Origin of the sequence: Gemmatimonas sp., from assembly GCF_046594945.1 — a bacterium.
Classification (GTDB): domain Bacteria; phylum Gemmatimonadota; class Gemmatimonadetes; order Gemmatimonadales; family Gemmatimonadaceae; genus Gemmatimonas.
The window spans coordinates 1-41490 of the sequence record NZ_JBKJRB010000085.1 but is presented as its reverse complement, the minus strand read 5'-3'; the positions used below and the strand labels follow the sequence as shown (position 1 = coordinate 41490).

35 protein-coding genes are annotated in these 41490 nt (G+C 65.6%); 16 read left to right on the top strand and 19 right to left on the bottom strand.

Features of this window, described 5'->3' with window-relative positions:
• Positions 1-815 (bottom strand): glycosyltransferase family 2 protein (locus tag ACLL97_RS10445; protein WP_411280410.1); only part of this gene is annotated, 815 nt, incomplete at its 3' end.
• Positions 816-1021: 206 nt separating this feature from the next.
• Between ACLL97_RS10445 and ACLL97_RS10440 the strand changes: the two genes are divergently transcribed.
• From ACLL97_RS10440 to ACLL97_RS10425, 4 genes are all read left to right on the top strand, one after another.
• Positions 1022-1930, top strand: coding sequence for an LD-carboxypeptidase (locus tag ACLL97_RS10440; protein ID WP_411280409.1), 909 nt, complete (start codon positions 1022-1024; stop codon positions 1928-1930).
• 20 nt (positions 1931-1950) lie between these two features.
• Positions 1951-2307: a rhodanese-like domain-containing protein gene (locus ACLL97_RS10435; protein ID WP_411280408.1), complete on the top strand. Its 357-nt coding sequence runs from the start codon at positions 1951-1953 to the stop codon at positions 2305-2307.
• A 23-nt stretch (positions 2308-2330) separates the two neighbouring features.
• Positions 2331-2924 carry an NUDIX hydrolase gene (locus ACLL97_RS10430; protein WP_411280407.1) on the top strand — a complete coding sequence of 198 codons (594 nt, stop codon included), beginning with the start codon at positions 2331-2333 and terminating at the stop codon, positions 2922-2924.
• 99 nt (positions 2925-3023) lie between these two features.
• Complete coding sequence (locus tag ACLL97_RS10425) at positions 3024-4811, top strand: gamma-glutamyltransferase family protein (protein ID WP_411280406.1); 1788 nt, start codon at positions 3024-3026, stop codon at positions 4809-4811.
• 82 nt (positions 4812-4893) lie between these two features.
• On the opposite strand, the gene ACLL97_RS10420 is transcribed toward ACLL97_RS10425, so the two are convergent.
• On the bottom strand, positions 4894-7938 hold the full coding sequence (locus tag ACLL97_RS10420) for a helix-turn-helix transcriptional regulator (RefSeq protein WP_411280405.1): 3045 nt from the start codon (positions 7936-7938) through the stop codon (positions 4894-4896).
• Complete coding sequence (locus tag ACLL97_RS10415; RefSeq protein WP_411280404.1) at positions 7938-9011, bottom strand: BamA/TamA family outer membrane protein; 1074 nt, start codon at positions 9009-9011, stop codon at positions 7938-7940. Before ACLL97_RS10415 ends, ACLL97_RS10420 begins: the two co-directional genes overlap by 1 nt.
• 299 nt (positions 9012-9310) lie before the next feature.
• Here ACLL97_RS10415 and ACLL97_RS10410 point away from each other — a divergent pair, with 299 nt between their 5' ends.
• From ACLL97_RS10410 to ACLL97_RS10380, 7 genes are read left to right on the top strand one after another with little or no spacing between them, the layout of a single operon-like run.
• Complete coding sequence (locus ACLL97_RS10410; RefSeq protein ID WP_411280403.1) at positions 9311-10654, top strand: Nramp family divalent metal transporter; 1344 nt, start codon at positions 9311-9313, stop codon at positions 10652-10654.
• The gene (locus ACLL97_RS10405; protein WP_411280402.1) at positions 10654-11094 is read left to right on the top strand and encodes a universal stress protein; all 441 of its coding nucleotides are present in this window, start codon (positions 10654-10656) and stop codon (positions 11092-11094) included. Before ACLL97_RS10410 ends, ACLL97_RS10405 begins: the two co-directional genes overlap by 1 nt.
• 9 nt (positions 11095-11103) lie before the next feature.
• Complete coding sequence (locus tag ACLL97_RS10400) at positions 11104-11904, top strand: metal-dependent transcriptional regulator (protein WP_411280401.1); 801 nt, start codon at positions 11104-11106, stop codon at positions 11902-11904.
• 10 nt (positions 11905-11914) lie between these two features.
• Positions 11915-12778: an ABC transporter permease gene (locus ACLL97_RS10395; protein ID WP_411280400.1), complete on the top strand. Its 864-nt coding sequence runs from the start codon at positions 11915-11917 to the stop codon at positions 12776-12778.
• Positions 12779-12790: 12 nt separating this feature from the next.
• On the top strand, positions 12791-13996 hold the full coding sequence (locus ACLL97_RS10390) for an ABC transporter permease (protein ID WP_411280399.1): 1206 nt from the start codon (positions 12791-12793) through the stop codon (positions 13994-13996).
• Position 13997: 1 nt separating this feature from the next.
• A complete protein-coding gene (locus ACLL97_RS10385) occupies positions 13998-14744 on the top strand; it encodes an ABC transporter ATP-binding protein (RefSeq protein ID WP_411280398.1) in 747 nt (248 codons plus the stop codon).
• Positions 14741-16267, top strand: a complete 1527-nt coding sequence (locus ACLL97_RS10380; RefSeq protein WP_411280397.1) for a hypothetical protein — start codon at positions 14741-14743, stop codon at positions 16265-16267. The genes ACLL97_RS10385 and ACLL97_RS10380 overlap by 4 nt, the downstream gene beginning before the upstream one ends.
• Before the next feature lie 32 nt (positions 16268-16299).
• On the opposite strand, the gene ACLL97_RS10375 is transcribed toward ACLL97_RS10380, so the two are convergent.
• A complete protein-coding gene (locus tag ACLL97_RS10375; RefSeq protein ID WP_411280396.1) occupies positions 16300-16800 on the bottom strand; it encodes a hypothetical protein in 501 nt (166 codons plus the stop codon).
• Between the two features lie 96 nt (positions 16801-16896).
• Between ACLL97_RS10375 and ACLL97_RS10370 the strand changes: the two genes are divergently transcribed.
• The 4 genes from ACLL97_RS10370 to ACLL97_RS10355 all read left to right on the top strand — a co-directional run bounded on the left by ACLL97_RS10370 (position 16897) and on the right by ACLL97_RS10355 (position 22405).
• Positions 16897-17763 (top strand): DUF72 domain-containing protein, encoded by an 867-nt coding sequence (locus ACLL97_RS10370; RefSeq protein WP_411280395.1) that lies wholly within the window; start codon positions 16897-16899, stop codon positions 17761-17763.
• Between the two features lie 31 nt (positions 17764-17794).
• Positions 17795-20425, top strand: a complete 2631-nt coding sequence (glgB, locus tag ACLL97_RS10365; RefSeq protein WP_411280394.1) for a 1,4-alpha-glucan branching protein GlgB — start codon at positions 17795-17797, stop codon at positions 20423-20425.
• Complete coding sequence (locus tag ACLL97_RS10360; RefSeq protein ID WP_411280393.1) at positions 20422-21240, top strand: SURF1 family protein; 819 nt, start codon at positions 20422-20424, stop codon at positions 21238-21240. The genes glgB and ACLL97_RS10360 overlap by 4 nt, the downstream gene beginning before the upstream one ends.
• A gap of 304 nt (positions 21241-21544) precedes the next feature.
• The gene (locus tag ACLL97_RS10355) at positions 21545-22405 is read left to right on the top strand and encodes a hypothetical protein (RefSeq protein ID WP_411280392.1); all 861 of its coding nucleotides are present in this window, start codon (positions 21545-21547) and stop codon (positions 22403-22405) included.
• A 34-nt stretch (positions 22406-22439) separates the two neighbouring features.
• On the opposite strand, the gene ACLL97_RS10350 is transcribed toward ACLL97_RS10355, so the two are convergent.
• The 15 genes from ACLL97_RS10350 to ACLL97_RS10280 all read right to left on the bottom strand — a co-directional run bounded on the left by ACLL97_RS10350 (position 22440) and on the right by ACLL97_RS10280 (position 40637).
• On the bottom strand, positions 22440-23597 hold the full coding sequence (locus ACLL97_RS10350) for a DegT/DnrJ/EryC1/StrS family aminotransferase (protein ID WP_411280411.1): 1158 nt from the start codon (positions 23595-23597) through the stop codon (positions 22440-22442).
• A complete protein-coding gene (locus ACLL97_RS10345; protein WP_411280391.1) occupies positions 23590-24261 on the bottom strand; it encodes an acetyltransferase in 672 nt (223 codons plus the stop codon). The genes ACLL97_RS10350 and ACLL97_RS10345 overlap by 8 nt, the downstream gene beginning before the upstream one ends.
• Positions 24258-24881 (bottom strand): sugar transferase, encoded by a 624-nt coding sequence (locus tag ACLL97_RS10340; protein WP_411280390.1) that lies wholly within the window; start codon positions 24879-24881, stop codon positions 24258-24260. The genes ACLL97_RS10345 and ACLL97_RS10340 overlap by 4 nt, the downstream gene beginning before the upstream one ends.
• The gene (locus ACLL97_RS10335; RefSeq protein WP_411280389.1) at positions 24878-27340 is read right to left on the bottom strand and encodes a glycosyltransferase; all 2463 of its coding nucleotides are present in this window, start codon (positions 27338-27340) and stop codon (positions 24878-24880) included. The genes ACLL97_RS10340 and ACLL97_RS10335 overlap by 4 nt, the downstream gene beginning before the upstream one ends.
• A gap of 8 nt (positions 27341-27348) precedes the next feature.
• Positions 27349-28458, bottom strand: a complete 1110-nt coding sequence (locus ACLL97_RS10330) for a hypothetical protein (protein ID WP_411280388.1) — start codon at positions 28456-28458, stop codon at positions 27349-27351.
• Entirely contained in the window at positions 28455-29645 is a 1191-nt protein-coding gene (locus ACLL97_RS10325) for a glycosyltransferase (protein WP_411280387.1), read from the bottom strand. The genes ACLL97_RS10330 and ACLL97_RS10325 overlap by 4 nt, the downstream gene beginning before the upstream one ends.
• Positions 29642-30871, bottom strand: coding sequence for an O-antigen ligase family protein (locus ACLL97_RS10320; protein WP_411280386.1), 1230 nt, complete (start codon positions 30869-30871; stop codon positions 29642-29644). Before ACLL97_RS10320 ends, ACLL97_RS10325 begins: the two co-directional genes overlap by 4 nt.
• Entirely contained in the window at positions 30868-31953 is a 1086-nt protein-coding gene (locus tag ACLL97_RS10315) for a glycosyltransferase family 4 protein (protein WP_411280385.1), read from the bottom strand. Before ACLL97_RS10315 ends, ACLL97_RS10320 begins: the two co-directional genes overlap by 4 nt.
• Positions 31950-33356 (bottom strand): murein biosynthesis integral membrane protein MurJ, encoded by a 1407-nt coding sequence (gene murJ / locus ACLL97_RS10310; protein WP_411280384.1) that lies wholly within the window; start codon positions 33354-33356, stop codon positions 31950-31952. Before murJ ends, ACLL97_RS10315 begins: the two co-directional genes overlap by 4 nt.
• Positions 33356-35278, bottom strand: a complete 1923-nt coding sequence (gene asnB, locus ACLL97_RS10305; protein ID WP_411280383.1) for an asparagine synthase (glutamine-hydrolyzing) — start codon at positions 35276-35278, stop codon at positions 33356-33358. The genes murJ and asnB overlap by 1 nt, the downstream gene beginning before the upstream one ends.
• A gap of 321 nt (positions 35279-35599) precedes the next feature.
• Positions 35600-36904 (bottom strand): UDP-glucose dehydrogenase family protein, encoded by a 1305-nt coding sequence (locus ACLL97_RS10300; protein WP_411280382.1) that lies wholly within the window; start codon positions 36902-36904, stop codon positions 35600-35602.
• A gap of 6 nt (positions 36905-36910) precedes the next feature.
• Complete coding sequence (locus tag ACLL97_RS10295; protein WP_411280381.1) at positions 36911-37927, bottom strand: NAD-dependent epimerase; 1017 nt, start codon at positions 37925-37927, stop codon at positions 36911-36913.
• 14 nt (positions 37928-37941) lie between these two features.
• On the bottom strand, positions 37942-38895 hold the full coding sequence (locus tag ACLL97_RS10290) for a DMT family transporter (RefSeq protein ID WP_411280380.1): 954 nt from the start codon (positions 38893-38895) through the stop codon (positions 37942-37944).
• A complete protein-coding gene (gene mgtE / locus ACLL97_RS10285) occupies positions 38892-40304 on the bottom strand; it encodes a magnesium transporter (protein WP_411280379.1) in 1413 nt (470 codons plus the stop codon). The genes ACLL97_RS10290 and mgtE overlap by 4 nt, the downstream gene beginning before the upstream one ends.
• Positions 40305-40397: 93 nt before the next feature.
• The gene (locus tag ACLL97_RS10280; protein ID WP_411280378.1) at positions 40398-40637 is read right to left on the bottom strand and encodes a heavy metal-binding protein; all 240 of its coding nucleotides are present in this window, start codon (positions 40635-40637) and stop codon (positions 40398-40400) included.
• A gap of 75 nt (positions 40638-40712) precedes the next feature.
• Here ACLL97_RS10280 and ACLL97_RS10275 point away from each other — a divergent pair.
• The coding region (locus ACLL97_RS10275) for an NAD(P)-dependent oxidoreductase (RefSeq protein ID WP_411280377.1) at positions 40713-41490 on the top strand (778 nt) is incomplete at its 3' end.

The following is a 41490-nucleotide window of genomic DNA, read 5'->3' as shown; positions in this document are numbered from 1 at the left end:
CCCAAACCATCGTACATCCGCGTGCTGAGCTGGTTGATCCCCAGCGCCAGCGAGACGCGATCGCCACGCGCCTGAATAGTCTGCGCCATCATCACGTCTTCCGCCACGAAGCCCCGCACGGGTTCGTGACCACCGATGGCCTCGTACACACGCCGCGACAGCATAAAGCACTGACCGTTGGCCACCACGTCGCGCGGATGCGTGGCTCTCTCCATCGCTTCCGCTCCACCATACCTGGTGAGAATCAGCGTAAACACCGCCGGCTGCACCGCGCGCTCCCACACCGTGCCCATCGCCTGGTGTCCGGCCACCGACAACAGCTCCGCGCCGCGGCGTTCACGCATGCGCACCATGCGACCCACCAGATCCGGCGCGTGCCGAGTGTCGGCGTCGGTAAACAGCAGCAACGATCCCGTGGCGTGAGCCGCGCCCGACTGACAGGCCCACTGCTTCCCGAACCAGTCGGCGGGCAGCTCCGGCGCGCCCACGATCTTCACCCGGATGTCATCGCCGGCAGCGGCACGGGCTAGGTCGCCGGTCCCGTCGGTAGAATGATCATCGACCACGATGAGCTCGAGGTCGGGCCAGGTGGATGCACGGATGCTGCGAATGCAGGCCGTGATGTGAGCCGCTTCATTTCGGGCGGGGAGGACGACGCTGACGCGCGACACTGGTTCCGCCGGTATTGCCGCGAGGTCGATGTCGTCGAGCGCGGGCGTTGTGCGCAGGCGACTGGCGAGTACCAGCGGGGCGGCCACCCACGGCGCCGCGGAAAGCGCAGCCGTAGCGGCGCCCAGCAGAGAAAGCGGCGTCAAACCAGAAATATAGCTCAGCACCATCTCTGTAAACTCGCTGTTCACCTCGCCGCGCGGCAGCGCACCGCGTGTATCGAGACGAGTCGGTATGGTTCCGTTGCTCCTCCGAGTCAGGACCGATACGTTCACACATGGTCGCGGCCGCTGGTACTTTCGATCTCCCCGAGGGCGATCCTCGAGGTGCGTGTCACCCGCGCGCCCTCCGCGTGCCACCACTGCTCACCGTCGGCGCCCGCGTCGCGATGATCGCGCCGTCTGGACCGTTGCAGGGGGTCCACGAGCTGGAGCGTGCCGTCGCGACGGCCGAGTCGCTGGGATGGACGGTCCAGGTCGGCCGGCACGCGCTGCGACGCACCGGCTACTTCGCGGGAGACGACGCACAACGTGGCGACGACCTCCTCGCGGCGTTGCACGATGCTGCTATCGATGGCATTTGGTGCCTACGGGGGGGCTACGGCGCTGCCCGCCTGCTGCCACGGCTCTCAGCCGAGTTACTGCAGCGTTATCCGAAGGCGCTGATCGGCTATTCCGACATCACCGCGCTACACGCCGCTTGGCAGCACGCTGGGCTTGTGAGCTACCACGGTCCCACGGCACGCGCCCCGCTTTCTGACTTCTCGCGCGATTCTCTGGTGCGTGCCCTCCAGCACGGCACCGACAGCTGTGGCCAGGCGCCCGAGGCACGCGTGGTTCGCGGCGGGCGGGCTACCGGCCGGCTGGTCGGGGGCAATCTCGCGCTCGTGTCCTCGTTGTGCGGGACGCCGTGGGCGGTGGACTGTCGCGACGCGATCGTAGTGCTCGAAGACATCGGTGAAGCCACTTACCGCATGGATCGCATGCTCACGCAGCTGCGGCTCGCGGGTGCGTTCGAGGGGTGCGTGGGTGTGGCGTTCGGCGAGTGCACCGATTGTCCCGACACCACGGATGACGGCACCCGGACGATCGAGGCGATCGTGACCGAGCTCGCTGACGTGTTACAGGTCCCATCGCTGCAGGGTATCCCGGTCGGGCATATTTCGGATCAGTGGACCGTACCGTTCGGCGCGATTGCGACGTTGGATGCCGACGCGCGCACGTTGTCTGTCGTCACCCCTGCTGTCTCGCGATTTCACTAAACTCATCACCGAGTACGCATATGAAGACCGCACAGCAACTCATCGCCGAAGCGAAAGCGAGCATCTCGGAAGTCACGGCGCGCGAAGTACAGGACCGCCTTGCTTCTGGAGAGCCGCTCGTCCTCATCGACATCCGTGAGCAGAACGAGTGGAATCTCGGACACGCCGCACCGGCACAGTACATCGGCCGCGGCGTGCTTGAAAGCCAGATCGAATCGCGCGTACCGCGTGATGCACAGGTCGTACTGATGTGCGCCAGTGGCAATCGGTCCGCGCTGTCCGCTCGCACGCTAGTGGAGATGGGCTACCCGAATGTCGCGTCGATGGCGGGTGGATTCCGCGACTGGGTGGCCTCGGGTGGCGCGGTGGCCGACTGAGCGAGTCTGCGCGCGACCAGCTGTTGCAGCGAGCGCTGCAGCACGCCGACGTGTCGCGTCTCGCGAGACGTCTGGCGACTCGTGTCCCCGTTGATGCGTCGCCGGTCGCCGAATCACGGCTCGCGGCGGTGTCGGCCGTGTTGCGCGTGGTCGAGGGGGAGCCGGAGTTGTTGTTCATCAAGCGCGCGGAGTTGGAGCGCGATCCATGGAGCGGTCACATGGCGTTCCCCGGTGGTCGGCTTGAACCCGGTGACGCCTCACTCGAAGTCACCGCCGTGCGCGAAACGCAGGAGGAACTCGCCCTCGATCTCACGCAAGGACGTATGCTCGGGCGCCTCGATGATCTCGCGCCACGCAATCGATCGTTGCCGCCGATCATCATCCGGCCGTTCGTGGCGATCGTCGAACCGGATGTGATGTTCACGCCCAGCGAAGAAGTGGCGGCGACTTTCTGGGTGCCGCTCACGCGCTTGCGGCACGAGAGCTCGAAGGCCGAGTATGTGGTCGAAATGAACGGCAATCGCGCCTCGTTTCCGGCGTTTCGCGTGGAGCAGCACATCGTATGGGGGCTCACTGAACGCATCGTGCGCCAGCTGCTCGCACTCGTCAGTCCGTAGCTTGCCCTTCACTCGCGACGTCGCTCGCTGAACGCTTTGCCGGTGGGCTTCGTACGTCCTGCACTGGATTCACCCCGACCTTACCCCGAGGGCACGACGTTGCCGACGTGTTTCGCGCTTCACCGCGCCGCCCGTACCACGGCCACCACGGCCATGCTCATCGCTGGCACGGTCGTTGCCGGCTGCCAGCGCCCCTGGGCTACCGTCGTGGCGCCAATGTCGGGAAAGCGCGTCGAAAGCGACCGCGGTATGGTGGCCGCGTCGCACCCGGATGCCGCCGCGGCTGGCGCGGCGATTCTGGCGCAGGGCGGCAATGCCGTGGATGCGTTCGCGGCTACGGCGTTTGCGCTCTCCGTCACCGATGTGTCACAGACGGGGCTCGGCGGGGGCGGCGCCATGACCTTTTTCAACGCGAAGACCAAGACGGTCGAGCATCTCTCGTTCTATCCGCGAGCCGGTGAAGACACCGCATGGGCGCGCGCGGACAGCTCTCGCGGCCGTCGTCCGGGACGCGCCGCCGCAACGCCGGGTATGGTAGCCGGCGTGCTCGAAGCGCAGGCCAAGTGGGGGAAGCTCACGCGAGCACAAGTCTTGGCGCCGGCCATTGCGCTGGCGCGCAACGGCTTCGTGGTGTCGCCGTTGCTGGCGCGCACCATTGCGTCGTCGCGCGACAAGCTGTTGGCCGACTCGCTCGCGGCCGCGCGGTTCATGCCGCGTGGCGAGGCGCTGCGACCGGGCGATCGACTCATTCAGCCGGAACTGGGTGCAACCCTGCAGCGCATCGCGAGTGAGGGCGCCACGGTGTTTTACAACGGCGGTATCGCCGAGCGGCTGTCGGCGAAGGTGAAGGCGCAGGGAGGATTGATTACGGTGCGCGATATGAACACATACTTTGTGACGTCGATGCGCCCGCTGTGCGCCATGTGGCGTGGCTATACGCTGCTCGGCGCGCCGCCGCCGATGGGTGGTGCCTCGGTGCTCGAGATGCTGCAATTGGCAGACGCTGCTGGCGTCGCCGATGCCGGTTCGTTTACCGAGAATGGCGCGGCGGTGGCGAAGCTCGCCGACATCATGCGCATCGGTAACGCCGATGCGGGAGAGTATCGTGGCGATCCGGCGGTGCAGCGCGTTCCGGCGCATGGCGTCGTGCATCCCGATTTCGCGCGTCAGCGAGCAGGACTGGTGGGCGGTGCACTTCCCGACACTGCCGTGGCTGGTAATCCCTGGGCGTTCGACACACTTGCCTCGCCGGGCACCTGCGGCCGGTTCAATCCGTATCCGGCCTCGACGACAGCGCGTACGGGCAGTAGCGGGAGCGCGTCGCGTGACACCACTGCGGCTGACGAGGGACAGAGTTACACGTCGCATCTGGCCGTCGTTGACGGCGACGGTAGCGCCGTGTCGGCCACGACGACCGTTGGTGTGCTTTTCGGCTCGGGCGTGTACACTGACGGCTTCTTCCTGAACTCGGCCGGCAACAACTTCGATCCGAAGACACGTGGTACGAACCGCTACGCGAATTCTACGATGTCGCCGACGCTGATTCTTGACGGCGACAAGGTGCGACTCGTGGTCGGCGCTGCTGGTTCGCAGTACATCCAGCCGGCGATTACGCAGGTGACCATTCGTATGCTCGCTTTCGGTGAAGATCCCGCCGTTGCGCTGGCCGCGCCGCGCATTCACGCCAGTGATAACCTGAAGGAAGTCGAAGTGGAACCTGGCTTCGCCACGAGCGTGTATCAGGCGCTCGTCGCGCGCGGGTATGCCCCATCCAGCCGCCTGCGCGATATCAGCTTCGGCGGTGTGCACGCCGTGTTTGTACGTAAAGACGGTAAGCGGATCGGCGTGGCCGACCCGCGTCGCGACGGCACCGCCGCCGGCTGGTAACACATCGCGACGCCGGTACGCTCGAAATACCCATGCTTCACTTTTGGCCGCATCTGACTGCCGAGGACTCAGGAACGCTGCCTCAGGTGGCCCGGTGAAGTCCTTGCTCCCGCGCCATATCACCCAAGGCTGTACGATCACGTACGTCGAGCTTGTCGAAGATATTCGCCAGGTGCGTTCCCGCGGTTCGCGCGGTTATGCCAAGTCGGGTGCCGATCTCCTTGTTGCTCAGGCGTTGTGCGACCAGTCTCAGAATGTCGAACTCACGCGGCGTAAGTGTCGCCAATCGTGAGTTTTGGTGGTCGGCGGCCACTTTGCCGCCCAGCGATCGCAACACCGTGCGCGCTTCTTCCGCCGCCGGCCGTGCACCGAGGCGCTCGAGCATCTGTAGCGCCTCTCGCGCCTCGTGTTTGGCCTCGGTAAGCGCGCCCGACTGCTGCAGCGCACGGGCCAGCCGCAATCGTGTGCGCGCCGCGTCGAATGGATACGGCACCGCCTCCAGCGTGGCGACGGCCCGTTGCAGCAGCAAGATCGCATCGGCGGTCCGCTCTTCACGGAGCGCGTCGGCGCCGTCGATCACGAGTACCCACGCCGCGCCGATCGGATGCGCCAGATGCGTGGCGTCGTGCTCCAAGCGACGTCGAACTGCGCTCAACGTGGCGTCGTCTCCCACGGCCAGCGCCGCCTCGGCCAACGTGGGCAAGAGGCGGTACACCGCCCAGGCGATGTACCCCGTGCGGTCGGCGATTGCAATGGCAGTCTGCCCGAGCGCGAGCGCCTGCGCATGCTCTCCGACGGCACTGAGATATGCCGTGCGCGCGACGCACGCCGGCAGCACACCGTGCACTTCGAATGGGCGGTCGAGGTCGAGGTTGGCCGCCCCCGACACCTCCCACGCGTCGTCGATAAGCCGCTTGGCCGTTGCAAAATCACCGCGCTGCAGGTACACGCCGCTCACCCAGTAGAGCAGACGCGCCAGCAGTGTGGTCTGATCGAGCGCCCGCCCCATGGCGATGGCGCGTTCGCCATCCATGATCGCGCGATCCCATTCGCCCGTGCCAGCGCGATACTCGATCATGATCTCCATCGTGCGCAGTTCGAGCAGCGGCGAATTCAGCTCGGCGGCCAGTCGCGTCGCTTCCTTGAGGTGCGCCTCGAGGGCGCCGGTGTGTGCCGTCAACGCCGCGAGCACCGCCGCCGACCAATGCGCCGACCACGCCAGATTGCGTTCGCCACTCTGCTCGGCCAACTCGACCGCGCTTCGCGCGTGCGCCCACGCCCGGTGCGCCGGCCCGGACCACAGGTGGACCATCAGCAGCATACGATGCGCGCGTGCCAGCAACGGAACCTGGCCCAGTCGCTCGGCGATCTCCACGGCGTGCGTGATCTCAAGCTTCGCCTCTTCGGGCAGGCCGAGCGCTTGGAGGCAGTCTCCCTTGGCCAACCGGATCCGCGCCAGCAGGACTTCGGTCTGTGCGTTACCATTGCCGCTATGATTCACGCCGGCCCGTGCCAGCGCGACATCGAAGTGACGTATGGCGTCCTCGCGACGGCCCAATCCCTGTTGGGCAAGACCGAGACGCCGTTCGGCCACGGCTACTCCTAGATTGTCGCCACGCGCATCCGCCAACGCCGATGCGCGCGCGCACATCGCAATGGCCTCGTGGTACTCGCCGAGCCGACGATACAACCGCGCCAACTCGTCGAGGAGCATGGGCACATCGGCCAGATGATCCTCGTGAAGATGCTCGTCAATCCGATCGAGCGAAGCTCGGAGTGTGATCGCAGCTTCGCGGCGTGCGAGTCGACCCAGTGCCTGGCGACCGGCCTGAAGGAGCCACTTCACCGAGCGAGCCGTCTCCATCCGTGGGTCCGCTTTGCGCCAATGCGCCGCGATCGACTCGGCTTCACGGTCTGCGTGGCGGCCAGCAACAGATTCGATGGCGACCGCGATGCGTGCATGCAGGTCACGCTCACGCGCGAGCCCGAGATGCGCGACCAGAGTCTGTCGCATCATCGGATGCGCAAGGTCGTACGTGATCGTGCTTCCAACGGACTCTTCGGTCACGATCCCCTCGCCGCGCAGTTCGCCAAGGGCGAGACGAAGCGCGTCTTCGGAGAGCCCGCTCGTACTCCGCACCACGTCGTGCGCCGCAGTGGTCCCGATGACGGCGATCACGTCACTCACCACGCGGGCGTCGACGCTGAGCCTCCCTAGACGTTCCAACAATAGTTCGCGTACCGACGGAGGCAGTACGAGCTGTTCGACGTGCCAGCCCACCCACACGCCACCCTGTTGCCGCAGTTCGCCGCGGGACACAAGCTCGCGCAGCGTCTGATCGACGAAGAAGGGATTGCCGCGCGTGCTGTCCTGCAGCAACGTGGCGAACGGCTTCACCGCGTCACGCTCCACGTCAAACGCGGTTGACAACAGCGACGCGACGTCATCGCGGGAGAGGGGTATCAGCCGGACGTCGGTGGCCATGCTCACGGTGCGAAGTGAGCGCAGGGCGAGGCGTAGCTCTTCGTTGAGCGGACGGTCCGATTCGTTCCAACTCGCCACCAACAGCACGCGATCCGTACCAAGCTGCCGACTTACGAAGTGCAGCAACTCGATCGACGAACTGTCGGCCCACTGCAGATTCTCGAGACAGAGCATCAACGGCTGCCGCTCACTGAGACGGCCGAGCATCTGCAGAATGCCGGTGTGCAGTCGCAGGCGTTGCTCCGCCAGTGTCACGCCGTCGGTGAGACGCTGCTGGGCGAGGTCCGCCTCAGCCAGCAGGCGCGGGGTGAGCGCCGACAGGATGCGCTTGTCGCCACGGGTGAGTCGCGTGAGCGCGGCAGAGTCAAGCGCGGCGAACAAGGGCTCGAGCGCGTCACCGAACAGGGCGTACGGAATCGCCGTTTCCAATGGATAGGCGCGTCCAGTGACGACCTGCCACCCAGCCGCGGCGGCCAACATCGCAGCCTCCTGCACGAGGCGTGTCTTTCCGATGCCGCCGTCTCCACTCAACAACAGGAGCTGGGCGAGTCCACGACCGGCCGCGACGCGAGCGCGCTCGATGACGTCGAGCTCCGCGCGGCGGCCGGTGAAAGGCAGGGTCGATAATGTGGCCGTACCCATCAGAAGGCCTGGTTGAATCCGATGTACAGACCGCGCGAGCTGTCGCGCCCGAGTCCGTAGTCCACGCGAACGGCGGTGCGCTGCCGCGGATCGATCAGCACGCGGATGCCTCCGCCATACGTCGGGAGGAGGCGCGCTTCGCTGAGGGTGTCCCACGCCCTCCCGATTGCCCCGGCGCCTGCGAAGGCCACCAGGCCGACGCGATGGGCGATCGGCGAGCGATACTCGACCTGCGCCGCCGCCAATCGCTGGTCTCGGTAGCGTCCGCGCGAGTAGCCACGCAGAATGTCGCCGCCGCCCACCAGTGCCAGCTGGTCGAACGGCGTGCTACCGCTCACCCCGAGCAACAGCAGCTGCGTTGCCAACACATGCGTGCCCGTGAGTGTGCGGTAGTGACGGGCATCGAGACGAACGCGATCGTACTGAAAGGGCGAGCCGAGAACGTCGTCGTTGCGCGTGTAGGTCACCTGCGCAAAGGTGCCGCGTTGCGGCGCGAACAGGTTGTCGCGCGAATCGAGCAGCGCGCCTGCCGACAGTTCGACCAGACGTCCGCCGTGGCTGCCGGTCAGCGTCCGCTGGCGGAGCACGCCGATCGTGTCGGGAGTGATCGACTGATCCACGAATCGGATGCCGCCCGTGACGTACCAATGGCCGTGAAGTCGCTGCTGCACCCCCGCGATCGCCTCAACGCCCTTCGGCGTAAAGATCTCCTTGTCGCCGGCGGCTGCCGAGTCGCCGATGCCGTAATAGGGCAGGGGGAATTTCTGCCAGGCGAGCAGTGCATTCACTCGACGGCCATTCTGCCGCGTCCAATGTTCCCCTTCGATGGAGACGCGAGTCTGCGACTTGGTGCTGCGAATCGCCGTCGCGATCAGAGAGGCGGGCCTGGCATGGTCCATGGCGGGGCGTTCAATGACGGCGAGCACGGTGGCACCGAACTGGAGACCGGTTTCGGGAGCGGAACCGAGCGCGGGGAGCGGCTGAATGCGTCGCCGTCCGACAGTCGAGTCCGGCGCACCTTGGGCAGGCGCCGTGGTCGGGGCGATGATCGCGACCACAGCGACGGCGGCCATCAGTGTGCGAGACGTGGCGTAACGGCTTCGCTGGCAAGGGGTTGCGAGAATATTCCAGCGGGTCATGGGCGGCTCGGTCAGGGGGGTAAGAGTCGTGACCGGTACATGGTGCGTGCACGCCGACAGGAAAAGGATACGTCACATGACGTAGCGAGGCGACTGCGCGGATACGTCGACGCCGGTGGGCGTCGCTTCCGACTTGTAAAAAAGTTAGCCGCGCCTAATTTTCAGATATGGCTGCTGCGAATATTGATCCGACCTCTCCCCCCTCATTGGACCCGAGCGCGACCGCGCCCTCCTTGACGACGCCACCCACGGCGGAGCCCGGCTGGCGTCGCGCCCGACTGGCGCCATCGCTGGCCGAGGTACATCGCTCCGTCGAGGTGAATGGCGCGACCTGGCTGCGCAAGATGGTGGCTTTTGCCGGGCCCGGCTATCTCGTGGCGGTGGGTTACATGGACCCCGGCAATTGGGCGACAGGGCTCGCTGGCGGTTCGCGCTTCGGCTACACGTTGCTCTCGGTGATCCTGCTGTCGAACCTGATGGCGATGTTGCTGCAGGGACTCGCCTCGAAACTTGGCATCGTCACGGGGCGTGACCTGGCGCAGGCCTGTCGGGATCACTACTCCCGGCCCGTGGCCTTCGCGCTTTGGGTGCTCTGCGAAATCGCGATCGCAGCGTGTGATCTGGCCGAAGTGATCGGCACGGCGATCGCACTCAATTTGCTTTTCGATATCCCGCTTGCGTGGGGCATCGGGATCACCGCCGTTGACGTGCTCATCGTGCTGTATCTGCAGAACAAAGGGTTCCGCCTGCTTGAGGCCTTGGTAATCGGGCTGATCGCAGTGGTGGGCGGGTGCTTTCTGTTTGAACTGTTCATCACACGACCGGATATAGGCGAGGTGGCGCGCGGATTCGTTCCGACCACGCAGATCTTCACCAATCCCGAAATGCTGTATATCGCGATCGGTATCCTCGGGGCCACCGTGATGCCGCACAACCTCTATCTCCATTCGTCGATCGTGCAGACGCGGAATTACGAGGAGACGTCGGAAGGCAAGCGTGAGGCGGTGCGGTTCGCGTTTCTCGATTCCACGATCGCCCTCAGCTTCGCGCTGTTCATCAACGCGGCAATCCTGATCGTAGCAGCGGCGACGTTTCACACCAGTGGCAATACCGACGTGGCAGAGATCCAGGATGCGTACAAGCTGCTCACGCCACTGCTTGGCGTAGCCGGCGCCAGCACGATCTTCGCCCTCGCCTTGCTGGCGTCGGGACAGAACTCCACGATTACGGGCACCTTGGCGGGCCAGATCGTGATGGAAGGTTTTCTGAACCTTCGCATTCGTCCTTGGCTTCGCCGGTTGATCACGCGGGCTATCGCCATCGTGCCGGCGGCGGTCGTGGCGATACTTTACGGGGAGCGCGGGACGGCCAAGCTACTGATCTTCAGCCAGGTCATCCTGTCGCTCCAGCTCTCCTTTGCCGTGTTCCCGCTGGTGCGCTTTACCTCCGACCGCGAAAAAATGGGCGAATTCGTGAACTCGATCGGACTGCGCATCGCGGCCTACGTTGTCGCCGGCGTCATTGCCACGCTGAATCTCTGGCTGCTCGTTCAGACGGTACGCGGGTGGATCGCCTGATGTATCGTCGCATTCTCGTGCCGCTCGAGCACTCGGCGTACGACCAGGTCATCCTCGCCCACGTGCGGCAGCTGGCGGCGCTTTGCTCATCCGCCCTCGTGCTGATCCACGTGGCCGACGGCTGGGCCGCCAGGCACCAGCATTCGCTGAAACTGCGCGAATCTGAGGAAATGCGACTGGACCGAGAGTACATTGAAGCCTGCTGCGCTTCGTTGCGCGCGGACGGCTTCGAGACTGAGTCGATTCTCGCTGGTGGTGATCCCGCTGGCGAGATCGCGGCAGCGGCCGAGCGGGAGCAGTGCGATCTGATCGCGATGGCGGTGCACGGCCACAAGGGAATACAGGACGTGATTTATGGCACGACCGCCAACACCGTTCGCCACCGGACGATGGTGCCCGTTCTCATGGTCAGGGGTCCCGTTCGCGTCGCCTCTCGCTGATCTTTGAGCATGAACGCGCGTGATGCAGTTTCGCCCGACGCAGGTTCGCCTGTCGTTGCTCCTCCGGCGCTCACCGAGCCGGTGGAGGACTACCTCAAGGCTATCTACGAGCTCGAGAGCCGGTTCGGTGCGGCCGCCACCAGCGATGTCGCGAACGCGCTCGACGTGGCTCCGGCGTCTGTGACCGGCATGGTGCGTCGGCTGGCCACGCTAGGCTACCTCGATCACGTGCCGTACCGCGGCGTGCAACTGACGCCGCGCGGACGACAGGCCGCACTGCGCACGATCCGCCGTCATCGCATCCTCGAATCGTATCTCACCGGCGTGCTGGGCTATCCGTGGGATCGCGTGCACGACGAAGCGGAACGACTCGAGCATGCCGCGTCGGACGATCTCATCGAGCGCATGGCCGCCGCGCTTGGGCATCCCACCGCCGATCCGCACGGGGCGCCGATTCCCACGGTCGACGGCATCGTTGAGGAGCAACCGCATCGCACACTCGCCGAATTGCCGGTGGGCGAAACGGCGCGCATGCTGCGCGTGAGCGACAAGAATCCGTCGCTGCTGCGCTATCTCGCGGAAATCGCATTGCAGCCGGGCGCTGAAGTGACGATGGTGTCACGCGCGCCGTTCGACGGACCGCTGACGTTGCGGATCGGAAAGAACGAGCCCGTGGTGGGACCCAATCTGGCCGCTCAGGTATTGGTGGAAGCGATGCCCTCTTCTGGTTCACGCCCCGCTGATGATCCTGCCTCCGACACGGTTGTTGCCGCCTCCAAACCGAAATCACGAAAGTCGACCGCCCGTTGAACGGCGGTCGGTGAAGCGGGTGCCCGTGAAGCGGGTGCCCGTGAAGCGGGTGCTCACGCTGGCCGTATTGCTCGCGGGCGCGCTAGCGGCGCTCGGCGCTACTCCGCTCCGCGCGCAACGCGGCATCGCGATCGACGCGCGGATGGCCGAGGATCTCGGGCTCGCGGTCGGCGCTCGGGTCAGGATCTCGGCCCTGCCGGGCCAACCGGGCGACAGCGTTACGATCGCAGCGATTTACCAGCGGAAAGCCGACCCGGCTGAAGTCGCGCGCCGCGAGTATCGCGTGCGACTCCATCTCGATCAGCTCCAACAGCTTTTGGAGCTCGACGATCGCGTAGACCGCTTTGCCGTCGGCACGCGCGACGGTCAGTCGATCGACTCGGCCTTGGCGCGCATCAACCACGTGGCCTTCGGATTTCGCGCCCACAAGTCGCGCGACGTCGCGGTGCAAAGCTCGCGCACCTTTCGTGTGGTCGAGCGCTTTCACACCGCCATCGGCATCATCACCGTCGTCGCCAGCGCGGTGTTTCTGCTCTGCCTACTGTTGCTCAGCGTCGAGGAACGCAAGCGGGACATCGGCGCACTCCGCCTCATGGGACTTTCCCGCGCCACCGTGGTGCGAGCCATCGTCATCGAAGCCGCCATCGTGTCGCTCATTGGAAGCGTGATCGGCGCCGGTATCGGTTGGATCGCGTCGCTCATCGTGAACGCGCATTTTCAGGAGTTGTATCGCACGCCGCTGGTGTTCGCGCTCCTTACACCACAGATCTTTGCATTCGCAACCGGACTTTCGTTGGTGCTCGGCATCGGCTCGGGCGCCGCCGCCGGCTGGCGACTGGTGAAGACGTCGCCCCTGTCGCTCATGGGGCGCTGAACGATGCGCCTCATGATGGCTTGGGCCACGCTGCGTCGGCATTTCGCCCGCACGGCGCTGGCGGTGCTTGGTATCGCGGTCGCCGCGGCGCTACTGCTCGACATGGTGATGCTCGCGACCGGCATGAGCGAATCGTTCCGCTCGCTGTTGCTCACGCGGGGCTATCAGCTGCGCGTGTCGCCGAAGGGCACGTTGCCATTCGACAGCGAAGCCACCATCGACGGCGCGGGCGCGATCGTTCGCGCGCTGCGCGCCAATCCCGACATCAAGGCCGTCAGTCCTACGCTTGGCGCGACGCTCACCATCGATGGCAGTCGAATCCCCTCGGCGTTCACGCTTGGTCTCGAGCGCGCCGTACAGGGCGATTACACACTCGAGGCCGGCTCCGACATCACGCGCGCGGATTCCGGCACGGTGGCGTCGATGCCACGTATTGTCGTGAGTCAGACATTCCTGATGCGCGCAGGGCACGTGGTCGGCGATACCATCACGATCTCCTCGGGACTCGATGCGCAGCTGCGCACCGCCGCGCGATCGAGTCGTGTCGTGATCGGCGGCATGGGCCGCTTCATCTATGTACCCGGCGAAACACCGGTGATTGCGCTCGATCTCGCGCTGTTACGGCAGTTGCTCGGGCCGAGCTATCGCGACCGCATGTCGCTGGCGATGGCCGAGTCGCGGCGCAGCGATTCCGCGTCGGTGGAAGCGGTGCGTGCGTGGATCGCGACCACCCAGCCGCGCGTGACCGCGATTTCAACGGAAACGGCGATCCGGCAGGTCGAGGAGCGCCTGTCGTATTTTCGCCAGTTGGCGTTCGTGCTCGGGGCCATCAGCCTCGGCATCGGCTTTCTCTTGGTCGCCACGTTGGTCACGCTGTCCGTGAACGAGCGACGTGGCGAGATCGCGGTGTTGCGTGCGATCGGCACGCAGCGCATCGGCGTGCTACAACAGATCTTTCTCGAGGGGCTGCTGCTTACGAGCGCGGGCATTGTGGGTGGACTCGCGCTGGGGCTGGTCACCGCTCAGTGGCTCAACGGCATTCTGCGTGACTTTCCCGGACTGCCGTCGGCGTTCGACTTTTTCGTGTGGAGTTCGAACGCCGGATGGCGCGCGCTCGCGCTGTTGCTCACCTCAGGAACACTGGCCGGACTGCTGCCTGCCTGGCGCGCCGCCTCCATCCCCATCGCTCGCGCGTTGCGTGAGGAAGCCATTGGTTGACGTGTCTGAACATCGTACCGACACCGAACTCGGACGTGAAACGGAGATCGCGCCGGTCATCGTCTGCGAGGGGGTCGTGCGCCGCTATCCCATGGGCAGTGCGATCGTACAGGCGGTGCGTGGCATCGATCTCCGGATCGCGCGGGGAGAGTTTGCGGCCATCACCGGGCCGTCGGGCTGCGGCAAAAGCACGCTGCTGCACTTGCTCGGTGCGGTCGACGTACCGACCTCGGGTCGCGTTTTGGTGAATGGTCGCGACACCGCGTCGCTGTCCGATCGCGAGGCCACCGACTTCAGGCTGCGTCATATTGGCTTCGTGTTTCAGCGTTTCTATCTCATGCCCACGCTGTCGGCGTCGGAGAACGTCGAGCTTCCGCTGGCTGAAGCGGGCATGGACAAGCGGGCACGTAAAGCACGCGCTCGTGAACTGCTGGGCTACGTGGGGCTCGGCGACCGGCTCGATCACCGGCCCACGCAGCTGTCTGGCGGCGAGCAGCAGCGGGTTGCGATCGCGCGCGCGCTGTCGAACGAACCCGCGCTGCTACTGGCCGATGAACCGACCGGCGAACTCGACGCCGAAACCGGTGCGCGACTGCTCGAACTGTTCGGGCGATTGCATCGCGACGGTCGCACGCTGGTGTTCGTGACGCACGATGCCGTCGTGGCGCACGCCGCGCAGCGCGTGATCCGATTGCACGACGGGCGTGTCGCGTCGGATTCCGGATCGGACACCGGGAGCGGTGCGTGAGCACGTCCGCGGGTGCCATTCGGTTGGCCATGGCACAGCTGCTGGCCTGGCGATCGGTGTCGTCGCGACCGATGCGTGCCCTGTTGCTGTGCGGCGGATTCGGCGTGGGCGTGGGCGTGATGATCGTGCTGCTCGCCGTCGGTGAGGCGATGGTGCGTCAGGCCAGTCAGGAGCGACTGGTAGGCGGTGGCACGATCACCGTGCTGCCGGAGGGCATCGACATCGAAGTGCTCACGACGGGTGGCCTGGGTGGCCTCTTCTTTTCCGTGCCCAACGCGCGCTTCGTGCATCGGCAGGTCCTCAATGCACCGCGCCTCAGCGATGTGGTCAGTGTGGCGGCCCCGCAGCTTGAAGGAAAGCTGCTGTACGTCACGACCCGCGACGGCGTCGAGCATCCCGTGCGAGCCAGCGGGGAGATCCCGTCGGCCACGCGTACGCTCGGAGCTCTGCCCACGGTGTCGGCGGGGTCGTGGGACGACGACGACGGCGATCGGCGGTGGATGACGCCGACGCCGGCCGAGCTGCGTCACGATATCGACCACTTCCATCTCCCCACGCCTGGCATGGCGAATCGAAATTCGTGGGGAGAGTGGCACTACTTCAACGTGATCTCTCCCGACGCGACGCGTTGGGCGTTCATCTCGTTCATCGTGGGCGGTGATGTCACGGGCGATCAGTGGGGAGGCCAAGTGCTCGTCACGCTGCATGAGCGCGGCCGAGCACCACGTCGCTTCAGTCGCACGATCCCGAAGGAGCGAGTGCGTTTCTCCACACGCGAAGCGAATCTCACGATCGGCAACGACAGCGTGCGCGTGTTACCCGATGGTCGGTACGCGGTACGTGCCGACGTGCGCGAAGAAGGCACGGGCACGCCACTCACACTCGATCTCGTGCTCTCACCGGCACCGCGGGTGGACTTCCCCGGTGCCACGTTGGTGAGCGGTGACTTCACCTCAGGGTACGCCGTGCCGGCACTGCGCGCCGACGCGTCGGGCTCGTTGTGCGTGGCCCGCGCGTGCGAGCGCTTCGACGGCGCGCAGGCGTATCACGATCATAACTGGGGTGGGTGGCGTGGTGTCACCTGGGAATGGGGATCGGCCCGTGCCGGCGAGTACACCCTCCTGTATGGCCGGGTCACGCCGGAAGATTCCGCCGCAGGCAATGCGCCGCTGTTCGTGTACGTGACCGACGCGCAGGGTTTTCTCGCGCTGTTCCGGCCGCGGGTGATCCGCTACAATGACGCGCGCGAGGTGCGGACACCGAAGGGAATGCTCAAGGTGCCGGCCACGGCGCAGTTGTTCGACGTGCGCGGCACCGATACGCTGCGGCTCTTGGTGACCGTCGACGACGCGGTGGCGACGGACACGCGCATCGGGCTGGTGGAACGTGGGGAGAGCGACGCGGCGCGGGCGCTGCGCAGGCCGTGGTTCGTGCAGATGGCGGGCGAGGCGCGGGTCGAAGGCCGCGTCCGCGGTCACGTACTCAACGGTCGTGGACGCGGGTTCTTCGAGACCTACCGGTAATGTGTGGTATCGTGCGCTGCGCGCAGGGCGGTTCAGTGCACACGCGACGCAATGAGCTTGCGTATCTCACTCGACAGGCGCTGGTCTTTCAGCAGCACCCGCAGCCGCGAGGCATCGGCGCGGGCCTGCAGGCGCTGCTTGGCGTCCACGTTGAGCCACATGGCGTCCAGCAGCGCCTTCGCTTCGGTATCGACGTCACCGGCCGTCGATGCGTCGGCGGCGAGACGCTCCATCACGGTCGCGGCTTCGCGGTTGTACGACTGCGCGTAGAGCACATGCGCGAGTCCGAACGACGCTTCGGTGGCGAGCTTCCCTTCATCGCGGTCGATCGCCGCCGCGGTCACGAACTCGCGCCGCGCGACATCGAATTCCCCGTTGGCCAGCGCGAGGCGCGCGCGGGCAATATGTTCGGGGCTGGAGACAATTGGCTCGGTCACGACGGCCGTGCGCGGACCGGCGGGCGATGGGGTGGCGGGGAGCGTGAGCGTGGAGGCTTGCAAGACAGTCATGGCAACGAGCGCGAGCTGAAACATGGCGACGCCTCCTGAGAGTGATCGTTCGGACCGCGAGTGTTACCATGTTCGATACGGAACGAACTCTTCGCGGTGTCGGCGGCGGGACCGGAGGCCATGGGATGGGCCCAAGGGCACGTGGGCAATGCCCGTGAGCCGCCGCGTGTGGCGCTCGTGAGCGCGCGACTGCGGTTGGGTACGCAAGGGTGGAATTATCCGGCGTGGGTCGGGCCGTTCTACCCGGATGGCACCCGTCCCGTGGACTTTCTGCGCACCTTCACACGCGCTTTCGAGGCCGTGGAGATCGACTCCACGTTTTATGCGATCCCTCCGATCCGTACCGTGCGTGGCTGGGCGTCGCGTACGCCGCCGGAGTTCACGTTCACGTGCAAGCTCCCGCAGGAGATCACGCACGAGCGCCGCTTTGCGGGCGCGGCCGACGTGCTGCACGCGTTCACCGATCGCATGCGGGAGCTGGGGCCGAGGCTGGGTCCGATTCTCATTCAGTGCGGGCCCGATTTCTCACCGGCCGAGATCGATGCCTTTGCCGCTTTTCTCCCGACACTGCCTCCAGATCTCCAATTCGCTGTGGAATTCCGACAGGCGGCGTGGGTACGGAAGCGCACGTTGGCGCTGCTCGAGCGCTACGGCGTCGCGCTGGCTCTGAGTGACGGTCGATGGATGCCGCGCGACTGGCTGCTAAAGCTCTGTGAGCAGCCGACGGCGGATTTCGCGTATCTACGCTGGATGGGACCCGACCGGAGTATCGTGGACTACTCCCGACTGCAGGTGGACCGAAGTGCCGAACTCGACGCGTGGAGCCGAATGATTCCGGTGCTGCAGCGCCGCGTGCGCGAGGTGTACGGCTTCGTGAACAACCACTTCGCCGGGCACGGTCCGGCGTCGGTGCGGATGCTGCAGGAGCGGCTCGGGATACCGACGGTGGACCCACGCTCTATCGGGGACCAGCCGTCACTGTTCTGACGAGACTCCTCTCGGCGGATATACTTCACGCATGACTGTGCCGACTGCATCAGCCGACGCCGCGCTCCGGCTCGTTCGAGGCGAATCCGCCGTTCCGCACGACCTGCTGGGCGCGCATCCCATTACTCGCGACGGCGTGGACGGGGTCGTGATCCGCGCCTTCCAACCGAACGCCGCGTCCATTGCGGTGGTGCTCGGTGAACAGCGTTGGCCGATGGAGCGCGATGCGCACGGCTTATTCGCGCTCTTTCTGAGCGATCGCACGGCGCCGATCGCGTATCGGCTCGAGATCACGTTCGGCGATGGCCGCGTTGTATTGCGCGACGACCCGTACCGATTTCTCCCCACGCTCGGCGAGATGGATCTCCATCTCTTCAACGAAGGACGCCATCTGCGTTTGTGGGAGAAGCTGGGCGCGCACCTCCGCGAGATCGACGATGTGGCCGGCACGTCGTTCGCGGTGTGGGCACCGAATGCCACGCGCGTATCGGTCATTGGCGCGTTCAATGACTGGGACGGACGCGCACACCAAATGCGTCGGCTCGGGGCGAGCGGCGTATTCGAACTGTTCGTGCCCGGTATCGGTGTGAACGCGATGTACAAGTTCGAGATCCGATCGTCCACTGGTGCGCTGCGCGTGAAGACCGATCCGTACGCGTTCAAGATAGAGCAGGGCCCTGGGCGCGCATCGATCGTCCAGTCGCGCGGGACCTACGACTGGAAGGACGGCGCCTGGCTGGCGCAACGTGCGGACGCCGATCCGCTGCGCGAGCCGATGCTGGTGTACGAAGTGCACCTCAGCTCGTGGATGCGCGGCGAACACAACCGGGTGCTGACTTATCGCGAGTTGGCACCGCGCCTCGCCGAGCATGTAAAGCGCATGGGGTTCACGCATGTCGAGCTGTTGCCGGTGCTGGAGCATCCGTTCGGCGGCTCGTGGGGCTATCAGGTCGGTGGCTACTTCGCACCCACGTCGCGTCACGGGTCACCCGATGATTTCCGCGCCTTTGTGGACACGCTGCATGAGGCGGGCATCGGAGTGCTGTTGGACTGGGTGCCGGCCCATTTCCCGAAGGACGACTGGGCGCTGCGCCGCTTCGACGGCACTGCGTGCTACGAACACGAGGACCCGCGACTCGGCGATCACCCCGAGTGGGGCACGCACATCTTCAACTACGCGCGCTACGAAGTGCGCAACTTCCTGCTGGCCAACGCGCTGTACTGGATCGAGGAGTTCCACATTGACGGACTGCGCGTGGATGCCGTGGCGTCGATGTTGTATCTCGACTACGGGCGCGAGGCGGGTGAGTGGCTCCGCAACCGGTTCGGCGGTCGCGAGAATCTCGAGGCAGTGTCGTTTCTCAAGCAACTCAATCACGCCGTGCATTCACTGCATCCCGGCGTGATCACGGTGGCCGAGGAGAGCACGTCGTGGCCGAAGGTGACGCATCCGATCAGCGAGGGCGGACTCGGCTTCACGCTGAAGTGGAACATGGGGTGGATGCACGACACGCTCGACTACTTCAAAGTCGATCCCTTCTTCCGCAAAGGCGCGCACGACAAGCTCACCTTCGCGATGATGTACGAGTACAGCGAACGGTTCATGAATCCGCTGTCGCACGATGAAGTCGTGCACCTCAAAAAGTCGTTACTCGAGAAGATGCCGGGCGACGTGTGGCAGCGCTTTGCCAATCTGCGCGCCCTCATCGGCTACTCGATTACGCGACCCGGCAAGTCGTTGTTCTTCATGGGCACTGAGCTCGGGTCGCATCACGAGTGGAATCACGACGTCAGTCTCGAATGGCATTTGCTGGGCGATGCCCGGCGACAGGGACTCATGGCGTTCATGGAGTCGATCGGTGCGCTCTATCGTCAGCACTCCTGCTTCTGGCGGCGTGATCACGAGCCGTCGGGCTATGGCTGGATCGACGTGTCCGACAAGGAGCAGTCGGTATTGTCGTATGCGCGGTATGACGGATTGGCGCACGCGATGGTGGTGCTCAATCTCACGCCGGTCCCGCGCGCCGAATATCGTCTTGGCGCGCCGTCGTTGGGTACGTATCACGTCGTGCTCAACTCCGACGCGACCACATTTGGTGGCAGTGGTTACGCGGTTGCGGAGGCGGTGGAGGCGGAGCCGGTGCCGTATCACGGCTTCCCGCAGTCGGTGAGCGTGTCATTGCCGCCGCTCAGCATTCTCGTGTTGCTGCCGACCGACCGACCGGACCCGCGCGCGGCGGTGGACGTCGTCGCCAACCGTGCTGTCGGCGAGGCGTCGGCGTCGCGGTCTGGCGCGGGACAGTCGCAGTCGAAGCAGGACAAGGCATCGAAGCCGGTGAAGGCACCGAAGGCATCGAAGGCACCGAAGGCATCGAAGGCACCGAAACAGGCAAAGCAGCCAAAGGCATCCAAGCAACCGAAGGCACCCATGGAAGCGAAAGCCGCGAAGCCGTCGAAGAGACAGATGGCGGCGAAGACCGCGGTCTCCGAGCCCACCGCGACGGCGACGCTGAGGCCGATGACGAGAGTGGCGAGCAAGCTGGCGGTGAAAACGTCACCGTCATCGACGGTTCCCAAGCGCTCACCAGGCCGCCCGGCTTCCCGTACACCGCGCACCAAGACGGCGATACCGCCGTCCTCGCCTCCTGCCACCGACGCATGAGTCGTTTTAGCGCGAAGACCTTGGTGTTCGGCATGCTCACGGTGATCGCCGCCGCCGTGTGCATTCGCCTGGGGATCTGGCAGCTGGATCGGCTCTCGCAGCGGCGGGCGCAGAACGCGATCGTGCTCGCGCGCGGAACGATGCCGGTGGTCAGCGTCTCTACGCTGCAAGCGGTCGACACCACTGATTCGCACTGGCGCCGAGTGCACATTCGCGGCGTGGCCGACTACGCCGCTGAAGTCGTGCATGCCACGCGCTCGCAGGCCGGCTCTCCCGGTGTGCACCTGCTCACGCCGGTGCGGCCGCTTGACGGTGCGTGGGGCGATACCGCCGTGCTCGTCTTGCGCGGCTTTGTGTACTCACCGGATGGGCGCACGTTCGATCACGACAAAGCGCGGGAAGCGGATACGCTCGACCTCGATGCGCTGGTGATTTCGTTCCCGCCGCACAAGCCGGGCACGGTACAGATGCCGACGGCCACCCGCGCCGTTCGCGTGCTCGACCGCGACACGATCGCCGCGCTCACCGGGTATCCGCTCGCGCCTTTCGTGTTGCTCGCGCTTGGAGATACGGCGATGTACGACATCACGAAGGCCGCGCGCGTGCCGCCGCCGTCACCGTCGGAAGGTCCGCACCAGTCGTACGCCATGCAATGGTTCGGTTTCGCACTGGTGTTTCTGGTGGGCTTCGTCGCATTCACATGGGGCCCGCAGCGTGGCGCGGGCGACACGTCGCCGGACGACGACATGGGCCGGGACATGGGTGGCGTGGGGAACGCGCAGAATGAGCGGGCGGCGCGAGCACGTCGACCCTAAACGGGCTCGACTGTACGACGTCTGCCACGATTGCTGTGGTGGGCGTGCGACAACATACCCGGTGGCGTGCCGATCCGGGCCGTGCCGACAGACCACGATGTACTCTGCGAATCGTTACGCAGCGAGCACCGCTGTTACGCTGCTCGCCCCTTCGACTGTCACGCGCACCCCTTTTGCCACGCCAGTGGCCCTCGATTGTCAGAGTGCGGGCATCACAAAGCTGCTCTGATCGCTGAGCGGGCACAGCCGTTGCTACCTCCTCGCATCCGTCGGACATGCTGTCCGACCTTTGCCAGGTGGAGACATGATGCGCGTGATGCGGCGTACGCGGGACTGGACGAAGGAACGCGCCGTGATGGCGGTCGTTGGAGCCGCAATGTTGCTCGGCGCTCAGTCGGCCGCAGCGCAGTCCGGCGCGTGTCAGAGTTCCACGACCGCCGGCCGCATCGGCATCCAAATCGCGTTGAGCGCTCTCGCGACCGGTATGGAATACCAGTCGATGTCACGCGGGGCCGCGTGGCGCATGGCCGACGAGAGTGCCCCGATGGCGATCGTGGCCGATCCAAGCTCGCATTTGCACGCCCTCGGCTCGTACCATCTCGCCCGCACCGGGGTGCACGCCACGTGCGCGGATCGCGCCAGCCGAGTGAGCGCGGCGTGGAAGAGCGCCGGCGTGGCGCTCGCGATCGGTACCATGAAGGAAGTGGCCGACGGCTACTACAACGGGTTCAGCCCGATCGATCTCGGCGTCGACGCCGTTGGCGCCGGGTATGCCGTCGCCCAGGCGTATCTGCCCGTGCTCCAGAAGATCACACCATCGTTCTCGGTGTCCCCACGCGCCTTCCTCGGCTCCCGTGGCCCGCGCGGCGCCTTGGTGGACTATGCGCACCAGACTATCTGGCTCTCGGCCACCGTACACGACCTACTGCCCACCCACGCCGCGAAGGCCTGGCCGTCGCCGGTGCGCCTGTCCGTCGGACGTCGTGCCTTCGGCGGTGCCACGCCCAGCGAATACGTGGTCGGACTCGATCTCGACGCGGCGCGGTTGCCGGGCAATAACCCGACCTGGGTACACGTGAAGCGCATTCTGCACTCGGTGCGCCTGCCGGGACCGGCGCTGGTTATGCGCGACAACGGTACGAAGTCGTTCGGGCTGTACTGGTAACCGGCTCCCGAACCCGCAGCGCTACGCCGCGGCGCTATGCCGCAGCACTTCTCGTTTGCACGCACGACTGTACGACGCTGATCACGCGCTCCTGCTGCGCTTCGGTAAGCGAAGAGCCACTCGGCAAACACAATCCCTCCGCGAAGAGCGCGTCTGCAACGCCGCCGCCGAACACGCGGCATCCGGCGAATATCGGCTGCTGGTGCATCGGCTTCCACACCGGGCGCGCTTCGATCTGCTGTGCTTCGAGTGCCACGCGCACCGTTTCACAATTCGCGCCGAAACGCGCCGCGTCGATCGTGAGGGTGGTGAGCCAACGGGTGGATCGCATGCCGTCGCGACCGTAGCGAGCCTCCGGCATGAACGCGATTCCGGGCAGCGCGCCGAGTCGTGTCTGATAGCGTTCGGACACCGCTCGACGCGCAGCGACGCGTGCGTCGAGCTGCTCGAGTTGACCGCGTCCGATACCGGCCAGCACGTTGCTGAGCCGATAGTTGTAGCCTAGCTGCCGATGCTCGTAATGCGGCACCGGCTCGCGCGCCTGCGTGGCCAGCGCGCGGACCCGCTGCGCGACCTGAGCATGCGGCGTTACCAGCATGCCGCCGCCCGATGTGGTGATAATCTTGTTGCCGTTGAACGAGTAGAAGCCAACGTCGCCGAAAGTACCGGCGGCACGCCCGTCATACGTGGCGCCAAGCGCCTCGGCAGCGTCTTCGATCAGTAGAACGCCGAGCGTTTTGCAGGCGTACGCGATGGGCTCCACGTCCGCACACTGGCCGTAGAGGTGCACCAGCACCACAGCGCGTGGAAGCGCGTTGCGCCGAGCCGCGTCGTGCAACGCCTCCACGAACAACACCGGATCCATGTTCCATGATCCGAGGTCGGCATCGACGAACACCGGCGTCGCACCGACGTAGTGCAGCGGAAACACCGACGCCGCGAACGTGAGGGTGCTGACCCACACCTCGTCGCCCGCGCCGATGTCAAGGGCCGCGAGTGCGAGATGTAGCGCTGCCGTTCCTGAGCTCAGCGCGACTGCATGCGGTGCGCCGGTGTAGGCGCACAGCTCCTGCTCGAAGGCATCTACGTGTGGTCCGAGCGGCGCGATCCAGTTCGTCCGGAACGCCTCGAGCACCAGTTGCTCCTCACGCTGACCGAGATGCGGCGGTGAGAGATAGATCCGTTCATGCATGATCGTCACGATACCAGCCCGAGGGACGTTCCTTGATCGCTTTGGCCGGCACGCCGACCGCCGTGACATTAGCGGGTAGATCGCGGCTGACCACCGCGCCCGCACCCACGATACTCCATTCGCCGATCGACACGCCCTGAATCACTTTGCTGCCGGTACCGATGTCGGTTCCGTTCCCGATCGTGACGTTGCCGCTCACGTTCACGCTCGGCGCCAGCGTGGTGTACTCGCCAAGTACAGCATCATGCGTGATGGTGCAACACAGATTGACGGTCGAGAAGGCACCCACGTGAATATCCACGGTGATCACCGACGCGGCGCATACGATCGTGCCTTCCCCGAGCGATACCCGGCGCCCCATGATGACGGTTGGATGCACGAGTGTCGGGAATGACACGTGCGGTGCGCGGACACGCTCGACCAATATGCGTTTGAGGGCAGGGCTACCAACACCAAATGCGACGGCAATCGGCTGTGTGCGTGCGCGCACCCACGCACCGCCACCGATCACCGGCAGATCGCCGGAGGTGGTACCGTGGATCGAGTCGTCGTCGGAGATGTAGCCCAACACCGACCACGTCGGCTCGCGCTCGTTAAGATCGGCGAGGAGTTGCGCCACTTCGCGGCCCATGCCGCCGGCGCCATAGATCACGATATCGTTCATCCCACGCTCCCCTCAAAAACGGACATGGTGGCCTCCCCTTTCGCGCTGACGCCGGTTCGGCGAAGCACGATGGCGAGGGTGCGAACCAGTATCTGCAGGTCGAGCCGTAGCGATCGGTGTTCGACGTACCACACGTCGAGGCGGAATCGCTCGTCCCACGAGAGCGCGTTGCGCCCATGCACCTGCGCCCATCCGGTCACACCCGGGCGCACCTCATGACGACGGTTCTGCTCGGGTGTATAGCGATCGAGATACTCCATCAGGAGTGGACGTGGCCCGACCAGTGACATCTCGCCGCGCAGCACGTTCCACAGCTCCGGCAACTCATCGAGACTGGTGGAGCGCAGCAGTGTCCCGAACGGCGTGAGCCGGTCCGTATCGGGCAATGGACGTGCATCGCGTCCTATTGCATCACGCATCGTGCGGAATTTCACCATCGTGAACGATCGGCCGTGCAGGCCGGGGCGTTGCTGCCGGAAGAGCACGGGGCTCCCCAGGTTCACGCGCACGGCGATGGCGACAAGGAGCAGCAGCGGCGCGGCGACCAGCAGTGCCGCCGTCGCGACCGCGAGGTCGAGAGCTCGCTTGATTCGCATGCCGCGCATCATGCGGCCCCTCATGCCGCGCGTCCTCGATGCTTTCCGGCCCCTGCGACGTGAGCAACGCGAGCGCTCGCTCGCGGCTGATCGCCCGCCGGGGCGATTCCACGCAGTGCCGCGTCGTACAGTCGATCGTGCCGTGCGAGGAGATGAAACTGTGCCGCCTCGGCATCGATCCATTCAGCGGCCCGCTCGGCCCGTGCGCGCGCTGCGGTGGGTCGATCCAGGACGTCGTCGAGCGCCTCAGCGAGAGCGACCACGTTGGCCGTGCGATAGCCGGTGCCGCGTCCCTCCGCCACGAGGTCGCGCGAGCCACGGGCGTCCGAGGCGATGACAGGCACGCGCATGGCCATCGCCTCGAGCAGGCAGCGGGGCAGCCCCTCGCGCTGCGACGGCAGCAATAAGGCATCTGCGCACGCCACGATCGCCGCTACGTCACGACGGTGTCCCAGAAAGCGCACATGCTCCGACACCCCGTGGGCAACGGCGAGCGCCTCGATCGCGCCGCGACGCGGACCGTCACCCAGAAACAGCACCGTGGGCACCCGTGTCGCTCTGGCTGTGATGAGGGCGAGCGCCTCGATCACGTCCGCCTGCCGCTTATTGCGGTTGAACTCCGCCACCACGACAACCAATGGCTGCGCGTCCCTGAAGCCAAGCGCGTGACGCGTCGCAATCCGCTCGCTGGCGGAGGCCACACGATACTGCGCCGTGTCGACACCGATGCCGGGGTGATGCACCAACTGATTCTTCGAAGCAAGACGGTCTCGCGTGGCGAGCACGAAGTCGTCGACGTTGATGACCACGAGATAGTCGGTCCACGCGGAGGCCGCGCGTTCGATCGCGCGCAACAGAGCGTTACGCACGCGGCCAGCGCCGGGATAGGCGTGAAAGCCGTGCGCCGTGTAGATCACTTTCGTGGTTGGCACACGATGACGCAGCGCGAAGCGCGTAATCCACGCGGCGATCGGCGTATGCACATGAACGAGGTCGTACCCACCCTCGGCCACGATAGCGCGCACTCGCCGCGGAGCGCACCACAGGCCACGCAACGAGCGCCAAATATGCCGGATGCCGCCGAGGCGACGCTGCCACGAGGCGTCGAATCGATGATCGAAATGCGCCTCGAGCCCCGGGTGCACGGTGGCACCGGCGGCGAGCGCATCAACCCGCCAGCCGCGCGCACGGTAGTGATCGGCGAATGGCAGCAGAAACGCCTCCAACGTCGCGCTCACGGTGGTGACGACCAACAGCCGTGGTGCACGCATGGGCGCACTCGTCGCCGTGAGTCGTTGAGCCGTCGGAGCGGAGCGCGAGGCGGTGGCACCCCACAGGCGTTCATACGCCACGCGTTCAGCCGGCGCGGTGAAGTCCGCACGTATACGTGCGGCTGCCGCTTGTCCACGCCGCTCGCGCAGCGCACCATCACGTACGAGCCGCATCGTCGCCTCAGTCAGAGCCCCGACATCGCCCACCGGCGCGACAGCACCGCTCTGGCCGACGAGGTGCGCCGCGTCTCCCACGTCAGTGACCACGCAGGGCACGCCGCAGCCCATCGCTTCTGCCACCGCGTTGGGGCTCCCTTCGCTTCGCGAGGTGAGCATCACGATGTCGCAGGCATTGTAGATCTCGGGCATGTCGCGACGCTCACCGCACCGTACGAGGCGACCGGCCAGCGCCGGTACCTCGGCCACGCGTCGGGTGATAGCCGCATCCAGGGCCGTTGGTTGCGCGTTTGTACCAGCTTCGGTGCCCGCACCGACCAACACAAAGTGGACCGTCGCGTTGCGTGCAGCGAGATGCGCGGCCACGTCCAGAAACGTGTCATGATCCTTGAGCGGATCGACACGCGCCGCCATGCCGATCACGACCGCGTGGGCGGGAAGCCCCATCGCGAGGCGCGTCGCCACGCGACTGCCCGGTTGCGGACTGAAGCGCTCGGCATCAACCCCGTTGGGTATCACCACCGTCCGCGCCGACGCAAAGCCGTGCGCCTCATGCTGGCGCGCCGACCGCGACGAGTTGTACACGATGCACTTCGGGTGACCGGAAAATCGCGCCATCAGCCGAATGAGCCAACGGAGCTTCTTCGGCTCCGACGCCCACGCATCGAGGGCGTGCCGTACGTTCCACAGCACCGGCCACTGCTCGCGGCTCGTCATCGAAAGCAACGATGCCGCAACGTTGGCGTGATACATCCATCCTTGGATGATATCGGCCCGTGCCTCACGCGCCGCTGACTGCAGGGCGCGCAAAGCCTGCCATGACGCATGCCCGCGCATCAAGCCAAGTGCCCAGACACGCACACCAATCGCCTCCAGCGCGTCGGCGTGCTCTCCACGCGTGGTCAGCGACACCACCGCATGGCGCGACGGGTCGTTCGCGTTGCGAATGACACGGACGAGGCTCGCCTCAGCACCACCGGTTCCCAAACCGGTGATGATGTGCAGCACTCGCGGCGACGAAGCGGGCATCGACATTGGCGTGCTCAGGCCGCGCGCGACTGGTCGTCGGAACGGGCCTTGGACATCAGGCGCCACGGACGTCGCAAATCGCGAGCGGCCTCGGCGGCCAGCAACTCCATCTCGGCAGCCAGCGCGGGGTTCAGCAGGGCGAGACGCCGACGCCACTCACCCGCCAGCACCAACGCCAGCAGTGCAGTGGCCGACACGATAGCGGCGAAGAGCGCCTTGAGTACCAGACGACGGCTGTCCGGCAGTGCCGGCCGTACCGGTGCCTCGACGACCGTGATCACCGGTAGATTCCGACTCTCCTCGAGACGCGCCTGCTCGAGCCCCTGCGCAAGTCCGGACACCACCTGCTGCCGCAGGTTCACCTCTCGGCGTAACCTGTCCTCTTGTAGCACCAGTTGCGGAGCCCCGCTGAACACGCGATTGCTTCGCAAGAAGTTCTCGAGGCGGTCCTCGGCGACGCGCAACTCGTCGCGGGCCATGGAGAGGCGCGTGTCGGTAAACATCCGTTCCTGCGACGCCTGTGCCTGTTGCGCCAGCACGTTCAGGCGATTCAGCTCTTCCAGTGCGTGGGCGGCAACCTGGCGGGCCAGTTCAGGGTCGTCCAGCCGAACGGCGAGACGAACAAGCCCCGTTTTGATTCCGACGCCGGCGCTTACCATCGTGCGCAGCTGACGCAAAGCGAGCTCGCCGCGGCGCGCCGTATCGGCGACGCCAGGCACGAGATGGGCCGCCAGATCGAGCGGCTGGCCACCGACGCGTGTGTAACGGCCTGCCAGCAACCGTCGCATCATGCCGTCGCCACGTAGCACGTCGGCATAAAAGTCAGGCGATTGCCCTGATTGCGCGTTGGGCACATTTACGCCAAACTGCGCCGCTAGTCCCGCCAGGCGTGAGATCCCGCCGCCAGGCGACTGCGCCACGAAGGTCGCCTGAGAGACCCACTGACGATCAGCCAGCAGTCCAACGCCGACAACCGTGATGGCGACCAGCATGGGTAGGACGAGCAGGAGTCGGCGTCGGCGTAGAGCGAGCCGCAGGACGTCGAGCGCTGTCAGCGCAGCGAGCGACGACGATGGCAGCGCGCTGGCGGTGACCGTACTGGAGGAGAGTGGAGTCGGTGTCATACGGTGTTCACCCGAAACAGGGTCTGCAAGGCGGCCGCGGTGCGTGCTGCTGCGGCATCAAGACTGAAATTGGAGACGATATGCGCGCGCACGTCGTGCGTCAGCGTCGACGAAGCCCGCGCGAGAATTCGTACCAGTGCATCAGCGAAGGCGTCGACATCCCCAACGGGGGCGACCTCACCGAAAGCTCCGACGATATCCGCTGACGCACCGCTAGCCGTGACAACCGCCGGTACTCCACACGCCATCGCTTCAGCCACGACGTTGGGAAAGCCTTCACTGCGCGAGGAGAGCGCGAGCACGTCGAAGGCTGGGTAGACCGTGTGTGCTTCGGCGAGGCCGCCCACAAAGTGCACGCGTGATGCAATGCCGAGCATATCGGCCAAGCGTTCGAGTGTGGCCACTTTCGTAGGCTCAGGATGGCCGACGCACACAAGATGAAAGGCGCGAGTGTCGGCACTGGCACGCGAGCAAGCTCGCAGTAGCAGTTCGTGGTCCTTTACAGGGTGCAGTCGCCCAACGTGGCCCACGATGACGGCATCGGCTGGGAGTGACCATTTCCGCCGCCAGGAAGCGCGTAGTGATGCAGACGGCTCGAATCGCGCGACATCAATGCCGTTGTGTACCACCACGCCGGCCGGTGCATTCGGAGCAAGCGCCCGATAGCTGTCGAGCCCCGATCCGCTATTTGCGATGAGCAGATCGGCCCGCGGCGTGGCGTACTTGACGAGCGTCCGTACAACGCGCTCCTTGATCGAGGCGGGACGCGCATCGTAACCGCTCGTGCGCAGTCCGAGTACGACGCGAGGACGATAGGCTGCCCGCATGCTCGACACGGCTGTCAAGGCCAGCAACCACTGGACTTCTAGAAACGCGTACACCACTTGTGGCCGTGATGTCGCCAGGTATCGCGCGAGGGCGGGTACCGCCGACGCCGCAAGCCCGGCGACGCGGGGCAAGACGTGCATGGCAAGCCCGTGCGATTCCACTACCGAACGGAGCGGGCCATCAGCCAATGTCGCTAACGTCACGGTATGTCCATCGTGCTGCAGCGCGGCGGCGAGCGCGATTGCCTGCGTCTCGGCGCCACCGACGCCCAGTCCCCCCAGCAACATCGTCACGCGTAGCGGGCACGACGCGATCGATTCGCGGCGAGCTGCCGGATGACCAGTCAACGTAGCGCTCATCCGACGGACTCCGGATCGTTTGGGGCAAGCCGCGCCGTAACAAGCGCGAGGCCGATCAGAATGAACGAGTCGTCGGCGACGTTGTGCGAGAACAGGCCCCACAACGCGACCAAGGCCACGAACGCCTGCGATGCACCACGGTACAGGCGCGAAGCGTGGCGGAGGTGCCTCGGCCACGCCAGTAGCAGCAAAGCGGGCATGAGCAGCGCGCCGAGTACGCCATATTCGGCGAGGTGCCGCACATAGATGTTGTGCGTCGACTCGGGCTCGTTCCACTCCACAGTGGCGCCCGTGCCGTAGCCCGTGAGTGGACGCTCGCCGAAGAGATCGAGCGCGTGCATGGCTAGCTGTGAGCGCGAGGTGGCGCTGACGTCGGCAGAGAACTCTTCTCGTGACCCAATCCCGAGCCGCTGCTTGACGAAACGCTCCGCGCCGCCGTTGAGGTAGCTGAGCTCACCGCTCGCCATCATGGCACCCATCACCGAGGCGACCAGAAGGGTGCTACCGCCTGTGAGCAGCGATAGCCGCTTGACGCGAAGGTTTTTGGACAAGAGCAGCACGACGACGACGATGCCGAAGCAGAGCAGGGCACCGCGCGACAACGTCAGAAACACGCCGGCGCCGACGAGCAGCACGAAGAGCTCGCGCAGGCGCGATGGCACGATAGGAAATGCCAACAGCATTCCACTCGTGAGCGCCGCACCGGCGATATTTGGATTCACGTAGAAGCTCGCCGAACGACCCAGCGCCATACTGAACGTCATCGGGTGTGTGATCTCCCAGACGTTGATCGCGACCGTTACCAGCGTCGACACGGCAATGGCACGACGGGTGAGCGTCCGAGTTGATGCATCACACATCAGCACCAACAGACCGACCAACAGAATGGCCGACAGCGTGCGCGTCTGTGTCTCTTGAAGCGCGATCGCGCTACCGGAGGACCACAAAAAGGCGACCATGGCGAGTGCTGTGCTTGCTGCGCTCCACGCCTTCAGTTTCGCGCCGCCGAGGCGGGACGGCTCGAGCATCGCGGCGCCGCCGGCACATCCGAGGATGACCAGCATGAACGCCAGCGGCGGGAACGGGAGCACGCCGGTGTTGAACGCCCAGTCACTAAAACCTGAGAACAGCGCGGCTACGGCCACCAGTGCACCGGTACTGCGAGCCATGCCGGCCAACTTCGAGGGGCCGGTAAAGGCGTCCGTGGGAGCGATGGCAGCGATCATGTGGCTCGCGTCCGCGTTGTCGCGAAGACAACGTCCCACGCTTTCAGGATATGCGCCATCGCATACCGCTGGGTAGATTCGCGGGCAGACTCACCCAGCCGACTTCGGTACGCCGCATCGTCCAGCGTACGAGTCAGAGCCTCTGCAAGTGCAACCGCATCGTCCACTGGCACCAGGAGTCCCAGTGAATCGTCGGCCAGCAGCTCCGACGGACCCGAATCGCAGTCGGTCGCCACACAGGCACATCCGCAGGCCATCGCCTCGAGCAGCACATTGGGGAATCCTTCGTAGCGCGAGGTCAGCACGAACACGGCCGACTCGGCGAGCACCTCGTCGACCGCATTCGTGCGACCCGGAAGGGAGACGACATCTTCGAGACCGAGGGCGCTTCGCTGCGCCTCGAGCGCGGATCGTAGGGGTCCTTCGCCGCAGATCACGAGCCGCCAGGCCGGGTGCGTGACGCGCACGAGCGCGAAGGCGCGAAGCAGTGTGTCAAAGCCCTTGAGCGGAATCAGCCGGCCCACGGCTGCGATCCTCGCGGCGCGATCACCGGCGGACACTGCCGGCGGAGCGACTTCGCGCAACGGATTCCCGATCACGTGCACGCGAGCCGGCGACACGTGTGCCTCGGCCCACGGGCGTACACGCTCGGTTTGCACAACCAGTCCGGTCGCCCATCGATACGCCACGCGTCGTAGCATCGACCAAGCCGTATCTACTCCGTTCCGTCGGGGATCGGTACGCTCCGAGATCACGACCGGAATGTCGAGTCCGCGCACAGCGAGGAGCGTACTGATATTCGTACGGTCCATGAAACTCAGGATCACGTCGGGCGATGTGCTGCGCAGCGCGCGACGCAACGTTCCGAGGCGAAGCGCGTTCGCGCGAATCGCTCCGAACGGCGTCTTGCTCGGTCCTGCGATGTCGAGCGCGATGCGTGTTACGCCAGCTGGCAACGGGTAGAAATCGTGCCGACCGTCGTCAAAGGTGAGCAACGTGACGTGGTCACCACGTGCGGCCCATTCCGCGCACAGCGAAAGCATGACGCGTTCTGCACCACCGGATCCCAGGGAAGCGATCACGCAGCTGATGCGCATGATGCCTCCGGAGCCTGAGGGATCCCGCGAAAGGAAACGTTCGACGATGCGGCGAGCGACTCGGCCTCCGCCAGGCGAAGTCGGCGACGCGCCACCACGGCTAGATACGCGCATGACACGGCGTATACGGCGGCGGTAGAAAGCGCGATGCCAGCCACGCCAAACCGACGCATGAACACGATGTTCAAGCCGATGTTGACGACCAGGTTGATGGCTGATCCGATCGTCAACAGGCGATTGGCCTGCAATGCCGAGATCATTCGCACGTACAGAATGCCGAGCAAGTGCCCCGGCACCTGCAACAGATAGGCCGCCTGCACCCGCGACACGGTCGCAGTCTCCGCTGCGGAGAACGCACCACGTTCGAACAGAAGCTGCACTATCGGCGCCGAGAAAGACACCAACACGACGGTGATCGGAATCGTGGTGCCGAGCAGCAACCACCGGAGCCGACGTTCGAGCTCGCGGAGCGCCGCCCACTCGGCGCGCGCCACCAGCGTCGAGAGATGCGGCAACAGCGTCGTACTGAGCGCCATCGCGCCCACGGTCATAAGTACGGAGCTGACCTTCGTGCCGTAGCCAAGTGCTGACACGCTGCCCACCGGCAACCACGCAGCCATCGTCTGATCCACGAGCGTAGTGGCGCTCATCAGCATGGCGCCGGCAACTGCTGGGAGATACTGAACGCGCACGCGTGCCAGCGCGGCCGTGAGGGTGGCGCGGTCCGCGTCGGGAATGTGATCCATCGAGACGCCGCGGATCGACAATCCGCGTGACCGCAGCGCCCAGGCAAGCCAGATCGCTTGCGCAAGCGTACCGGCCAGCAGACCGATCACCATCGTCCACACCGTCGGGGTGGGCGCGACGGCGATACCGACGGCGATACCAAGGGGCTGCGCAATGGGCGCGAATGCGCTGGCCGTGAAGGCCCCCTCGGCCGCCAGCAAGCCGCTCCACGCTGCACAGACGCCTTGGAGAAGCGTAAACGGAGCCAATGCGAGCGCGAGCATCGGGAGCGCCGCGCGCGTGCTGGCGTCGAGTTGCGAGCCGGGAAGCCAACCGAGCGACAGCGACGCGAGGCCAGCTACTACCGAGAGCGCGACGAGCCAGCGATAGCTCTGTCGCAGTACCGCGCCTGCAAGCCAGGAGGCGGATAGCGCGCCGCGGTGCTCACGTTGTGCGATGTACGCGGGCGTCAGTGCCGCAGGCAGCGTCCCTGCCGCGACACTGATCAGGAACGTGGGGACCACGAGCGCCAGCAGGAACGCGTCGAGGGACGCTCCATTACCGAATTGTGCCGCAACCAGACTGTCCTTCAATAGCGCAGTCAGTTTGACCACGGCCGTGAGTCCGCCGATAGCGAAGGCGGCGCGAAGCAAACCGCGCATCAGCTGCGCCTCCACGCTTGAAACATCAGCAGATACCACAGCGATGGCGCCCAGTTGCGATCGCCACTTAGGTGCTCTTTCCACGTTTGCAGTACTGGCTCCGTACGGAAGATCCCGTCTCGGCGCAGCGCTTCCGGCGAGAGCAGCTCGCTGGCCCAGTCGCGCAGAGGACCACGAAGCCAATCGGCGATCGGCACGCCAAAGCCCTGCTTCGGCCGGTCAATGAGAGTGCGTGGCACGTAGCGATCGAGCACGCGCCGTACGATCCACTTGCCTTGGCCGTCGCGCTGCCAGCAGTTCTGCGGCAGCTGCCACGCGAATTCCGCGACACGGTGGTCAAGCAGTGGCGCGCGCGTCTCGAGCCCCGCCGCCATTGCTGCGCGGTCTACCTTCACGAGAATATCGTCCGGCAGGTAGCTGACCTGATCGCGAAACATCATGTCGGCCAGTAGTCCGCCGCGCCCGGGCGTGAACGGCTCGCGGATCGCGGTATCGCGCTCGACGACGCCAGGCATCAGATCCTGCGGCTGTCGCCATGCCGAGACCAGATCACAGTAGAAGTCTGGGAAGCTGCGTGTATCGATCAGCGTGGCCAGCTTGTGCACCCGATCGCCAGTCACACCGCGAGACATGAGCCCCAGTGGCCCCAGCGCGTGATTCCACGTCCGGACACCGATCGACGTGACCATCGCGCTCGTCGCCCGGCGCATCGAGTACGGTAGGCGCGTCAGTCGAGGCCAGGAGCGCATGGCCAATGGGTAGCGTGAGTAGCCGCCGAAGAGCTCGTCGCCTCCATCACCGCTTAACGCCACCGTGACGTGTTCGCGCGCGAGCTGTGATACGAGCACGGTTGGAATCTGCGAGGAGTCGGCGAATGGCTCGTTGTAGATGGAGGGCAGTCGCGGGATGACGTCGAGCGCATCCTGCGCCGTCACGAACATCGTGGTGTGCTCAGTGCCGATATGTCGCGCCACCGCCGCCGCATGCGGGGCCTCATCGAAGGCCGACTCGCGAAATCCAATCGTGAACGTGCGCACTGGCCTCGCGCTCTGCGCCTGCATCAGCGCCACGATCAGCGATGAATCGATGCCGCCTGACAGGAAGGCGCCGAGCGGCACGTCGGCGACCATTTGATCGGCAACGGCTCCGCGCAGCAACGTGTCCAGTCGCTCGATACGATCGTCGTCGGTGCCGGTAGCTGTCGTGGCTAGGCCGGTCACGGCAGTGTCACGCACGCTCCAATAGCGGGTGAACTGTGCCTGATTGACGTCGGGCGTCGAGAATGTGGCAATCGTTCCGGGCTCGAGCTTCACCACGTCGCGCAACATCGACATCGGGGCCGGCACGTATCCGTGCCGCAAATAGGCCGCGAGTGCCGCCGGCTCGATCTCGCTCGAAACTCCAGGCAGTGTCCGTAGCGCGGAAAGCTCCGACGCGAAGGCCAGTCCGCCGTCGCGACGGCCGAGGTACAGCGGCTTTTCGCCGAACCGGTCACGCCCGAGCGCAAGGCGTCTCGTGTGACGATCCCAGAGCGCGATCGCGAACATGCCCACGCATTGACCGAGCGCGGCCTCGAAGCCGTCGCGCTCGATGAGTGCCAGCAGCACTTCGGTGTCGGAGTGGCTACGAAACTCGACTCCCTGCGAGTGAAGTGTCTCGCGAAGCGCCCGATAGTTGTAGATCTCGCCGTTGAACACGAGCCAGAAGCGCCCCGATGCCGACTCCATCGGCTGTTGGCCGAGCGGGCTCAGGTCGACAATGGCCAGACGTCGATGACCGAGCGCGATGCCGTGGCACGCGTCGATCCAGGCACCGGACGCATCAGGCCCGCGATGCACGAGCGCATCGGTCATGCGCGTGAGCGCAGCTCTCGCTACGTCCGCGTCGCACGCTCCCGTCCAGAATCCGGCAATACCGCACATGGCAGTTCAGTCGCTCGGTCGAACTAGTACCTAGGTGACGGAAGAACCTGCCGTGTGATGGGCAGTTCCTTCCGTTTATCGTGGCCGACATCGGCTACGCTGCGGGGCGTCCGTGACAAGATGATGTTCTGAAACGCTTGTCACGTCGAGACTTGCATCGAATCTTCGAGGCCAGGCGCTCGCCCGCCCTACCAGAATCGCGCTCGGCCTCAGGCTGTAGAAAGGCACGGGCTGTGCCAATGCGGCCGCGACGCCGCCGGAACGCAGAACGCCCGGCCGAAGGGCCGGGCGTTCTGCAAATGACGATGCCTACTTGGCTGCCTACGGCCGGCCGATGCTCGTGTACGTGAAGCCCTGCGCTCGCACATCTTCGCCCCGGTACACGTTGCGCAGATCCACCAGCACCTTCTGCGTCATCGAGGCGCCTAGACGATCGAGATCGAGTGCGCGGAACTCGTTCCATTCGGTAATGATCACGAGCACGTCGGCACCGACCGCGACGTCGTAGGCATCGGCACACCAGTGCACGCCCGGCAGCAAGGTTCCCGCTTCGTGCATGGCGGCCGGATCATAGGCTCGCACCGCGGCGCCCGCATCCTGGAGCGCCGGCACGATCGCCAGACTCGGCGCTTCACGCATGTCGTCCGTGTTGGGCTTGAACGCCACGCCAAGCACGCCCACGGTTTTGCCGCGCACCGAGCCGCCGCACGCCGCGATCACGCGCGACGCCATCGCGCCCTTGCGGGTGTCATTCACCTGCACTACGGTCTCCACCAGACGCGCCGGCGAGCCGTACTCCTGCGCCGTGCGCACCAGCGCGACGGTGTCCTTCGGGAAGCACGAGCCGCCGTAGCCCGGACCCGCGTGCAGAAACTTCTTGCCGATGCGCCCGTCGAGGCCCATGCCGCGCGCCACATCCTGCACGTTCGCGCCCACCTTCTCACACAGATCCGCCATCTCGTTGATGAACGTGATCTTAGTGGCGAGAAACGCGTTGGCCGCGTACTTCGTGAGCTCCGCCGTCTCCAGCGTCGTCATCACGACCGGCGTCTCCATGAGATAGAGCGGACGATACAACGCCTGCATGACCGCGCGCGCGCGATCCGTTTCGGCGCCGATCACGACACGATCGGGACGCATGAAGTCGCCGATCGCCGAGCCTTCCCGCAGGAACTCGGGATTCGACGCGACGTCGAAGTCGGCGGTCGGATTGGCGCCGCGAATGAGCTCCGCCACCCGGCGACCGGTACCGACCGGTACCGTGCTCTTGGTGACGACCACCGTGTATCCGTGCAGTGACTTGGCGATCTCGATCGCCGCCGCCTCCACAAAGCGCAGATCGGCATGCCCGTCGCCGCGGCGCGACGGCGTGCCGACCGCGATGAAGACGGCATCCGCTTCCGCCACGGCCTTGGCGAGGTCGGTGGTAAACGCCAAGCGCCCGTTCTTGATGCCCTTGGCCACCAGCGCGTCGAGACCCGGTTCGTAAATTGGGATCTCTCCCTTCAGCAGGCGTTCGATCTTCGCGGCGTCGACGTCGACACAGGTCACGGCAGGGCCAAACTCCGCGAAACAGGCACCGGACACGAGGCCGACGTAGCCCGTGCCGATCATGGCGATCTTCATGAGGCGTCAGTCTCCAATCTGAAAGTACTCGCGGTACCAGGCGACGAAGTTCGCCACGCCGGTTTCGATCGGCGTTTTCGGCGCGAAGCCGACGTCACGCACGAGCGCGTCCACATTGGCATAGGTGGCCGGCACATCGCCCGCCTGCAGCGGCAGCAGGCGCTTCTCCGCCACGCGGCCCAGCGACTTCTCGATGGTCTCGATGAGATACATCAATTCCACCGGATTGTTGTTGCCGATGTTGTAGAGCCGGTACGGCGCCTTACTGGTGGCCGCATCGGGCGCGTCGGAATTCCAGTCCGGATTCGGTTCGGCCGTGTGATCGCTGGTGCGGATCACGCCTTCCACGATGTCGTCGATGTAGGTGAAATCACGCTGCATCTTGCCGTGATTGAACACGTCGATCGGCTTGCCTTCAAGAATGGCCTTCGTGAACAGGAACATCGCCATGTCGGGACGGCCCCACGGTCCGTACACGGTAAAGAAACGCAGTCCGGTGGTCGGCAGTCCATACAGATGGCTGTACGTGTGCGCCATCAGTTCGTTGGCCTTCTTCGTGGCCGCATACAACGAGACGGGATGGTCGACGTTTTGGTGCACCGAGAAGGGCATCGCCGTGTTGGCGCCGTACACGCTCGACGACGACGCATACGTGAGATGCTGCACGCCGTGGTGCCGGCAGCCCTCGAGGATGTTGATGAAGCCGACGAGATTGCTCTCGATATAGGCGTGTGGATTCGTGATCGAGTATCGCACCCCGGCCTGCGCGGCCAAGTTGATCACGCGATCGAACCGCTCTTCGCGGAAGAGACGCTCCACGCCATCGCGGTCGGCCAGTTGCATGCGGAACAGGCGGAATCCCGGCTTGCTGGCGAGGCGCGCGAGTCGCGCCTCCTTCAGCGTGGGATCGTAGTAGTCGTTGACGTTGTCGAGGCCCACCACTTCGTCACCGCGAGCCAGCAGCCGTTCGCTGGTATGATAGCCGATGAAGCCCGCGGCTCCGGTCACCAGAATTTTTGCCATGCGCTGATCGCCATTCAGGAAAAAAGGTCGTCCGACGTGTCCGCTGCCGACGAGTGAGCGGGGCGCGGCGCCACGGGTGGCCGTTGCAACAGCAGGACCGCCCCCATAATGGCGACGCCGCCTATCAAGGTACCGGTGCCGACCGACTGCCGCAGCACCACCACCCCCAGCAGGGTCGTCCAAAAGGGCTCCACGGTGGACGTGATCGCCGTGCGGACCGCGCCGAGTACGCGCAGCCCCGCCAGGAAGGCCAGAAACGACACCGCGGTCAGCACACCCTGGAGAGCACTCGCCCCGAACGCCGCGGCATCGGGAATTCGGAACAGCGTGCCGGTACTGGCGGCCCACGCCACGAACAACACCGCGCCGCCCACGGAGATCGCCTGGGACACGTCGATCGCATCGCGCTCGCGCTGAAGCGCGCCGAGCACGGGGATGTACAACGCGTACACCAGCGCCGCCGTGAGTACCGCCGCGACGCCCAGTGGGTTGAGCGACGCAGCACTCGGCGCGCCCACCATGAAGCCAATGCCGCCCAGCGCAAGCACCAGGGCCGTTACCCGCGTGCGATCGAGGCGTTCGCTGCCGCGAATCGCGGTGATCACCGCCACCCATGCCGGAAACGTGTAAAACAGGAACGATGCCGTCGCCGCCGGGATCCACCGCAGACTCCCCAACGCCAGCGTGGCCACCGCGGCCTGAGGGGCCCCCGCTAACAGCAGAATGCGCGGTGTCCACCAAGGGGCTGCACCGCGGCGTCGCCCCGTGCCGCGCCACCAACCGAGGGCCACCAGCAGCACCGCACTGGTCGTGTACCGCCAGGCTTGCACCGACTCGAGCGCCATGTCGCGACCAGTCGCGATCACGGTGAGCGGCGATAAGCTACCGAAGCAGCAGGCGCTCAGCACAATCAACAACGTCGCCCGCAGCAGTTGCGCGGACGACGGCCCCGTCTGCCCGGACCTCACAACAGCGTGCCGCGGAGAAGCAGATAGGCGATGCCGAAGTAGATGCTGATGCCGGAAACGTCCACCAGCGTGGCCACAAACGGTGCCGACGCGCTGGCCGGGTCGAAACCGAGACGCTTCAGGAGGAACGGCAGCATGGAACCGGTGATCGACCCGAAGGTCACGATGCCCACCAGCGAGAGGCCCACGGTTGATGCGATGAGTGTTGAGTGGACCCCGTAGTCATAGAGCCCCAGGGCATGCCACACCCAAATCCGTACGAAGGCCAGCGATCCGAGGAGCAAGCCGAGAATGAAACCGGCGGGGATCTCGCGCAGCACCACACGCCACCAATCCCCGATCGTGACCTCACCCAACGCCATCGCGCGGATGATCAGCGACGTGGCCTGCGAGCCGGAATTGCCGCCGGAGCTCATGACCAGCGGAATGAACTGCGACAACAGCAGGACACGACCGATCTCGCCCTCGTAACGTGCCATCACCGACGCCGTGAGCATTTCGCTCACGGCGAGCACGGCGAGCCAGCCACCGCGCTTGCGCACGTTCTGCCACAGTCCGATCTGCATGTAGGGCTCTTCGAGCGCTTCCATACCACCGAATTTCTGCGCGTCTTCCGTACCCTCTTCCTGAATGACGTCGATGACGTCGTCGACCGTAACCACGCCCAGCAGCCGCTTCTCCGAATCCACGACCGGCAGCGCCACTAAGTCGTAATTCGAGGTGATCTGTGAGACCTCTTCCTGCGGCATGTCGGGCGCAACGCTGACAACCTCGCTCCACGCGAGCTCACTGAGCGGGGTGCCGTCGGGTGACGCCAGCAGTTCGCGCAGCGACAATACGCCGCGCAGACGACCGTTCCCGTCGATCGTGTAGACCGTGTACATGGCCTCGCGACGCCCGGCCCGCGACATGGCCCGTACTGCCACGAGGGCTTCCTCGGCGGTCAGATTCTCGTCGACCGACACGAACTCGGTAGTCATCAGACCGCCGGCCGTATGCGGGTCGTACTCCAGCAGGCGCTCGGTCTCGGCCTTCTCCGCCGGTTCGAACTCGGCGAGAATATCGTCCGCCGTCTCTTCGTCGAGCTCCTCGAGCGCGTCGGCGCGCTCGTCGGGCGTCATCTCGGACATGAGCGAGGCCGCTTCGACGGCCGTCAGCTCTTCGAGCACCATGGTCCGCAGCTGCTCGTCGAGATACTCGAGCACCTCGCCCGCCCGCTCCTTCGGCAGTGCCGAGAGGAATGCGCGCACCATCTCCTCCGGCAGCGCCTCGGCGATATCCGCGAGGTCGGCCGGGTGCATTTCCTCCGTCTGCGGTCCGATGCTCTCCGGGTGCTCCTCGAGCAACTCGAGAAGATCCGGCACGATCAGCGCCGCGAGCGGCCGGTCTTTATTAGCGTGAGGTGGCATCGGCGAAGGGCGGCGGTCAGGCGGTCAAGTTAGTCGTGCACACCGAGCGAGAGTAGTCACCAATGCGGCCGGGCGGTGTCGCGCGACGGCTCGTTACAGAACCGGCAGGACCCTCGCCTCGACGCGGAGACTCCGGACCGACACCCCCGCAGCATCGAGCGCCGTGTCCAGGGCCGCGCGATCCAGCTCGCCTTCGACCTCGAGAACGGCGCCCTGCATGGTGACTTCGGCGCGTAGCACCCCGGGAACGGCCCCCAGCGCCGTCCACACCGCGCGCACGGCGTGCACCGCCACCAGGCCGTCGAGCTGCACGTGGATCCTTTGACGTGGCATCTTTCAATCTCCACGATCGGCCCCGTTACCTCAACCGGCCAATCGACGGCGCTCTGCCCCTTCACCCGTCTTTCCATGCCTCGCGTCGCCTTTCTCGGACTTGGCGCCATCGGCGCTCCGATGGCCCGTCACCTCGCGCGTCCCGAATTCGATCTGGCCGTGTGGAATCGCACCCGGCCTAAGGCCGAGGCGATGGCGAAAGAGCTCGGGGTGCGTCACGCCCTCACGCCGGCCGCCGCCGCACGCGAATGCGATGTCATCCTCACCTGTCTCCCGGTGTCGCGCAATGTGGAAGCGCTGCTCGATGGCCCCGAGGGCTTGCTGGCCACGATGCGGTCAGGCGCCGTGCTCGTCGACTGCACGTCGGGCGACGCGGCGACCTCTCGCCGAATGGCGGCGCGCCTCGCCGAACGCGGCATTGGGTTTCTCGATGCGCCGGTGTCGGGCGGCGTGACCGGGGCCGTGCAGGGTGCGCTGACGGTCATGGTGGGCGGCGATGCCGCCACACTGGAGCGCGTGCAGCCGGTGCTGGCCTGCTTCGGTAAGCGCATCGTGCATTGCGGTGCGGTTGGCGCCGGTGATGCGCTCAAGGCGGTGAACAACGCGATGCTCGCGATGCACATCTGGGGCACCGCTGAGGGGCTGGTCGCCCTCGAGAAGGCCGGCGTGAAGGCGGAGGTCGCGCTCGATGTGATCAACACCTCGAGCGGCCGCTCCAACAGCAGCATGAATCTCTTCCCGGAGCGCGTGCTCACGCGTGCCTTCCCGCGCACGTTCCGGTTGGCGCTGCTCGACAAAGACGTCGGCATCGCCGCCGACCTCGCGCGCGAACACCAGGTGCCGTCGCCGCTGC

Bases quoted from the DNA above. Each gene is read 5' to 3' on its own strand.
- mgtE (WP_411280379.1), bottom strand. From the start codon at position 40,304: ATGCCACCTCACGCTAATAAAGACCGGCCGCTCGCGGCGCTGATCGTG.
- ACLL97_RS10400 (WP_411280401.1), top strand. From the start codon at position 11,104: ATGAACGCGCGTGATGCAGTTTCGCCCGACGCAGGTTCGCCTGTCGTT.
- ACLL97_RS10360 (WP_411280393.1), top strand. From the start codon at position 20,422: ATGAGTCGTTTTAGCGCGAAGACCTTGGTGTTCGGCATGCTCACGGTG.
- ACLL97_RS10330 (WP_411280388.1), bottom strand. From the start codon at position 28,458: ATGACACCGACTCCACTCTCCTCCAGTACGGTCACCGCCAGCGCGCTG.
- ACLL97_RS10280 (WP_411280378.1), bottom strand. From the start codon at position 40,637: ATGCCACGTCAAAGGATCCACGTGCAGCTCGACGGCCTGGTGGCGGTG.
- ACLL97_RS10300 (WP_411280382.1), bottom strand. From the start codon at position 36,904: ATGAAGATCGCCATGATCGGCACGGGCTACGTCGGCCTCGTGTCCGGT.
- ACLL97_RS10350 (WP_411280411.1), bottom strand. From the start codon at position 23,597: ATGCATGAACGGATCTATCTCTCACCGCCGCATCTCGGTCAGCGTGAG.
- ACLL97_RS10335 (WP_411280389.1), bottom strand. From the start codon at position 27,340: ATGTCGATGCCCGCTTCGTCGCCGCGAGTGCTGCACATCATCACCGGT.
- ACLL97_RS10340 (WP_411280390.1), bottom strand. From the start codon at position 24,881: ATGAGGGGCCGCATGATGCGCGGCATGCGAATCAAGCGAGCTCTCGAC.
- ACLL97_RS10390 (WP_411280399.1), top strand. From the start codon at position 12,791: ATGATGGCTTGGGCCACGCTGCGTCGGCATTTCGCCCGCACGGCGCTG.
- ACLL97_RS10345 (WP_411280391.1), bottom strand. From the start codon at position 24,261: ATGAACGATATCGTGATCTATGGCGCCGGCGGCATGGGCCGCGAAGTG.
- asnB (WP_411280383.1), bottom strand. From the start codon at position 35,278: ATGTGCGGTATTGCCGGATTCTGGACGGGAGCGTGCGACGCGGACGTA.
- ACLL97_RS10355 (WP_411280392.1), top strand. From the start codon at position 21,545: ATGATGCGCGTGATGCGGCGTACGCGGGACTGGACGAAGGAACGCGCC.
- glgB (WP_411280394.1), top strand. From the start codon at position 17,795: ATGACTGTGCCGACTGCATCAGCCGACGCCGCGCTCCGGCTCGTTCGA.
- ACLL97_RS10325 (WP_411280387.1), bottom strand. From the start codon at position 29,645: ATGAGCGCTACGTTGACTGGTCATCCGGCAGCTCGCCGCGAATCGATC.
- ACLL97_RS10370 (WP_411280395.1), top strand. From the start codon at position 16,897: ATGGGATGGGCCCAAGGGCACGTGGGCAATGCCCGTGAGCCGCCGCGT.
- ACLL97_RS10435 (WP_411280408.1), top strand. From the start codon at position 1,951: ATGAAGACCGCACAGCAACTCATCGCCGAAGCGAAAGCGAGCATCTCG.
- ACLL97_RS10415 (WP_411280404.1), bottom strand. From the start codon at position 9,011: ATGGCCGCCGTCGCTGTGGTCGCGATCATCGCCCCGACCACGGCGCCT.
- murJ (WP_411280384.1), bottom strand. From the start codon at position 33,356: ATGCGCGGTTTGCTTCGCGCCGCCTTCGCTATCGGCGGACTCACGGCC.
- ACLL97_RS10375 (WP_411280396.1), bottom strand. From the start codon at position 16,800: ATGTTTCAGCTCGCGCTCGTTGCCATGACTGTCTTGCAAGCCTCCACG.
- ACLL97_RS10420 (WP_411280405.1), bottom strand. From the start codon at position 7,938: ATGGGTACGGCCACATTATCGACCCTGCCTTTCACCGGCCGCCGCGCG.
- ACLL97_RS10320 (WP_411280386.1), bottom strand. From the start codon at position 30,871: ATGATCGCTGCCATCGCTCCCACGGACGCCTTTACCGGCCCCTCGAAG.
- ACLL97_RS10295 (WP_411280381.1), bottom strand. From the start codon at position 37,927: ATGGCAAAAATTCTGGTGACCGGAGCCGCGGGCTTCATCGGCTATCAT.
- ACLL97_RS10405 (WP_411280402.1), top strand. From the start codon at position 10,654: ATGTATCGTCGCATTCTCGTGCCGCTCGAGCACTCGGCGTACGACCAG.